Genomic DNA, 44,940 nt, shown 5'->3' with positions numbered 1-44,940 from the left:
GCCCCGGCCGCATAAAGTCAATCCACAGATAGGGTAGACCCGGATAGCTTTCGCGTGCCGAGCGTCCCCGTTTATTCCGAGAGGCAACGCAACTGAAGACCGTATGTGCGACAGTCAGCAAAGCCAGTGTAGAGATGTTGGGGCCGGAGATTTAGATTCGTACTGTAACCTCCATCAGGCGAAGCAGACCACATAGTCCCTTCCTTGCCCAGACCGATCAGTTCCCCAGCGTTCCCCCCGCGGTAGCCCGGGGCTGGAACGCCCCGACACCCTACGCCTCCTGCTGCGCGTTCCGCTTCAGGTCGAGATAGAACGCCACCCGCGCACTCTCCATCCACGGAACCAGCCACAGAAATCCGATCCCCAGCGTCAGTATCGCCAGCAGAATCCAGCCGATGAAACTCAGGTCCAGCAAGAACAGCTTCATCTTGTGCCCCCTCATCATCGCCATACTCTTGCAGATCACCTCGTCCGCCCCCAGCTCCGGCTCATCGTTCAGGATGAACGGCGTCATCGCATACGAATACGCCTTGATGATCCCCGGAATCACCAGCAACAGACTCCACAACCACGTGTAGAGCATCATCAGCAACATCGTCCCCAGCGTCTTGCCATAGTTGTTGAACCCGACGAAGATCGCATTGATCTGCGGCTCCGTTCCCGCCCGCATCAGGTTCAGGAAAATGATCTGGAACCCGAAACCCAAAACCGGCATCACCAGCAGCGAGGCCGGGAATTTCAGGAACGGGATGTACGAGCAGGCCCCCGCCAGTAACATGTAGACCAGCGTAGTCAGCACCGCCGGCGTCCATTTTCCGGCCAGAGCCGTCTGTGCGCTGCGGCGCAAGTCGCGATTGATAGTCAGTGCCATAACGATTCGTGATTAAGTGAGTAATTACAAATGTAAACAAAATTTACCGCAACAGAATGCGCGTATAGACCGGCAGATGGTCGCTCAGCTCCCGATCCGGATACCCCTCGAAACGTCCCGTCCGTGTCAGCATCCCCTGCCGCAGAAAGACCCGCGCCTCCTCCGCCACCGTTCCCCGCCCCACGAAAATCTGGTCGAACATCAGCCACACATCGTGCCAGGCATACGACCCCTCGCCCCGTCCATGCGCCCCTGCCGCTAACGGCCTCCACCCCTCCAGCCGGCGGCGAACCAGCCTCGACGACGGATTCTCGTTGAAATCCCCCAGCAGCACCACCGTCGCCGCCGCCGAGTCCGCCGCCGCATGCGCATCGAGCCGTGCCGCCATCTCCTCCCTCGCCCGCGTCGCCCGGTGGTAGCCGCCCCGGCGCGAAGGCAGGTGAACCGCATAGACCACCAGCGGCCTCGTCGCCCCCGCCACCGAGAACTCCGCCCGCAAGACATCCCGCGTCGGATAGTCCGTCGCCATCCGGATCGGTTCCGCCCCCGTCAGCCTCATCCGGTCGGCCCGGTAGAGCAGCGCCACATCGATGCCCCGCCTGTCCGGCGAATCGTAGTGGATATGGCGATACCCCTCTCCCGCCAGCCCCGGCGAACCGAGCAACGCATCCAGCACCCCCGCGTTCTCCACCTCGCACAGCGCGATCACATCCGGCGCCATCGCTCCGATCGTCCGACCCAGCCGCTCCGTTTTACGTTGCCACGCCTCCGGCGTCGGCACCTCGTCCGCTATGCCCGGATCGTTGATCGTGTCGAAAAGATTACAGACATTGTAAGTCGCCACCACCAGCGTCGTTCCGCGCTCCGTCGCCCCCGTCCGGAACGGCCCGCCCGCCGACAAGGCGAAAACGAAGAGAAGAAACAAGCGTCTCACGGACCATCGAAACCTTACATCGCCTCCTCGGCCTGCTCCACCGCCATGCGCGTCGCCGTGCCGACCAGCTTCGCACACCGCTCCGTCAGTTCAAGAAAGAAAAAGACCGCCGTCGGATTCGCCCCCTCCTCTCCCAACCGCGCCAGCAGCTCCGTTCGCCTTCCCTCCGCCCAGCTCCGCACCACTTCGCCCAGCTTGCGCGCCTGCCCCACCTCCTCCGGTTCCGGATGTTCCAGACAGAGCGTCATCCGGTAGATCGCCTCCTCCGTCATGTCGTACAGCCGTTCCGCATCCTCCCTCAGCGTGTGGTCGAACCACAGATCCCGCTCCCGTTTCGCCCGGATCGTCCGGGCCAGCTCCAGATTTTCGTCCCCGATCAGCTCGATGTCCGACACCGTGCGGAACATCCGCTGCAACCGCACCGTCGCCCGTTCGCTGTTGTCCTGCGAGACGATGTGCGACAGGAAAACCACGATCTCCCGTTCCACCCGATCCGTAATCCGTTCGTATTTCTCCACATGCGCATATCCCCTTCGGAACTCCTCCAGCTGACGCGTGCACGTCAGCTCGCGTACCATGTTGAACATCTTGAGCATCCGCTTGGCATGCGTCGCGATTTCGTGATGCGCCTGCATCAGGGCCAGCTCCGGCGTCGAGATCATCCCCGAGTCCAGCGCCAGCAGCCTTCTCTGGTCGTCCGACGCCTCGTGCGGCAGGATCCGCGCCAGCAGCTTCATCAGCTGCGGGATGAAATTCGCCGCGATAAAGACATTCAGCAGATTGAAAACCGTGTCGAAAAAAGCCAGCATCAACGGCGTGCAGCCCGCCCCCAACCCGCCGAACAGCCCGAAGCACAGAATGATTCCCGGCACGATCCACGGCAGCAGCGGCGCGCACCACAACGCCCCGAAGAGGTTGATCGCCGTATGCGCCAGCGCCGCCCGTCGTGCCGACGTGTTGAGCGTCGTCGTCGCCAACACCGCCGTCGCCGTCGTGCCGATATTTGCCCCCAGCACCATCGCCGCCCCCGTCTCCAACGGCAGCCATCCCCCCTGACACAGAATCATCGTCATCGCGATCGTCACGGCCGACGATTGCAGCACCGCCGTCAGCAGGACGCCGATCAGCAGGAAGACCACGATCGACGGATATCCCAGCCCCGCATAAGTCGCCAACTCGTCGAAAAACCCCGTATGGGCCGCCACCGCGTTCGTCGACGCCTGCAACACCGAGAGCCCCAGCAGCATCAGCGCGAAACCGATGACCGTCTCCCCCAGGTCGCGATATCGGTTCTTGCGGAGCAGCACGAAAGCGAACCCCAGCCCCACCAGCGGGATCGAGATGACCGACACCCGCAGCGCGAATCCGAACAGCGCGATGACCCATACCGTCGCCACCGTGCCGATATTGGCGCCCATCATCAGTCCGATCGCCCGTCGCAAGTCGATCAGCCCCGCGTGGGTGAATCCCGCGATCGTGACCGACGTCGCGCTCGACGACTGCACCGTAGCCGTGACCGTCGCCGCCGCCCCGATTTGCGAGCCGATCGTCTCTCCGGCCCGTCCCATCGATTGTCTGAGCCGGCAGCCCGCCGCCCGTTGCAACGCCTCGCTCATCAGCTTCATGCCGAAAAGAAGCAGCCCCAGCGAACCGATGATTTGGAGAATACGTACAAGAATATCCATGGAGCCGAGCAGTTGTTTGAGGACAAAAATACGATTTTTCGCCAGTCGCATCAAATCGCCCCTCCGCCCGTTTCATTTGGTTCTCGACCGCATGGATTTCGAGCGACCGGGCGAAAAACGCGCCCCCCGCCGGGTGAGCCGAACGGCCCTCGCCGCTTTTCGCCCCAATCTCCCCTCCGCCGTCTCCTTTGGCCCTCGACCGCATGGATTTCGAGCCGCCAGGCGGAGAATGCGCCTCCCCCTCCGCCGGGCGGGACGAACTGTGGCCGCCGCGTGCCACCCGCTGGCCGTTCGGTCGGGAAATCTTATCTTTGCGACTCACCGCCGGCCCCGAGCCGGCCTTGCAACGCAGCTTTTTCTATGGAGAAAAATACCGTCGGTCGCGTCAAACTCTGGAAAATCATCCTCCCTGTCGTACTGGGGCTCGGGTGGGTGGCGTGGATGATCTGGCGCGAGTTCGACCCCGCCGTATTCGAATCGATCCGTTTCACCTGGCGCGCCCTGCTGTTCGTGCTGATCGCCTTTGTGTTCATGGCCGGTCGCGACCTCGGCTACATCATCCGCCTGCGCCTCTTCAGCCGCAACGACCTCGGCTGGCGACAAGCCTTTCGGATCACCATGCTGTGGGAGTTCACCTCCGCCGTGACCCCCTCGGCCATCGGCGGAACCAGCGTCGCGATCGTCTTCGTCCACAAAGAGGGCGTGCCCGTCGGCCGGAGCGCAGCGATCGTGATGCTCACCTCGTTTTTCGACGAGCTCTACTTCGCCCTGCTCTTTCCGGTCGTCTTTTTCATCGTCGGCGGCGACCGCCTCTTCGGCGGGCCGATGGGCCACCAGCTCATGCTCTTCGCCACCATCGGCTACGGGCTGAAACTCGCCTACCTGCTCCTGTTGAGCTACGGCCTCTTCTTCAACCCCCGGGGGTTGAAGTGGCTCCTTGTGCGTCTTTTTTCGTTGCCCGGGTTGCGGCGGTGGAAAGCCGGGGCCGTCGAAGCGGGCAACGGTATCGTCCGGAGCGCGATCGAGATCCGGCGCTATCGGCCCCTGTTCTGGCTCCAGTCTTTTGCAGCCACGTTTCTGTCGTGGAGTTCCCGGTATTTGGTGGCCAACGCGTTGTTCATGGCGTTTTTCACGCTGAGCGACCAGTTTTTGGTCTTCGCCCGCCAGCTGGCGATGTGGATCATGATGCTCGTAGCGCCTACCCCCGGCGGTAGCGGCTTTGCCGAGTACATTTTCACCCACTTTCTGAGCGACGTGATCCCGGCAGGGGCTTCGGTACAGGTCGGTGCCGCAGCCGTGATCGCGCTGCTGTGGCGCCTGGTGACCTATTATCCGTATCTGATTATGGGAGTGATTATCCTGCCTCGCTGGCTCCGCCGCAGCTTCGGCCGCCGGCCGGAAGAGCAGACACCTTCTTCGGTCGTCGGGCCCGACATCGAATCCTAAGCACAGCCCGTTTTGCGCGCATAGGATTTTTGTCTATGTTTGCACTCGGAATCCTTGAAGTGATCGAGTGTGCTCGGTACACACAGATCGCACAAGAGTAAAAAATAAAACCCGTAAAAATTTGATATAATATTTTATTCTTTTTGTTCCTTATTTCTATTGCTTTTATATTTGCAGTCGAAATATTCGATACGTATAATGTCGTACGAATTTTTCGGACTATTTATTAACTAAATTTACTTTTTATGATGAAAAAACTGATTTTCGCAGCGTGCGGCGCAGTCGCTTTGACCGCTTGCAACAAAACCGCCCTTTTGGAAGAGGCTCGGCCCGTTCCGACGAAAGCGGCGACCGAAACCGCGGCGACCGTAACGGTTCGCGACGGTAAACTTTGCTTCGCCGACGAAGCGGCCATTGAGAAGACCCTTTCGATGCTGCTCGGAAAAGACGAATCAGGCTTTGGCTGCGTGGTACGACTCCTTGGGATTCGTTTCGCAGGAGATGGCCCGCGAAGCCGCTCTGGAAGAGTTCCGGTCGATGAGCTCGTTGGACGAATACCCCGCTTTCAAGGCGAAATACCAGGGCCAATTCCTTTTCAATGACAATTTGGAAGAAGAGGACTACCAGCCTTACGTAGCCGCCAATCGGTTCGCCTATGAAATGATTTTGAACGCCGACGGGGATGTGATTGTGGGCGGTCAGGCCGTGAACTACAACTACGACTCGTTCGAGCAGACCATGTATTACCGCGTGGCGCAGGCAGCCGGGAATGGAGATGTGATGACCCGCATTACTCAAGAGACTAAAACCAATCAGGTCTTTGTCAAAACCAGCAAAAAGAAATGCTGGGCGTGGGCCTATTTGGTTAACGATATCGTTTATATTCAGGTAACCGCCCAAAAGAAAAATCTCTTTGGATGGAACGATTACAAAGCTGAATATTATTTCACTTTTGCTAATCGCGATTATAACGAGACGTTAACTCAAAACTGGAAATATATCAGTTCTACAGTTGCCGGTGAAACGATAGGACAAGGGATATGGACAGATAGAATTAGTTGCAATTCGAAATTTGAATTTGGGAGAAAAGCCGATATGTCCAAATTGTCTATTGCCGATTTAACGGTTATGTCTTCAGGGACAAAACCGTCCTCGGGCTGGCTCCACATTGAACTTTAGTTAGTGATTGATGAAACGGTATTTGCTTCTTGTATGGCTTGGGCTCTCGGTAGCGGCCTGTAAAAAAACGGAACCGCAGACATTTACCGGGCCGAGGGCCGAGGGGCGCGTCTCTTTCCTGCAGGAAGAGATGGTCGTGAAAGTAACCCCGTCGATGAACTCGGTGACTATTCCGGTTTGCCTGACTCGGCCCGACCGATCGCAGACTTTGGTCGCTAACGTGTTGTTGGGAAAGGAAACGACCGCGGAAGAGGGGCGACACTTCCAAATGCAAACCGTAACGCCCGATCCGAACGGCACCTTAGTTTCGGCCTATCCGGTCGCGCTGTTCAGTCCGGGAGATACGGCGGCCTTGTTTTCGATTACCCTGGCCCCGACTCAGATCGACAAGTCGTATGTCGTGGAGCTATGCATTCCGGACACCTACAATCCGTTCCATATGGATCCGATTATCCGCCAGTTGTTGATTCGGTTGGAACCGGTTGCGGAACAAGAGTAATATCGGGTTTCAACAGCTTGTTGAATCTCGCATCCTTCAACGGATATCCTTGCCTCAAGCAGTAAGGATATCCGTTTTTTATCTTTGCCCCGGCTGGAACCGTACCTTTTCTGAAGAAAAGGTACCCAAAAGACTTTTGGAGGATGCGTACGCATCCTAAAGCTGCCGGCAGCCCAACTCTCGGACTTTCTTTGGGCCGGGAGCGAACGGCGCGCTAATGCGAGCTCAACCTCATGCGCGCCGTTGCCCCGACCCAAAAGGAACCACAGATAATGAGGACTGCGGAGCCTGAGGCGTAGCGTAGCTATCACGAAAGTTCTTTGCGCCGCTTTCTTACAAGAAAGCGGCAGTTCCCTGCGGGTAGACACAGGAAAATCGTATCTTTGTTACTTCAGGAAGTCAACAAAAGCAAGATCGTTATGACACAACTTTTCGTCGAGTGGAACGTCGACCCCGTCGCCTTTTCGTTCGGCAGTTTCGAAATCGCCTGGTACGGCGTTTTGTGGGCCCTCGCCCTGCTCAGCAGCCTGTGGCTTTTCGCCCGGATGGTGCGTCGCGAGGGGCTCGACCCCCGGCTCGTAGACTCCGGTTTTCTGTACGGCGTTCTCGCCACCATTATCGGCGCCCGCCTCGGCCACTGCCTCTTTTACGAGCCCCAAGAGTACTTCCTGCACCCCTTCATGGACAGTTTTCCGTGGATCAAGCTGCTTGATATTCGCGGCGGCGGATTGGCCAGCCACGGAGCCGCCCTGGGGCTGCTCCTCGGGCTGTGGCTCTTCGCCCGGAAGTGGAAGTTTCCCTACATCTGGATTCTCGACCGCGTCGCCGTGATGGTGCCGCTGGCCGGCGCCCTCGTGCGGTTCGGCAACCTCATGAACTCCGAGATCTACGGCGACCCGACCACCCTGCCCTGGGGCTTCATTTTTCTGCGGGCCCATGAGACCGTACCCATGCACCCGACCCAGATCTACGAAGCATTGGCCTATCTGGCCATCTTCTTTCTGCTGGCCCATTTGTATTGGCGCACCCGTCTCGCCGAGCAGAAACGCGGCCTACTCTTCGGCCTCTTTTTGATCCTGCTCTTCAGCGTTCGGTTCCTGATCGAATCCATCAAACAGCCCCAGGAAGCGTGGGAACAGGATATGATCCTGAATATGGGCCAGATACTCAGCCTGCCATTCATCGTTGCCGGCGGCGCGATCCTGTGGTGGGCCTTTCGCCGACCGGCCCAACCATATACCGATATGCCGCTCGCGAACCCCGCTCCGAACCCTACCATTAAAAAACGTAAATAACCATGCGTCTTCTCCTTATCAGCAACTCCACCAACGCAGGCGAAGCCTATCTGGAATACCCCAAACCGCAGATCGCCGATTTTCTGGCCGTTTCGGCCACCCCCGTGAAACGCGTGCTGTTCGTCCCCTACGCCGCCGTGACCTTCAGCTACGACGACTACCAGGCCAAAGTCGCCAACCGCTTCGCCGAGTTCGGCGTCGAAGTCGACTCCGTCCACACCTACGCCGATCCGGTGCAAGCCGTTCGGAATGCGCAGGCGATTGTCGTGGGAGGCGGCAACACCTTCCACCTGGCCAAGACCATGCAGGATCAGGGCCTCTACGAACCCATTCGCGAAGCCGTTCTGGAGCGCGGCGTGCCCTATATCGGGTGGAGCGCCGGCTCCAATATGAGCTGCCCCACGATCTGCACCACCAACGACATGCCGATCGTGGAACCCCTCTCGTTCAAAGCCTTGGGACTCATTCCCTTCCAGATCAACCCGCACTATCTCGATGCCCATCCCGAAGGACATGCCGGCGAGACGCGCGAGATGCGGATCGAAGAGTATATCGCGGCAAATAAGGGGATGCGCGTCGCCGGATTGCGCGAAGGGTGCATGCTGCGGGTCGAAGGGCGGACCCTCTCGCTGATCGGGCCCCGCACCATGCGGCTGTTCCGTTACGGAACCCCTCCGCGCGAGTTGGCAGCGGGTGAAGAGCTCTCGTTTTTGTTGAACGACTGACCCCCTCGGTTTTATGGACAGACTGGATGAAATCGTCCGGAACGAATGCGACACCTGCGGCTTTTCGGCCGCAGGTGTCGTCGCTTATGCCCCGTTGGAAGCCGAGCGGGAACGCTTTCAGAGATGGCTTTCGGCCGGTTACGGCGCCGATATGGGGTATTTGGCCCGTTCGGCCGCCTATCGGCACGATCTGCGGAGACTGTTTCCCGAAGTTCGCAGCGTGGTCGTGACCCTGACCTCCTATCGCCGTCCTCCCGCCGTGCGCCAGCCGGAAGGAGTGCCTCGAATCGCCCGTTTCGCCTGGGGTCGGGATTACCACGACGTCCTGAAGCGGAACATGCGGCATTTGTTGGACGCGATTCGCCGCCATGAAAGGTTTGCAGCGGCCAAGGGTCGGGCAGTGGTCGACAGCGCCCCGGCTTTCGAACGGGCCTGGGCCGTTCGGGCCGGCTTGGGATGGGTAGGTCGCAGCTCGATGTTGGTTCATCCCCGCTTGGGGAGCTTCACCCTCATCGGTCTGTTGTTGTTGGACGTCCCGCTGCCGGACGATTACGTCCCGCCGGTCAGCGTGCCGAACGGCTGCGGCAGTTGCAGCCGGTGTATGGAAGCCTGTCCCACCGGCGCAATCGTCGCACCCCGGACGCTCGATGCGCGTCGGTGCCTCTCTTACCAGACCATCGAACGTCGCGAAGCGGTGGAGGCAGAGTTTCGTGCAGCTTTGGCAGGACGGATTTTCGGTTGCGACCGTTGCATGGAGGTCTGCCCGTATAACAACCAGGCCGAGATGCCGTTATCTCCGGTCGGTTCCGGCCTGGAGGCGAATCCGGCCCAGTTGTCAGTGACAGCGGAAGAGTGGCAGGAGATGTCCGCCGCCGAGTTTGTCGAGCGTTTCGGTGCGAGTCCTTTGTTTCGTGCCGGTCTATCGAAGCTCCGCACCTCCCTGCCGTAGCGCCATCCTATCGGGGTAGAGGCTGCCGCGAGGTTAGGGCAGACCCGGCCAGAGCATCCCGTAGGGATGCGCTCTAAAGTTTTTCTGGTTCTCTTTGTTCACAAAGAGAACAGTTCTAGCCGGGGCAATGACCAGATCGCGCGCCGCCGCCGTAAAAGGAAAATCTTGTCAAAATGCACAAGTGCATTTTGACAAGATTTCCCAAGGCGCGCATCAAAGAACTGGGCCGAACAGATTAAGCGATACGTAGTATCGCTCCGTCCCTCCGGTGCGCCCATCGGGCGTTTTGTTAGGGTTGTCTTTGCCTTATTAGCCGTCCGCCGCCCGCGTAGGGCAGTTTCAGGCGGGACAAAACTCATCCGCGCGCGATGCGTTTGAATAAGATTTCCGCCAGCGCGCGGACAGAGAACGGAGGTAGAGGCTGGCAGTGGAAATGCGTCAGCATTTCCCGTCCACGGGACGTGGGGCCCGCTTGGCCGACGCGTTCGCGTCATGGCGCGCGGCCGTTATTACTTTCCTGTTGCTCGCGCGCCACGCCTAAAAAAGCGATTCAGCTATTTCGGCGGTAGCCGAATATAGATGAATCGCGCAGGCGCGCGAAAAAACTCGATCCCGCGCAAAACCCCGTCGCCCGCCCGCCTAAAGAGGGATTTCGCTCGTTTTGTGATAGCAAAATCGAGATGAAATCCCAGCGGCGGAGCGACAGCGGAGCCGCAGTGAGGCGGACACGGGGCGGAGAATTGGGGTACGCTTTGGGCTGTGCTTGTTCTTCGGGCGGTGGATTGGGCTGAACTGTTGGCCGAGCTTCTGCGGCTCTTTGAGCCGCGCAGTTCGCCGCCACCCCGCGCGGCGGACTGCAACTCGACGGGGCTCGTTGCATTCACCGCTGGCGGCGACTGCAAACAGGGTGCGGACGAATGGGCGTTGCTCTTGCGGTTCGTAGAACCGCCGGGCTTGCGCGCTGGGCCTTTGGCCCACCCGGGGAGCGCGCAGCCCGAACCCGACAGACATGATCAGTAAATGGGGCTGAGCTCTTGCGACCCTTTAGGGTCGCGCGGGCCGGACGCCTCCCCCTCGGGAGGCCCGCAACACGCCGCTCCGCGCCGAGAGTTGCTGTTCCTCCCGGGCGTCCGGCCGCATAAAGTTCGGCTACATGGGGCAGCTCCAGCCCCTTGCCCCCGCGGGCCTCCTGCCCGTTTATTCCGAGAGGCAACGCAACTGAAAACCGAAGGCACGAAAACTGCTGCTACATGGTTCAAGCCAGGTTACATAGGCAGCCATATACATGCCGTTTTTCTCGTTGACCGTAGAAGCCCAGCTGTATCCGTAAGCCCCGACATAAGCTAAACCGCCCATCCATTCTTCATTGCCGGCTCCGCGGTAGCCCGGGGCGCGCCGCTCGGCCCTCAAAAGCTGGGCGCCTCTATCCTAAATTGCCCGCGGGCCTCCTGCCCGTTTATTCCGAGAGGCACCGCAACTGAAAACCGAAGACGCGGAAGTTCGCGATATAGGGGTTAAGATACGTCACGTCGAAAGTCAAGTACACACCTCGAATCCCATTACTCGCGGACGACCAACTGAACCCGTGGTTGCCGTTGCTCTTCTGCGCGCCCGAAGAGTGGTCGCGGAAGCCCGGGGCCGGGGAGCGGCTGTGCCGCGCAACGTGCCAAATAGCCCCCGAAACAATGAACCGTGCGAAATAAAAAAGGTGCTCTGCGCGGAGCGCGGAACACCCTTTCCAAGGCCAATAACCCGTTCAGGCACCGACCGTTATTTCAACACCCCCAGCTCCCGTCCCACCTTCGTGAACGCCTCCACACACCGATCCAGGTGCTCCCGTTCGTGTCCCGCCGACACCTGTACCCGGATCCGCGCCTGATCCTTCGGCACCACCGGATAGTAGAACCCCGTCACATAAATCCCCTCCTCCAGCAACCTCGCCGCGAACACCTGCGACAGCTTCGCATCGTACAGCATCACCGCACAGATCGCCGATTGCGTCGGTTTGATATCGAACCCCGCCGCAATCATCCGGTCGCGGAAATAGGTCACATTTTCCGCCAGCTTCGCGTGCAGGTCGTCGTTTTCGCCCAGCATGCGGAACATCTCGATCCCCGCTCCGACCACTGCCGGCGGGATCGAATTCGAGAAGAGATAAGGCCGCGACCGCTGCCGCAGCATGTCGATAATCTCCTTTCGTCCCGTGGTGAAACCGCCCACCGCCCCGCCGAACGCCTTGCCCAGCGTCCCGGTGATGATATCGACCCGTCCCCGGACGTCGAACAGCTCCGTCACCCCTCGCCCCGTCGGCCCCACGACCCCCGCCGAGTGGCACTCGTCCACCATCACCAGCGCATCGTATTTTTCCGCCAGTTCGCAGATCCGATCCATCGGCGCCACATTGCCGTCCATCGAGAAGACCCCGTCCGTCACGATGATTCGGAACCGCTGCGCCTGCGCCAGTTTGAGCTGCGTTTCGAGATCTTCCATATCGGCATTCGCATACCGATACCGTTTCGCCTTGCAGAGCCGCACCCCGTCGATGATCGAGGCGTGGTTCAGCGCATCCGAAATAATGGCATCCTCCTCGCCCAGGATCGGTTCGAACACCCCCCCGTTCGCATCGAAACAAGCAGCGTAGAGGATCGTCTCCTCCGTTCCGAAATAGTCGGCAATGGCACGTTCCAGCTCTTTGTGAATGTCCTGCGTCCCGCAGATGAACCTTACCGACGACATCCCGAACCCGTGCGTATCCATGGCCCGTTTCGCCGCCTCGATCAGCCTCGGATTGTCCGAGAGCCCCAAATAGTTGTTGGCGCAGAAGTTGAGCACCCGTTGTCCGTCCTCCACCTTGATTTCCGCCCGTTGCGGCGTGGTGATGATGCGTTCCCGTTTGTAGAGTCCGGCCGCGTCGATCGCCGCCAGCTCATCCTTGAGGTACTGTTTGACTTTTCCGTACATCGTAGTTATGAAGTTAAGAGTTTTAAAATTATTTGTGTATTCGGAATCGCGAACCGCATCGCGTCCCCTGTGCGTTTGAGTGATGCGGTTAGACCCGGCCAGCGCATCCCTTTAGGGATGCGCTCTAAAGTTTTTTTTGTTCTTTTTGTTCACAACCGACGCTGCCAGCGAGTGCAATGCAAACGCAGTTTGCAAATTGCCGAGCGGCGAGGAGGAACCGAGTAGCGTACCGAAAGCAGAGACCGTTTATGGGCTATGCTGAGGTAGCACGAGGAAGCCGAAGGCAACGCGAAGCCAAAAGGAACATTCCCCTCAAACTAAATCGTGCGCCGCCGCCTAAAGAGGGAAATCGTCAAAACTCGCTTGCGTGTTTTGACAAGATTTCTCCAGGCGCGCATCGAAGAACTGGGCCGAACAAATTAAGCGATACGTAGTATCGCTCCGTCCCGCTGGGGCGCCCATCGGGCGTTTTGTTAGGGTTGTCTTTGCCTTATTAGCCGGCCGCCGCCCGCGCAGGGCAGTTCCGTCCGGCTCGAAGCTCGACCGCGCGCCCCGCCTAAAGAGGGAAATCGTCAAAATACACTTGTGTGTTTTGACAAGATTTCCCCTGGCGCGCGGACAAAGCCCGACCCGCGCGCGACCGCTGGAGTAGGAAATCATTCAAACGCGTTGTTCGCGTTTGAATAAGATTTCCGCCAGCGCGCGGACAAAGAACGGGGGTAGAGGCTGCCAGTTGAAATGCGCCAGCATTTCCCGTCCACGGGACGTGGGGCCCGCGCGGCCCGAGCGCAGTACCCTCCCTTAGGGCAGCCGCGCGCCACGCCAAAAGAAGCGATTCAACTATTTCGGCGGTGAGCCGAAATAGAATGAATCGCGTAAGGCGCGCGAAAAACTCGATTCCGCATAAAAATCCGTCGCCCGCCCGCGTAAATGGGGATTTCACTCATTTTGCGACAGCAAAATCGAGATGAAATCCCAGCGGGCGACGGTAAACGCGGCGGAGCGAAAGCAGAGCCGCAGTGAGGTAGACACGGGGCAGTGCTTTGGGCCGTGGGTTGGGCTGTGCTTTTCGGCTCTTCGAGTCGCGCAGTTCGCCGCCACCCCACGCGGCGGACTGCTTTAACAAAGCGCGCCCGAGGACGAACCCGACAGGCTGATGTTGAACTTTTGTTGGGTGTAGCAGGAGCGGGCCGAAGCCTGCGGGTGCACTCAACGAGCATGGTGAGTTGCGGGCCTCCCGCTGGGGGAGGCTATCGGCCCGCGCGGTTCTGCGAACCGCAGGGATGCACTCAAAACGCAATTAGGGTAGCTCCAGCCAGCAAAAGACGCTGTGCGTCCGTTTATTCCGAGAGGCAACGTAACAGAAGACCGAACGCCCGATTGTTCCCACCGTCCGGGCTGAGCCACGTCACATTGAACCCCACATACATGCCACTGGCACCGTTGCCCCCAGACGCCCAACAATATCCGTCATTGGCCACCCCATACATCGCGCCCGTATTGCTGAAGCGGAAGCCCGGGGCCGCGCCGACCCCCCGTCAAAGAACCGACAAAACCGCCGGAACAGACGCAAAGTTATTCTTTTGGGCCGAAAAAGGAAAACACAATACTCCCCGCTCCGAAGATGAAGATTGGCAAGAAATTTGCAGGAAAATCCGCGACACCCGCAGCAGTTTTGGAAAAAATTCAGCCAGCCGCCCCCTTTCTTCGTTCGAACCGTAAAATTTATCCGATATAATTCATATATTTGATTGAAATTGGTTTACTTTTCGGTTCCACCCCTCCCCGAGCCCCCGCTCCCCCGGACGAAGATCGGAAAGAGCACCAAACCCTCACCCCTCCAGCCGCCCTCGCCACCCCGGGCGCCCGGGAAACAAAAACGGAAACACGATGAGCACATCCACCAAACCCCTCCATCCCGCACCCCAGGACGAAACCACCGAACCCCAGGTTGCCAAACGCAAACGCGGCCGTCCGCGCAAGAACGGCCCCCTTCTCGACCAGCCCAAACGCAAACGCGGCCGTCCCCGTCGCGCCGAGCCCGACCTCGCCGACCTCCAGGACATCCACCTCGACCTCGCCGACCGCACCCGCGCCTCCGGCCGCCGTTCCGGACACTCCACCCGCGAACTGATCGTCGCCATGGCCAACGAAGTCATCAACCGCACCGGCATCGTCGACTTCCGGATCGAGACCGTCGCCCGCGCCCTCTCCCTCAGCCCCGGCAACATCACCTACCACTTCCCCAAAAAGGAAGACATCATCGCCGCCATCTGGGAGCAATACGAGACCACCATGCGTGCCACCCTCGCCGAGATCATCACCCCCTTTCTCGACATCAAACAACTCTACCTCTACTTCCGCGTCATCGCCTCCAAAGCCATCGCCTATGTCGGCGTGACCGCCTACTACTTCGGCGACCTCGGCGTCCTGCGACGCGAACACGCCACCTTCGCCCGATGGATGGACTCCACCCGCACCTGGATGTACGCCTGCTACGACCGTCTGACCGAAAACGGCTGCCTTCGCCCCATCGCCGACCCCCGCCTGCGCGACCTGATCTTCGCCTCCCAGATCACCCTCCTGCGCTGGTGGATCAACAACGCCTTCGCCAACCACGGCGGCGACCGCCTCGAAGAGGCCGTGAACCGCTACGTCTCCCTCTCGCTCCTGCAACTCCTGCCCTACCTCACCGACGAAGGGCGCCGCCAGTTTAAAAACATTGCCAACCAGATAAAATAGAGACGCCATGGCCCAGACCAAGAAAGAGAAACACCCCACGTCATCCGCCCTCGTAGTGCCCGGCGTATCCGACGAGCCCTCGACCCGCGCCACCATCCTTCGCCGCTCGCTCGAACTCATCAACGACACCGGGATGGTCGACTTTCGGATCGACGCCCTCTCCCGTTCCCTGGGGCTGAGCCCCGGGAACATCACCTACCACTTTTCGCGGAAAGAAGACATCTGTTACGCCCTGTGGGAGCGCTACCTCGACGAATACGACCACCTCGTCCGCCCGCTGACCACCCTGCTCGACCTCCGTCAATACTACCTCCTCAACCGCGTCCGGATCCGCCTCGACTACAAATACCGCGGCGTCGTGCTGTTCCGCAGCTCCGACCTCGGCGCCATGACCCGCGACCGGGAAGTGAACCGCGCCAACGAAGAGCACCACCTTTCGCTCGGGCGTCGCGCCGTTCAGCTTCTGACCGGAAACGGCTATATTCGGAAAGAAGCCACCCGCCAACAGCTCGAAGACATCCACGCCTGCCATTACGTTTTGACCCGCTGGTGCCTCAACTACGGTTACCAGGCCTATGGCGCCGACGACGTAGCCAACCGGCTGGATTACCTGGCCCTGATGTCCCTACACGCCCTTTATCCCGTTCTGAGCGAGAAAGGCCTCGCCGAATTCGCCGAGATTATGGATAAAGTCTCCGCCGATGATTCTCTGGGCGACCCTCCGTTGCAGTAGGCGCCTCCGACAAACTTAGGTGTCATCTATTTTCCACAGGGGGACTCACCGCGAGTCCCCCTGTTTTTATTGCCGCCGACAGAGCCATTATTTTCGAATAATTTTAGAAATAAAATAATTCAACAAAATATTGTCGCTTTCGATTCTTTGAGTCGTATTTGAAGTGTGATTTCTCTGAAAACTTTCGGAAAGACACGCTTTTTATTTACCTTTAATTTTTGAAGTGATAAAGAAAATGACTAAAATTCTGCTGGCCGCCGGCGGCGCAGCCCTGATTTGCGGCGGGTCTGTGATGACCTACCTCAAAGCACAAACCCCGATGACTATTCAGGAAGAACTGACCCTCGCCAACCTCGAAGCGATGGCTCTCAAAGATCTGGACAAATTAGACCTGGAACCGGGAGAACATATTAACTATGACAACGCAGCGAATTATTATTGCATCGAACCGGTAGGAGCAAGAGGATGTGGCAACAGAGACAATAGTATTTGCAGCATCGGCACTTTTTGTAATAAATATTAATGAAAGTGAAATTCTCGTTTTTTGTACAGGCGGCTACGGTATTTACCGTAGCCCTGTTTTTAGGTTGCCGTGTCCGACCCGACGCGCCGACGGCGCGAATTTCGACCAAGATCGCGCCCGAGCAGGCGGAACAAAATCTCTCCCATTGGTTCGACCGGGCCGAAATGATCGAGCTGAAAGGCATCCAGCTGGCCAATGTACAGCAGGTCATCGTTCAGGATACGATGCTGATCGTCCGGGCTCAGGCCGCCGACGGGTGGATTCATGTTTTCGGCCGGTCAGGACAATACCTCGGCAGCCTGTTGCCCAAAGGCAAAGGGCCGCGCGAGGCGATCAACGTCGCGCAAGTCTCGATCGTTCCGGACAAGAGCCATACGGTAGCCGTGCTGGCCGATTTCGGGCGTCATATTATGCTGTGCTCGCTGGACTCGATGCAGGTAGTCAGGAAAATAACGTTGCCGGAAAACGTCTCCGGGGCGGTGCAGATGACGGCGATGGAGGGGGACAGATATATGCTCTACAAGGACTATTTTTTTACGGACGGGCCGGAGTTCAAGCTCAATCTGTACGACGCCGCCACGGAGACCGTTGCGGGACAATATCTGCCGTTAGACAAGGAGATCGCGCGTTTTTTGGCCTTCTCGCAGCGGAACAACCTCTACCGGACGAAACAGGGAGCCGTCCGGTTTTACGAGACCTTCGGGCCGGGGATTTTCGAGTACGATCCGCACCGGGATTCGATGTCGCTGTACCTCCGTTTCGACAAGGGGGAGTACGAATTTCCGCAGACATTACTGGAGGGCGGGTATCCCAATCTGGATGCCTTTCTGGATGTATGTCTGGATCAACAGAGATATATCTGGGCGCACGTAAACTGTTATGAGACCCGGAACCTCGTGCTGTCGCTTTATACGTATAACAAGGCAAATTACCTGAATATCACCGACAAGCGAACCGGCGTTTCGGTCTCGATGCCTTCGGTGCGGGACGACCTGGTGGCCGATGCCTCGATAACCCCCTATAGGGCCCTCCCGATCGGGACGGATGACAGGCACTGCATCTTGGCGGCCGAGCCGTGGGAACTGATCCAGACAATGAACGACAAGCAGCAGGCCGGTGAACTGGAAGCATATAAGACTCGATTCCCGGAATTTTCCCGATTCATCGGAGGGCTGAATCCGGATGCCAACCCGGTGCTTATTATCTTATCGGAACGCGAGCCGGAGGCCTCGAACGGAGAACAACGATGAGACGCAAATATATTTGGGATGTCAAAGTATCTAGACGTTGGCCGGCGTCGGAACTATTATTTTTGAATAATTTTAAGAATAAAATAATCCGATAAAATATTGTTGTTTTCTGTTCTTTGAATTATATTTGAGGTGTGATTTCTCCGAAAACGTTCGGGGGAGACACAATTTTTATTTACCTTTAATTTTTGAAGTCATGAAGAAGATGACCAAAATTCTGTTGGCCGCCGGCGGCGCAGCCCTGATTTGCGGCGGGTCGGTGATGACCTACCTCAAAGCACAAACCCCGATGTCTATTCAGGAAGAGCTGACCCTCGCCAACCTCGAAGCGATGGCAGTAAACGACGAGGGTATTATAGATATTGGAGGAGGAGCAAGATGGTGGGTTTTGTATACGGACAGTGACGGGTCGCATATCTGCGAACCGAAAGGTTCCGCTGAATGTCTGTTTTAATCTGACCGATTACTTCGTTCCCACATCTCGAGTTGGTGTGGGAATGTCATTTTAATGGAAATGAAAACATTACGATTACTGATTGCCTCTTTGTCGTGTATCTGTCTGAACCTCTTTTCGGTTGCCGGACAAAATAAGATTACCGTCGATTTCGACGCACCCACACCCACGTTGAAAGTGACGAAAGTCGTTCCGCTGGAGACGAATAAAGAAACTTTCGTAGATCGGTTTTTCCGAGTACAAGCTACGGATCGGTATATTTTCGTTCAGGACCGGTTTCAAATTCTGATATTCGACTCAAACGGCAAATATCTGTCGAAAGTTCGGAATTTAGGACATGGCCCGCGGGAATACGTGGCGATAAAAGATTTTTGTTATCATAACAATTTGTTATGTGTTCTCCCATTGGGGGAACAAAAAATACAGCTCTATTCGTTGGCGGGAGACTATCTTCGCTCCATGTCGTTGAAAATTTCGGCAGATGCTTTATGGATAACGGATCGATTCAAAGCATTCAAATCCACCGCCGACCCGAAAGGCACACTGGCCGTCGCGCTTCCCTCCGGAAATAAGAGCATTCGTGCCGTTAAGCCTGTGTTGGCGAGCAAGACTTTCAGTATCGAGGCTCCCCGGCCTTTTACTCAGGGCGGCGGACAAGTGTTCTACTTGCCGGACTTTGTCTCGGCAGTTTATACCGTGGGGCCCCGGCCAGAAGATATCCGGAAAACGGAATTCGACTTCGGTACGCATACCATTACGCCGGACTATGTTGTAAAATTGGAGCAAAGAGAGATGTTCGAGCGACTCAAAAAAGACAAAATCGCCAGTTTCTTGAACTTCCATCCGACTTGGGATTGGTGGGGACTGGCATTCGCGATGGGAGAGGATCGATATTGCTGGTATTACCATCCGCAGAGCGGAAAACAATATATCAGTCGCCGAGACAATGGCTCGACGTCCAAATTGATCGTATGCTCCGTCGACAATCAGTTTGTGGAGGCGGTAGAGGCGGTGGAATTTCTCGAAAATCCCCGTTACGCTCCGTATAGAGAGGGGTTGCAAGTCGACGAAAACGACAACGCCGTCCTGATCTTCTACACCGTCGAATAGATTCCTTGTCGCACACGTCAACGGAAAAGACGCGAAATCACATAGTCCGAAATCAACCACCGCGCCGGAGGGATGGCCCAGCCGGCCGGGGTACGGAACAGATCGCCCGCCGCTTCGAAAACCGCACATTGCGTTTCGAGGCGGCGGGTCTCCGTTTCGCCGAAACGGGCCGAAAACTCGGCGGTGGAAAGGCCGGCGGCGGTACGCAGACGGGTCATCAGGTATTCGTTCTGAAGGTCGGTGTCGGTCAGGAGCTCCTCTTCGGGCGGAGTCCCGGACAGATAGAGCGGATTACTGGCTACGTTCCAGCTCCGCCGCCGAGAGCCGTCGTAGGAGTGGGCGGAGGGGCCGACGCCCAGATAGGGCGCGCCGAGCCAATAGGCGCTGTTGTGGCGGGCCCGATAGCCGGAACGGGCGAAGTTCGACACTTCGTAGTGTTCGAAACCGGCGGACTGCAACCGTTCGCGCAGGAGGGAGAAGTGTTGTTCGGAAACGGTCTCTTCGACGGGTGCGAGCCCCTGTTTGCCGAAAACGGTGCGGGGCTCGACGGTGAGGTGGTAGGCCGAAATGTGCTGCACAGGCAGGGCGACGGCCTGTGCCAGGTTTTCCTGCCACTCGCGCAGGGTCATACCGGGCAGGCCGTAAATCAGGTCGATCGTCAGGTTTTCGAAACCGGCGGCATGGGCGGCTTCGACGGCCTCGACGGCGGCACGGGCGGTATGGCGGCGGTTCATCCGTTCGAGGTGTCGGTCGTGGAACGACTGCACGCCGATGCTCAGGCGGTCGATGCCGATGTCGCGCAGGGCGGAAAGGTAACCGGGGGTCAGGTCGTCGGGGTTGGCTTCGAGGGTCACCTCTTCGAACCGGTCGACGGCCCACTGCTCCTGCACCTGAGCGACGAGCGGGGCGATCTCGCCGGGGGTGCAAACGGAGGGGGTGCCGCCGCCGAAATAGAGGGTCTCGACGCTCTGGGGGGCGACTTCGTCGCGGCGACGGGCCAGTTCGCGACGGATGGCTTCGATCATCTCTCCTTTCCGAGCGAGGGAGGCGCTGTGGTGGAAGTCGCAGTAGTGGCAGAGCTGACGACAAAACGGGATGTGTATGTAAATTCCGGACATGTAATCTCTCTTGGGGGTGTTCGTTGTGGCGGATTCTTTGTGACGGAAGCAGTCGGTTTTCGAGTGCCGGGCGGCGCGCCCCGGGCTTCCGCGAGAGGGACAATGGCGGACTGGTGGATGTCGGCAGCCACGGCTATTGCTGGTCGGCTTCGGTGAGCAGTATCTACGGTCGATTCTTGTGGTTCGGCACGCAGGGTCTAGGTTCCTGCCACGCGCACGGTCGCGCCTACGGTCTTCCGTTGCGTTGCCTCTCGGAATAAACGGGGGCAAATGCTTGCGGTTCGAAGAACCGCCCGGGCCGAAGCCTCCCCCTGCGGAGGCCCGCAACTAACGTTGCTGGGGCCCCGCAGGCTTCGACCCGTTTGGCAATACCTTATTCACGGTCAACCGAAGCGGGTCGGACACCCGGGAGGAACGACAACTCTCGACGCGCAAGCGGCGGGTTGCGGGCCTCCCGAGAGGAGGCGTCCGGCCCGCGCGACCCTAAAGGGTCGCAAAAGTTTGGGTAACAGTTCGCCCCATTCACCGTCCATGACTGTCAGGTTCGGGCTGCGCGCTCCCCGGGTGGGCCGAAGCCTCATTCGGCACCCCATTCTGCGAGATTCGTCCTCGGCGCGCCCCCCTCGCGCCGCTAAAGCGTCGCTCTTGCCGAGGACGGCGATTCTCTGAATCGCGCTACTCGCTCTTGGTTTAAGCGGGTCGCCGCCAGCGGTGACTGCAACGAGCCTCGTCGAGTTGCAGCCCACCGCGCGGGGTGGCGGCGAACTGCGCGGCTCAATGAGCCGCAGAAGCTCGGCTAAATGCCCGGCCAAAAGCAAGACCCAACTCACCGCCCAAATTCCAGCCCCATGCTCGGTCGGCGCGACTCGAAAACCGCAACCGGTTTTCGAGCCCGAAGAACAGACACAGCCCCAAGCTCGACCCAATTCTTCGCCCCGTGTCAGCCTCACTGCGGCTCCGCTTTCGCTCAGCACTTGAAAGATGGCCGGGTCTACTCCCAAACGTCGCCCGCGGCAATTCTTGCCGGATTGGCCAAGTGCCAACCGGCAGAATATGCCCTCTTAAGCGGGCGGGCGACGGATTTCGCGTACAGTTCTTTATTCGCGCGCCTTACGCGATTCATTCTGTTTCGGCTCACCACCGAAACAGTTGAATCGCTTCTTTAGGCGTGGCGCGCGTCTGTCCTACAGGAGGGTACTGCGCTCAGGCCGCGCAGGCCCCACGTCCCGTGGACGGGAAATGCTGACGCATTTCAACTGGCAGCCTCTACCACCGTTCTTCGTTCGCGCCGCTCAAAGCTTCGCTGAGCCCGAACGAACCAACGACTGATAACGGCGCGATGGAGATGGCAAGGGTTCGCCGCTAAAACCGTACTCCGACCAACGCGCGTCCACCCGCTCGATCACATCCGGCGACATCGTCACCACGTTCGGCCAGCCCCGTTCCACCTCCGAAGGCTTGAACCGGGCATCCAGCCTCAACACGCCTGCCGAAGTCACCGAAACATCCCGTCCCGGATCGGTATTCCCCGCCGCCAACCAAACCAAATCTTCGAACTCCAGCCCCGCCGACTCGACAAAATCGTCCCACACCACCTCGACCGGAATCTCCTCCCGCCGAGGCCGTTCGCCCCCCTCCTCTTCCAGTTTGCGGGTCAGATCGAGGCACAACTTGCCACCGAATCCCAGTTGCGGCGACGAGTGATCCAGCACGTCGAGCACCCCTCGCGAAAAAAGCGTATCCCGAGTCGGATCGAATCGATGAAGCCGTTCCCGAATCACCTCGCGGTACCCCTCGCCCGAAACGCCTGCCGCATCTTCCGCCGAAAGCATCACCAGAAACTTATTGAAACTCATCTGCCCTGCCCCCCACAACGCATGGGCCACTTTGAAAGCCTGGCCCGCATAACTCTTTTCGATCACGCACACCGCCAAATTGTGAGCCACCCCCGCCGGAGGCATCCACAGGTCGACCACCTCCGGAGCTACGGCCAAACGGATCGGCGCAAGAAATATCCGCTCGGTAGCCAGCTGAATCCAGGCATCCTCCATCGGCGGCACACCCACCAGCGTCGCCGGCCACACCGCATCGCGACGGTGGGTGATGCACGTGACATGGAACTGCGGGTAGAGGTCTTTCAGGGAGTAAAATCCCGTATGGTCGCCGAAATCGCCCTCGACTGCCTTCGGCTCGGCCGGGTCGACATACCCCTCGATCACGAAGTCGCAATCGGCAGGCACCCGCAGGTCGTTGGTCAGGCACTCGACCAGCTCGACCGGACGACGACGCAGAAATCCGGCCAACAGGTACTCGTCCATCCCGTCGGGCAACGGGGCGGTGGCGCAGTAGGTGTAGACGGGATCGCCCCCGAGGCAGACCGACACGGGCATCCGCTCGCCCCGCTTTCTATATTCCTGATAGTGCCGCTCGCCGGTCTTGTGGCGGTGCCAGTGCATCCCGGTGGTCCGGGGGTCGAATACCTGCATCCGGTACATGCCGACGTTCCGCACGCCGGTCTCCGGATCGACGGTGTGCACCAACGGCAGGGTCACGAACCGACCGCCGTCGTGGGGCCAGCATTTCAAGACGGGCAGTTTCGACAAATCCGCCGCCTCGCCTTTCAGCACCACCTGTTGACACTCGCCTTTGCGGGAGACGTTACGCGGCATCCACTGCGCCACCTCGCCAAGCAGGGGCAGCATCCGGAGCTTCTCCATCCATCCCGCTTTGGGCCGCAGGGCGTCGGAGAAGAGGGATTCGATCCGTTCGCCGACCTCCGCCAGCCGCTCGACGCCGAGGGCCATGCAAATCCGCCGCTCGGAGCCCATCAGGTTGGTGAGCACGGGAAAACCGGTGCCGGTATGCTCGAACAGCAGCGCCTTTCCTCCGCCGGGCTGTTTGGCCTGCCGGTCGGTCAGCTCGGCGATCTCCAGCACGGGATCGACGGGGACGGGAATCCGAATCAGTTCGCCGGCCTGCTCCAAGGCGCGGATGTATTCCGTTAAGTTTTTGTACATGGTCGATACATTGGTGGTTCAAAATTAATACTTTTGTAAAATAGTCTCAATCGTTACACCGTTTCCGAGTATGGCCAAACCGATCTACCTTTACAATACCCTGACCCGGCGCAAGGAGGAGTTCGCGCCGTTGCATGCACCGGCTGTGGGGATGTACGTGTGCGGGCCGACGGTCTACGGCGATCCGCACCTGGGGCATGTGAGGCCGGCGGTGACGTTCGACCTGCTGTTCCGCCTGCTGCGGTACGAGGGGTACAAGGTGCGCTATGTGCGGAACATCACGGATGTGGGGCACTTGGAAAACGATGCGGACGCGGGGGAGGACAAGATTGCGAAAAAGGCGCGGCTGGAGCAGCTGGAGCCGATGGAGGTGGCGCAGTACTATACCAACCGGTACCACGAGTTTATGGATCGGCTGGGGGTGCTGCGGCCGTCGATCGAGCCGCACGCGTCGGGACATATCATCGAGCAGATCGCGATGACGCAGGCGATTCTGGACGCGGGGTATGCGTATGTGAGCAACGGGTCGGTCTACTTCGATGTGCGGAAGTATGTGGCGGATGGCAACAATTACGGGATACTGTCGGGCAGGAATCTGGACGACATGCAGTCGGGGGGACGGTCGGAGGACTATGAGGGGGAAAAGCGTTTTCCGGCGGATTTCGCGCTGTGGAAACGGGCTGCGCCGGAGCATATCATGCGGTGGCCGAGTCCGTGGAGCGAGGGTTTTCCGGGGTGGCATATGGAGTGTTCGGCGATGGGGGCGAAGTATCTGGGCGAGACGTTCGATATTCACGGGGGGGGGATGGATCTGATGTTCCCGCACCACGAGTGCGAGATCGCGCAGTCGACGGCGGCGCTGGGACATGCGTCGGCCAGATATTGGGTGCACAACAACATGGTGACGATCGGGGGACAGAAGATGGGGAAATCCTTAGGGAATTTCATCACGCTGGAGCAGTTCTTCACGGGGGATCATGCGCTGTTGTCGCAGCCGTATTCGCCGATGGTGATCCGGTTTTTTATCCTTCAGGCGCACTACCGGTCGACGCTGGATTTCAGCGACGAGGCGTTGCAGGGGGCGCAAAAGGGGCTGGAACGGCTGATGAAGGCGTGGAATCTGTTGGCTTCGGGACGCATCGCTCCTGCGGCGGCTTCTACTATACCATCTCCTTCCGCTTTACTGGGCGAATGCGAGGAGGCGTTGTGCGACGACCTGAACAGTCCGGTGGCGATCGCCCGACTGTTCGACTGGGTGCGGCATGTGAATGCTTTGAATGATGGGACGCTCACGGCGACGGAGGCGGATTTACAAACTTTGCACACAGCATTCGACACGGTGCTGGGGACGCTGCTGGGCCTCTCTCTCTCTGCGGAGGGCGGGGCGGCTCCTGCCGCGGGCGGCAACGACCGATTAGGCGGGGTGATCGACATGATATTGGAGGTACGCCAGCAGGCGAAGGCGGCGAAGGATTGGACGACGTCGGACTTGATCCGGGACCGCTTGGCGGCGCTGGGCATACGAATCAAGGATCGAAAGGACGGGGCGGACTGGGAACTGGATTGATGGATTTAATCCGGGGCTTTAACCTCGGGAAACATTCGGCAGACACGGCCAAAGAACAGGGCCGTCGGCAGCTTGAGGATGCGTTAGCATCCGTCGAAAGTCTTTTTGGTTCTTTTTCTTCAGAAAAAGAACAGTACCAGCCGGAGCAATGACCAGACCGCGCGCCACGCCTTAAGAGGGAAATCGTCAAAATGTGCTGGCACGTTTTGACAAGATTTCCCTAGGCGCGCGAACAGAGAACGGGGGTAGAGGCTGCCAGTTGAAATGCGTCAGCATTTCCCGTCCACGGGACGTGGGGCCCGCGCGGCCCGAGCGCAGTACCCTCCTGTAGCCAAAGCCGCGCGCCCCGCCTAAAGAAGCGATTCAACTATTTCGGTGTGAGCCGAAATGATTGAATCGCGCAGGCGCGCGTTTGGTTGAGGTGGATCAAAGCTCGACCGCGCGCCACGCCTTAAGAGGGAAATCGTCAAAATGTGCTGGCACGTTTTGACAAGATTTCCCAAGGCGCGCGAACAAAGAACAACGCGCAAACACCGGCGCCCGCCCGCCTAAGAGGGCATATTCTGCCGGGTGGCACTCGGCCAATCCGGCGAGAATTGCCGCGGGCGACGGTTAGGCGTAGACCCGCCCCTCTTTTGAGTGCCGAGAGGCACCGGCAGAGCGAAAGCGGAGCCGCAGTAGGCGGACACGGGGCGGAGAACTGGGGCGAACTTGGGGCCGAGCTTGAGGGCGAGTCGGAGCCAGCGTGGCCGGAAACGAGCATCGCGAAGTTGCAGGCCTACGCCGGGGGTGGCTCCGGCCCGCGCGGTTCTGCGAACCGCAGGGTCTCGACCCTGTTTTTGTTCGCGCGGTTTAGTTTTGAGGGGACTGTTCCTTTTGTTCACAAAAGGAACAAAAAAAACTTTAGACGGATGCTGACGCATCCTCAAGCTGCCGATGGCACAAAGAACAGATAAACAAAATTATGCGATATATGAAACCGGAAGAAATCGACTGGAATAACCTCAAATTCGGATACACCCGAACCCCTGTGAACGTGCGATGCTACTGCCGAGACGGGCAATGGGGAGAGATCGAAGAACACGCCGAAGAGACTGTAACGATGCACATGGCCGCAACGGCGCTCCACTACGGGCAAACCGCTTTCGAAGGGCTGAAGGCGTTTCGCTGCCCGGACGGGAAGGTGCGGGTGTTCCGGATGGACGAAAACGCCCGGCGGATGCAGAGCTCCGCGGAATACCTGCGGATGGGGGTGCCGAGTGTCGAACTGTTCTGCGAAATGGTCACCCGCGTCGTGACTTTGAACAAGGAGTATATTCCGCCTTACGAGTCGGGCGGGTCGCTCTATATCCGACCGGTGATCGTCGGATCGGGGCCGCAGTTAGGGGTGAAGCCGGCCGGCGAGACGCTGCTGCTGATGTTCGTGAGCCCGGTGGGGCCGTACTACAGCGGGGGGATGAAGGGGATCAGCGCGATTATCGACCGGACGCACGACCGCGCGGCGCCGTTCGGAACGGGACATACCAAGGCGGGGGGAAATTACGGTGCGAGCCTTACTTCGGCGCTCGAAGGACACGAAAAGGGATATGACAGCGTGCTGTATCTCGATCCGGCACAGCATCGCTACATCGACGAGTGCGGGGCGGCGAACTTCTTCGGAATCCGGGTCGACGCGGCGGAGGAGGGCGGGCGGGCGCATTATATTACGCCGGCGTCGCACTCGATTCTGCCTTCCATTACGAACAAGAGTCTGCGGCAAATTGCAGCGGATTTCGGCATGGAGGTCGAAGCGCGGCAGGTGGAGCTCGACGAACTCAATACGTTCAGCGAGGCGGGCTGCTGCGGGACGGCGGCGGTGATTACGCCGGTCTCGACGATCTTCGACCCGGCGGACGGCAAAACCTATCGCTTTGGCGAGGGGGTGGGACTGTGGAGCAAGAAGCTGTACGACGAACTGGTGGCGATCCAGCACGGAGAGGTGGAGGATCGGCATGGGTGGAATACGGTGCTGGATTTATAGGCGATTTCGGCATAAAGGATTGTATATGCGAAGGGGCGGCTCCACCATCAGTGGAACCGCCCCCTCTTCATATACAAGCGGGAACTAAAATTCCGCATTCTTCGGCGTCCGCGGGAACGGAATCACGTCCCGGATGTTGGTCATCCCGGTCACGAAGAGTACCAGACGCTCGAAACCCAGTCCGAAACCGCTGTGCGGCGCGCTCCCGAAACGACGGGTGTCCAGATACCACTGCATCGAGTCGGTCGGCACGCCCATCTCTTCCATCCGGGCCACTAACTTGCCGTAGTCGGCCTCGCGTTCCGACCCGCCGATAATCTCGCCGATCTTCGGAAAGAGCACGTCCATCCCACGAACTGTCCGCCCGTCCTCGTTCTGCTTCATATAGAAGGCCTTGATCTCTTTCGGATAGTCGGTCATAATCACCGGCCGTTTGAAATGCTGTTCCACGAGGTAGCGTTCATGCTCGGCCGCCAAATCGGCCCCCCAGAAGACCGGGAACTCGAATTTCACCCCTTTCGCGTCCCGTGCCTCTTCCAGTATCCGGACCCCCTCGGTGTAGGTGAGCCGCACGAAGTCGTTGGCGGTCACGAACCGCAGCCGCTCGGTCAGCTCCTTGTCGTACATCTTTTCGAGGAAGGCGAGGTCGTCGGCGCAATGCTCCAGCGCATAGTTCACCAGATATTTGATGAAGTCTTCGGCCAGATTCATGTTGTCTTCGATCTCGTAGAAGGCCATCTCGGGCTCGACCATCCAGAACTCGGCCAGGTGCCGAGGGGTGTTGGAATTCTCGGCCCGGAAGGTCGGCCCGAAGGTATAGATCTGTCCCAGGGCCATCGCGGCCAGCTCTCCTTCGAGCTGTCCGGAGACGGTCAGGTTGGTGGGACGGCCGAAGAAGTCTTCGCTGAAATCGCTCTCGCCCGGCGCCAGCGTGGTCACGCGGAACATTGCGCCCGCCCCTTCGGCATCGGAGGCGGTGATCAGGGGCGAGTTCCAATAGTAGAATCCCCGGTCGTTGAAATATTTGTGGATGGCATAAGCCATGGCGTGACGGATCCGGAACACGGCGCCGAAGGTATTGGTCCGCGGACGCAGGTGGGCGATCTCGCGCAGAAATTCGAGGGTGTGCCCCTTTTTCTGCAACGGATAGCTGTCGGGATCTGCCGTTCCGTAGATTTCGATCTGCCGGGCCTGAATCTCGACGGGCTGGCCCGAGGCGGGCGAGTCGACAAGCGTGCCGGTCACTTTCAAACAAGCGCCGGTGGTGATCTCTTTGAGCAAGGCTTCGTCGAAGGCGGCGGTGTCGGCCACGACCTGTATATTATGAATAGTCGAGCCGTCGTTCAGGGCGATGAAGGCGACGTTCTTGTTCCCGCGCTTGGTGCGTACCCATCCTTTGGCCACGACTTCGACGTTCCGCTCGCCGGAGGCGAGCAACTCTGCTATTCTCATGGTTCGTACTGTATTATTTTAGACTTCCGTGTGAAAGGCGAAGATATGCAAAATTTCCGTATCTTCGTCAGGCGCCGGGCGGGTTTCGAACGACGGCGCGAGTCGGAATATGCAATTCAAAGATATTATCGGTCAGGAAGAGGTCAAACGACGGCTGCGCGAAACGGTGCGGCAGGGGAGGATCAGCCATGCGCTGCTCTTCACGGGGGCCGAGGGGACGGGGGCGTTGCCGCTGGCGCTGGCTTACGCCCAGTATGTGAACTGCCGCAACCGGACGGAGGAGGATTCGTGCGGGGAGTGTCCGGAGTGTTACCGCATGCAGCGGTTGGAGCATCCGGACTGCCACTATATCTACCCGGTGAATGCGTCGAAGGAGGCGGTGGCGACGGGGCGGGCGGACGAAAAACCGCGGAGCGAGCAGTTCGTGCACCTCTGGCGGCAGATGATTCCGGAGACGGGGGGCTATCTGACGGAGCAGGAGTGGTATGCGCGGCTGGGGATCGAGAATCAGCAGGGGATCATCAACAAGAGCGACGCGAACGAGCTGGTGCGACAGATGGGGTTCAAGGCGTTCGAGGGGGGATACAAGACGGTGGTCGTCTGGCTGCCGGAGCGGCTGCACGAGACGGCGGCCAATACGCTGCTGAAGCTGGTGGAGGAGCCGCCGGAACGGACGCTCTTCCTGTTCGTGAGCGTGGAGCCGGAGAAGATCATCGCGACGATCCGGTCGAGGACGCAGACGGTGGCGCTGGCGGGGGTGGCGGACGATCTGATCGCCCGGGAGTTGGTGGCTCGCCGGGGGATCACGGCGGAAGGGGCGGAGCAGGCGGCTTATCTGGCGCAGGGGAGCTGGGGGGCGGCGGTACGGCTGGCGACGGGGACGGAGGGGGCGGAAGGCGGTACGGCGGAGCATGGGGAGCGGTTCATTCGGTTGATGCGGCTGTGTTACCAGCAGAAGTACCTGGATCTGTTCAGCTGGGCGGAGGAGATGGCGCCGTTGGGGCGGGAGGTGCAAAAGCAGTTCTGCATAGCGGGGTTGGAGTTGCTGCGGGCGTGTTACCTGACGGGGATCGGTCTCCAGAGGCTGGCTTATACGAATCCGGCGCAGGAGCGGTTTTGTCAAAATTTCGCGCCGTATGTCTCGCATGCGACGGTCGAGGAGTTCGTGAGGGAGTTCGAACTGCTGTTGGGGCATATCCGCCAGAATGGCAATGCGCGTATCCTCTTCACGCATTTCGCGATGAGTATCTGCAAAATCATCGGGACGGCGAGGGCGGCGCTCAAGTAGCCGACGGGGAGGCGGGGGATGTCGGGCGAAACGGCCCCGGGCTACCGCGGGCATGCGTCGGGCGGGCTGAGCTATGTCTGTAGCCATGGTTACGTCTGGTCTGCTGCTGTCTGCGAGGCGAATGGCATGAACCTGAGTTTCAACGTAACGGGGGTCAATGCTTCCAGCCTGTATGGTCGGGCTGTCGGTTTTCTGTTGCGTTGCCTCTCGGAATAAACGCGCCCACAGGGCGTTTTGATGGCTGTGTCTACCCCAAAAGGGAGGCCGAGGCGGCCTGCTTTTAAATGCCGAACAGCGCGCCCCGGGCTTCCGCAGCTACGCCTCGGGCATACCGGTGAGCGTCGGCCAGGCCGGTTACAGTTGGGCTTCTACTGTCAGCGGAACCAATGGCATGCACTTGAGTTTCCACGTGACATACCTCTATCCCGGCAGCTCGCTCAACCGTGCCTACGGTTTTCAGTTGCGTTGCCTCTCGGAATAAACGCCGCGTGCCCGCGGTGGGCAATGGGCGGGAGCTGCCCCATATAGCCGAACTTTGTGCGGACGGACGCCCGAGAGGTACAGCAACTCTCAACGCGAAGCGGCGTGTTGCGGGCCTCCCGGTGGGAGGCGTCCGGCCCGCGCGACTCTGCGAGTCGCAGAAGCACAGCCCAACCCACGGCCCAAAGCACTGCCCCGTATCCGCCTCACTGCGGCTCCGCTGTCGCTCTGCCGGTGCCGCTCGGCACTCGAAAGATGGGTGTGTCTACTCCTAAACGTCGCCCGCGACAATTCTTCCGGATTGGCCGAGTGCCAACCGGCAGAATATGCCCTTTCAGACGGGCGGGCGACGGAGTTTTTGTGAGTGAGCAATTTTTTCGCGCGCCTGCGCGATTCATCCATATTCGGCTACCGCCGAAATAGTTGAATCGCTCTTTTAGGCGGGGCGCGCGGTTGCTTTGAAGTAATAAAGGCCGCCCGCCGTGGCGCAAACGCGTCCGCCGGGCGGGCGCACCCTTCGGGTGGTTTAATGGCAGCCTCTACCCCTGTTCTTTGTCCGCGCGCTGGCGGAAATCTTATTCAAACGCGAACTACGCGTTTGAATGATTTCCTTATCCAGCAGTCGCGCGCGGGTCGAGCTTTGGCCCGCCTCGAACTGTTCCTTTTGGCTTCGCGTTGCCTTCGGCTTCCTCGTGCTGCCTCGGCAAATCCCGCAAGCGGTCTCTGCTCTCGGTACGCTACTCGGTTCCTCCTCGCCGCTCGGCAATTTGCAAACTGCGTTTGCATTGCTCTCGCTGGCAGCGCAAAAGGAACCGAAAAAACTTTAGACGGATGCTTCGCATCCTAAAGCTGCCGACGACCTTAACCAATGCAGGCAGCCTCGGCCCCCACCTCTTTCCCACGCGGGAGAACTTTGATTTACGCTGAAAAACAACCTGAATATGAAAGGAATATACGCTGTCTTGCTTTTAGTCGTCTCGAACTCCTTCATGACGCTCGCCTGGTACGGACAACTCCGATTCAAATTTTTCCAGGGGCTGCCTCTCTGGGGAATCATCTGCATCAGCTGGTGCATCGCGCTGGTCGAATACATGTTCATGATCCCGGCCAACCGGATCGGATTCCAGGGAATGGGAGGGCCGTTCAGCCTGCTGCAACTCCGTGTCATTCAGGAGGTCGTCAGTCTGGTCGTCTTCGCTCTCTTCACCACCCTCTTCTTCAAAAACGAGGCGCTCAGGCTGAACCACCTGTTCGGTGCGATGTTTTTGGTGCTGGCCGTCTATTTTATGTTCAAGAAGTGAGGCGGCGCGGAGGGAAAAGTTTATATTTGCAGTCGGACTTATCTCAAAACAGAGCATACTTATGACGAGAAAACAGATACTTGCGCTGACTGTCGCAGCCGGATTGCTGGTCGGTTGCTCGGGCAGCGGGGTGACGATCCGAGGCGAAATCGCCGAAGGCGGAAAGAAACGGACGATCGTCGTCGAACGGATCGTTCCGGCAGGGGCACGGTTCGTCGATTCGGTGCGGACGGATCGGCATGGAAAATTCAACCTCTTTCTGGAACAGACGTCGAGCACGCCGGAGTTCTACTCGTTGCGGATTGCGGGCGGAGGCAGCATTCCGTTGCTGACGGAGGCGGCCGAAAAAGTCGTCCTGCGGATCGCGGATAGCACGGGGGCGGTGTACGAGGTGTCGGGATCGGAGGGGTCGGCGCTCGTGCAGGAGGCCAACGGCATTTTGCAGGAGACGGATCCGATCGCGCGCAAACAGGCGGCGGCGATATTCATTTCGCAACATACGGGCTCGCTGGCGGCGATCGTGCCGCTTTACCAAATTGCGACGGACGGGTCGTTCCTCTTCACGGATGATGCGACGGACGTGGTCTACTTCCGGATGGTAAGCGACTCGCTGAATGCCCGGTATCCGGGGTCGCCGTATGCGCAGGCGCTGGCGGCGGATGTGCAGAGTTTCGACAATGTGGCGACGGCGGGACGGATGGTCGAAGCGAATCGGGACAACGTGGTCTCGTTTCCGGACTTGGACATGCCGGATGTCTTGGGAAAGAGACGGAAGTTGTCGGAGTTGACGGGAAAGGTGATTTTGCTTTCGTTCACGGCGTCGAACCTGCCGGAATTGAAAATTCTAAACCGGGAGCTGGCGGAGGTCTACGAGAAATATGCGGCGCAGGGGTTCGAGGTCTATCAGGTGTCGCTGGACGCGAACAAGGCGCAATGGATCGGGAGTGTGGCGGAACAACGGTTGCCGTGGATTTCGGTATGCGACTTGCGGGGAGGGGACTCGCCGGCGGTGAAGCTTTATAATGTCCAAAAAATCCCGGCGAATTTCCTGATCGACCGCGAGGGAAACATCGTCCGGCGCAATGTGGCTTCGACGGGGATCGAGGGGGCGGTCAAGGAGTTGTTATAATCGAATTTCCGACTCTTTTTTGCATGCTCGGCCGGGAGGAATCCTATGGATTCCTCCCGGCTTCGTTTTTCGATCTCTCTCCGCCCCGGGCTACCGCACTACCACCACTGCTTCGGCATGGAGCATTGGCAACGAGGGCTCTGTTCGATCAGCTTCAGCAAACGGCATCGCCAGCGTCTATCTGCGCTTCGCCGTCAATGCTGTTCAACCCTGTTTCGCAGACTGCCGTGCCTACGGTTTTCCGTTACGTTGCCTCTCGGAATAAACGGGGCAGGCCCACGGTGGGCAAAGGGCTGGAGCTACCCTATTCGGACTTGACAGCGGGTCGGACGCCCGGGGTAACCGCAATTTTCGACGCGAAGCGACGTATTGCGGGCCTCCCGATGGGAGGCTTCGGCCCGCGCGACCCTTTAGGGTCGCAGAAGCAGTGCCTTGTTCGCCGTCCCATTCTGCGAGGTTCGTCCTCGGCACGCCCTCCTCGCGCCGCTAATGCGTCGCTCTCGCCGAGGACGGCGATTCCTCACGGAATCGCGCTATTCGCTCTCGGTTTAAGCGGGTCGAAGCCTGCAGGCCTAAAAGCAACGCCAGTTGCAGGCCTCCGCTGCGGGAGGCTTCGGTACGAGCGACCCTACGGGTCGCAAAAGCTCGGCCCAAATTCCGGCAACAGCACCCAATCCATCGCCCAAAGCTCCCCCCATGTTCAGCCCAACGCGGCGCGAAAAACAGACACGGGCCAAAGCACTGCCCAATTCTCCGCCCCGTATCCGCCTCACTGCGGCTCCGCTTTCGCTCCGCCGCGTTTGCCGTCGCCCGCTGGGATTTCATCTCGATTTTGCTCACCGCAAAACGAGTGAAATCCCCTTTTAGGCGGGCGGGCGACGGAATTTTTGCGCAGTTCTCTGTCCGCGCGCTGGCGGAAATCTTATTCAAACGCGAAACACGCGTTTGAATGATTTCCTACTTCAGCGGTCGCGCGCGGGAGAACTTTGTCCCGCCTGAAACTGCCCTGCGCGGGCAGCGTCCGGATGACCCCGGCGGGACGGAGCGATACTGCGATCGCTTAACCTGTTCGGCCCAGTTCTTCGATGCACGCCTTGCGCGATTTAACTATTTCGGCTCATCGCCGAAATAGTTAAATCGCTTCTTTAGGCGGGGCGCGCGGTTATTTTTAAGTAATAAAGGCCGCCCGGCGGGCGCACCCTTCGGATGATTTAATGGCCGCATCTACCCCCGTTCTTTGTCCGCGCGCTGGCGGAAATCTTATTCAAACGCGCATCACGCGTTTGAATGATTTCCTTTTCCAGCAGTCGCGCGCGGATAGGCTTTGAACCGCCTCGAACTGTTCCTTTTGGCTTCGCGTTGCCTTCGGCTTCCTCGTGCTACCTCGGCAAAGCCCGCAAGCGGTCTCTGCCCTCGGTACGCTACTCGGTTCCTCCTCGCCGCTCGGCAATTTGCAAACTATGTTTGCATTGCTCTCGCTGGCAGCGTCGGTTGTGAACAAAAAGAACCAAAAAAACTTTAGAGCGCATCCCTACGGGATGCTATGGCCGGGTCTAACCGCACGCGCAAAACCGTAGCAGACTCTACCCTAGTCTCCGTCTACCCACAGAATCCCCCAAAACATCGTTACAGCCGCCTATAAACAAAAGCCGCCGCCGCGACAGAGCGCGGTGGCGGCATAGTCTGAAAAAGGCCCAAAAACCGTTACGCCTTAATAAAACCTTTCGCCAACAGATACTGCGCGATCTGAACCGCGTTCGTCGCAGCACCTTTCCGAAGGTTGTCCGCCACGACCCACATGTTCATCGCCCGAGGGTTCGAGATGTCCCGACGCAGGCGTCCCACGAACACTTCGTCGTGGTGCTGGGCCGTCACCGCCATCGGGTACTCCGACCGCTCGGGACAGTCCACCACCGCAAGCCCCGGGGTCTGTTCGAGCAGCGCGCGAACCTCTTCGATGGTAAAGTCCTTCACCGTCTCGACGTTGATCGACTCGGAGTGGCCCCCCACAACCGGCACCCGGATCGCTGTCGGAGAGACCAGAATCGAATCGTCGCCGAAAATCTTGTGGGTCTCGTTGACCAGCTTCATCTCTTCCTTCGTATAGCCGTTTTCGGTGAACGAGTCGCACTGCGGGATGCAGTTGCGGTCGATCACGTGCGGATAGATCATCGGGCCGTCCATCACTCCGTTCCGTTCGTTCTCCATCTGGGTCACCGCCCGCATCCCCGTGCCCGTAATCGCCTGATAGGTCGAAACCACGATCCGGCGAATCCCATACGTCCGGTAGATCGGAGCCAGGGCCATCAGCATCTGGATCGTCGAACAGTTCGGGTTGGCGATAATGCGGTCTTCGGGGGTCAGGACGTCGGCGTTGATCTCGGGAATCACCAGCTTTTTGGTCGGATCCATCCGCCAGGCCGAGCTGTTGTCCACCACATAGCACCCCGCCTCGGCGAACCGGGGAGCCCAGTCCAGCGAAACCTGGCCGCCGGCCGAGAAGATCGCCAGCGCGGGCTTCATCTCCAGCCCTGTCTGAGGAGTCACGACCGTCCACTCGCGACCGCCGAACGAGACCTTTTTACCCGCCGAACGCTCCGAGGCGATCGGAATCAGCTCCGTGACCGGAAAATTGCGCTCTGCAAGCACCGCCAACATGCGTCCGCCCACCAGACCGGTGGCGCCGAATACTGCTACTTTCATATCTGTGTGTCTTTGTTTTCGTTCCGATTGAAAGTCCGTCCGAAGTCCGGACGGAGCGACAAAGGTACGTTTTTTCGGGTCGGGTCGGCACGAAAAAGGGACGTTTGTTGAATTCTTAACATATTTATCCGAAATCGATTATTTTCCCGTCGCGCCGGAAGCAAATAGTTCCTTATCTTTGCATGCGGGCGTGTGGCGGAGGCGCGCCCGATCATCCATTCAATCGCTATGTCGAAAACTGCGCTCATCACGGGAGTCACGGGGCAGGACGGCGCCTATCTGGCCGAGTTCCTGCTCCGGAAAGGATATGTCGTACACGGAATCAAGCGGCGCGCTTCGTCGTTCAACACCGAACGGATCGACCACCTCTACGAAGACCCGCACGTGGACGGACAGCGGTTCGTGCTCCACTACGGGGACATGACCGACTCGCTGAACCTCACGAAGATCATTCAGGAGGTGCAGCCCGACGAGATCTACAACCTCGCGGCGATGAGCCACGTCAAGGTCAGTTTCGACACGCCGGAATACACGGCCAACGCCGACGGGATCGGCACCCTGAGGCTGCTGGAGGCAATCCGGCTGCTGGGCCTGACGGAGAAGACGCGCATTTATCAGGCCTCCACGTCGGAGCTCTACGGGCTGGTGCAGGAGGTGCCGCAGTCGGAAAAGACGCCGTTCTATCCGCGCAGTCCTTACGCGTGTGCCAAGCTCTACGCCTACTGGATCACGGTCAACTACCGTGAGGCCTATGGGATGCACGCCTCGAACGGGATTCTCTTCAACCACGAATCGCCGGTGCGGGGCGAGACGTTCGTGACGCGCAAGATCACGCGGGCGGCGGCGCGCATCGCGCTGGGGATGCAGGAGCAGACCTATCTGGGCAACCTCGGCTCGACTCGCGACTGGGGGCACGCCAAGGACTACGTGGAGGCGATGTGGCTGATTCTGCAACAGCCGAGGCCGGACGACTATGTGATCGCCACGGGGGTGACGACTTCGATCCGGGAGTTCCTGCGGATGACGTTCGCCGAACTGGGGATCACGGTCGAGTTCTCGGGCGAGGGGATCGACGAGGTGGGGACGATCGCGGCAGTGGATGCGGCTAAATTTACCGAAGCGGTGGGCGAAGAATACCTGGCGGCGATCGAACGGCGGATCGGCTCGCGGGTGGCGAGCGTAGACCCGCGCTACTTCCGGCCGACGGAGGTGGAGGCTTTGATCGGGGACGCGACCAAATCGCGCACGGTGCTGGGCTGGACGCCGAAGTACGACTTGCCGGCGTTGGTGGCGGATATGGTGGAGTCGGACATCCGGCTCTTCAAACGCGATGCCTATCTGCGGGCAGGGGGATTCACCGTAAACAGCTATTTCGAATAACCAAACTCTCATACATCATCTTTCATGAAATCGATTCTTACCGTTTGTACGGCGGTGCTGGCGATGAACTTCGTTTCGGCATCGGACGCTCCGAAAGCGAAGAAACAGAAGACGCAAAAGGCCGATACGGCTTACGTGTTCACGGACGTGACGGTGGTGCCGGTCACGCCGATCGACAACCAGAGCAGCTCGGGCACCTGCTGGAGCTTCGCCGGGACGGGGCTTTTGGAAAGCGAGGCGCTGCGGCAGGGGAAAGACACGCTCGACCTGTCGGAGATGTGGATCGTGCGGCACACTTACCTGGACAAGGCGATCAAATACGCCCGCACGCACGGGACGTCGGCTTTCTCGGCGGGGGCCAATACGCACGACGTGCTGACCATCCTGCGCAACCACGGCATCGTGCCGCAGGAGGCTTACGCCGGACTGCGGTACAGCAGGGACAGCGTGCACCGGCACGGTGAGCTGGATGCGGTGCTGGCGGGGTATATGGCGGCGGTGATCAAGGCGCCGAATCGGTCGTTGTCGCCGGTGTGGCAGGAGGGGCTGAACGGCATTCTGGACGCCTACCTGGGCGAATGCCCCGAGAAATTCGTCTATAAGGGCAGGGAGTATACGCCGAAGTCGTTCGCCGAGGCGATGGGGATTCGGGCGGACGATTTCGTGTCGTTCACCTCGTTCACCCACCATCCGTTCTACACGCGGTTCGCGGTCGAAATTCCGGACAACTGGGCGTGGGAACCGGCGGCCAATGTGCCGGTGGACGACCTGATCCGGATCATCGACACGGCGCTGGCGCAGGGCTATGCGGTGAACTGGTCGGCGGACGTGAGCGAAAAGGGGTTCCGCTACAACGAGGGCTTCGCGATCGTGCCGGTGGACAAGCCGGAACAGGTGGCGGGGTCGGATATGGCGCACTGGACGGGGCTCACCAAAGAGCAGCTGGCCAAGATGTCGCGCCGGATCACGGGGCCGATGCCGGAAAAGACCATCACGCAGGAGATGCGTCAGGAGGCGTTCGACAACTACGAAACGACGGACGACCACGGGATGGTTATTGTCGGGACGGCGCACGACCAGTGGGGCAATAAGTTCTATAAGGTCAAAAACTCGTGGGGCGAGACGGGCAAGTACAAGGGATTCTTCTATGTTTCGGAACCTTACGTGCGGTACAAGACGATGAACATCATGGTCAATCGCGCGGCGGTGCCGGAGGAGATCGCCGGACGGTTCGACCGGTTGTAGTATGTCGGTCGTGTGCCGGGAAAGGCGCGGCCGATCATTTCGGAACGGGGGAGTGTGGCGCTCTCCCGTTTTTGTCTTCCGGCCGACGCATTCTGGCACGCCGATTGCCGGAGGATCTTTTCCGATCCGACCGACCGGGAGGATGTAACTTCGGGCCGTTTCGCACGTCAAAGAAGTAAAACGCAACTACCGCTATGAAAAAATACCTCATACCGCTGCTTCTGGCCGGATGGACGGCAGGCAGCGTCGCGGCGCAGAACGCAGGCTACGTAGACGATCTCTACCGCGGTTCGACGCGGGCGAGCCGGGCGGAGCAACAGCAGCTCCGCGAGAACCGCCGGGCGGCCCGGATCGCGGAGTCCGAACGGAGGCAGGCGCAACAGATGCCGGCCCAGTGGACGCCGAACCGGCCGTCTCAGCCTGCGGCGCCGACGACTGCCGCGGCGCAGGGAACGCAACGGGACGAACTGGTCACGTCGTTCGACGACGCGCTGCAACGCCGGATTTCGGCCTATCGCAACTACCGCGAGATGGACGACGACTATTGGAAGCTGATGGAGGGCTTCCACCGGACGCTCTCGGGCCGGTACGATCCGGATCTCTACAACGTGATCACGTTCGGTAACGACATGTGGGTCGAACCGACCTACATCACCGCCCTCTTCGACGGGAGCGACCCCTCTGCGCGGCTGCGCACCAAGGAGCTCTGGGACGACGACCGCAGCGGCCGGAGCAATGTGAACATCACGCTGAACGTCTCGGCGGGGAGCGGATGGGCAGATCCGTGGAACGCTTACTGGTATTCGCCGTGGAGTCGGCCGTGGCGGTGGAACTCCTATTATTACGGCACGTGGGGCGGCCCTTACTGGAGCTGGAGTTGGAACTGGGGGCCTTCTTGGAGCTGGGGGCCTTCTTGGAGCTGGGGCCCGTCATGGAGTTGGGGACCCGGCTGGGGACCCTCCTGGGGTTGGGGCCCGGGATGGGGGCCTGCCTGGGGGCCGGGTTACTATCCGCCGCCCGCTTGGGGCGGGCCCGGCGGGGGCAGACCGAGACCGATCTACTGGGGAGACGGCCGACCGGCCGGAAGACCGACCTATCGGCCGGGTAACGGGCCGAACGGAGCGGGGGGCAGGCCGACCTACTCGGGCGGCTATCGCCGCAACGACAACGGTACGGGCGTAACGATCAATCAAGGCGGCGGTACACGGCGGCCGGCAACGACGGGCACTCCGGCGGCGACGATCCGACCGGGCGGCAGCAACAACCAGTACACGCCGCAAGGCACGACCCGACCGGGCGTGAACGGCAACGACGGTTACCGGAGACCGGTGAATACGGATCGTTCGTACCGGCGCGAAGTCCGTCCGAACACGACACCGGCCGAGCGGCCGCAACGCTCGGTGCAACGCTCCGAACCGACCCGGACGCCGGCGGTATCGCCGTCGCGACCGGCGGGCGGCAGCTACGGCGGAAGCGGCTCGGGCGGAGGAGGAGGCTACCGGCGACGGTAACCCGACCGAAACGAGCGCCGGTCATCACAACCTGACGTATCAACTAACGGACATGATAAGACGATGAAAAGGAATCTCATACTCTCCGCCTGTCTGACGGCGGGCGCGCTGGCGACCGTATCGGCGGCCCGGGCGCAGGGGCCCGAAGAGCTGCTCCTCTTTTCGCGCCAGAACTTCGGACTGGCCACCGCCCGGACGGCGGGGATGGGAGGGGCTTTCACCTCGCTGGGGGCCGACGGGGCCTCGATGAGCCTCAACCCGGCGGGGATGGCGATGTACAGCCGAAGCGAGCTGGCATTGAGCCCCGGGCTCCGGATATCGGCACAGAAGGCCGACTACCGAACGCCGAACGGGAATCTGGACAAGCACCTCAACCGGGTAAAGGCCAATATCGGGAACTTCTCGATGGTCTATGCGGGGAACAACTTCGCGATCGGTTTCGGGATGAACCGTCTGGCTGACTTCAACGGTCGAAGCCGGGCGATCAGCTTCGACGACCGGACGGCGCTGGGCGAGGGGTTCTCGATCGGCGACATGTTCGTCGAACAGCTCTACGGCATCCCGGCTTCGACGATCGGGGCGCCGGAAAAGGACATCTACAAAGCTTTCTACGACTATCCGCCGGCTTTGTGGGGAGCGATCATGGGCTATCAGGCGGGGCTCTTCGACCCGGTGGCGGGTACGGGGGGAGACGGGCAACCGCCGCAGCAATACACCACCCGGGGGATGATTCAGGAGGGAACGCTGCTCTTTCCGGAGTGGTATCGCCGGACGGCGGGGGCGATCAACGAATATACGATCAGCGGGGGGTATAATTTCAAGGACATCTTCTACATCGGGGCGACGCTGGGGATTCAGGACATCTACTACAGCCGCGTGGACACCTACTCGGAGATCACTTCGGCGAATAACGTGGGGCTGCTCTCGACTTACTACAACCAGGCTTACGACCTGTCGGGCGTGGGGGTCAACCTGAAGGTGGGGGCGACGGTGAGGCCGGTGCCGTGGCTGCGGATCGGGGTGGCTTACCACTCGCCGACGTGGATCGGCATGACGGACGAATATGCGGCGGACATGACGGTCAATTACACCCATTCGATCGGGGGCTACGACTACGGTTTCAGCGATACGCCGATCCAGCGGCAGGAGTATCGCATGCGGACGCCGTCGCGGCTGATGGCGGGGGTCTCGGCGACGATCGGGACGGTGGGGATCGTGAGTGTGGATTACGAACGGACGTGGTATCAGCACATGAAGTACACGTCGGATGACTATCGGGACATCAACACGGGGATCGGGGAGACCTACGGGCCGACGGATGTGATCCGGGCGGGGGTGGAGTTCCAGCCGGCGCGGTCGCTCTTCCTGCGGGCGGGGTACGGCTACAGCACGTCGGTCTATCGGGACGATGCCTATGCTTCGTTCGGCGAGTATCAGCAGATTTCGGGCGGGATCGGTTTCCGGAACCGGTCGGTGAGCGTCGATCTGGCTTACGTCTACGGCAAGGCGAACGGGATGCCGTACAAACCGTTCGACTACACGTCGGAAGACGGCTATCGGGTGGCTACGGAGGGGACGATCTACACGAAGGAGCGGTATCACAATGTGATTCTGACGATGGCGTTCCGGTTCTGAGGGTCGGGGATTTAAGAGGCTTGCACGCTGCACATTTTCCACGGGGGACTCACCGCGAGTCCCCCTTTTTATTGCCGCCGGCGGAACTATTATTTTCGAATTATTTTAGAAATAAATATTGCCGATTTCGATTCTTTTGAATTGTATTTGAAGTGTGATTTCTCTGAAAACCTTCGGAAAGACACGCTTTTTATTTACCTTTAATTTTTGAAGTCATGAAGAAAATGACCAAAATTCTGCTGGCCGCCGGCGGCGCAGCCCTGATTTGCGGCGGAGCCGTGATGACCTACCTGAAAGCACAAACCCAGCAACCGGAAATGTCGGATTTGACCCTCGCCAATCTGGAAGCGATGGCTTTGTCCATCGAAGACGGTGAAAATATCGGTGGAGCAGCACGGTGGATTGTGAAAATCATTGATCAATATGGGTCTAAAACCTGCAATCCAGGTGGTGCGGATTTCTGTACTTTTTAAAAGATAAAAATCGATATTGTAAAAGATTCCCTTACATTTGTAGGGGAATCTTTTTGTTCCAAAATTGACAAAAATAAAGATGAAACCTTTTTTCTTCAGCCTGTTCGGATTGATTCTCTTCGCCTGCGGCAGCAAGCCGCAGCAGACCGCCTCGGAACAGATCACCATCGACTTCGACGCCCCCGAGCCCACCCGGAAGATCGAGAAAGTCGTCCCGCTCGAAACGAACTCCGAATCGCTTTACGGTCGGTTCTTCCGGGTGAGGACGACCGACACCCGCATCTTCGTACAGGACATGCAACAGATTCTGGTCTTCGACGCGAACGGAAAATACCTCTCGAAAGTAGACCGCGTGGGCCACGGGCCGCAGGAATATATCACCATCTCTCATTTCTGGCCTTACAAAGACGAACTATACGTAGTGGCTGGTCGAAGCGAAAAAAATTCTGGTCTACTCTTTTTCCGGTCAATATTTGAGAAGTATCGACGTAGGTTTTCAGGAAGACGCCATAGCGGTCATGGAAGACTATATAGCCTCCCAGTCTACGTATAACGAAGCCGGGACACTGGTCGTTACCGACCGCGACGGGAAAATTCGGTATGAGACCATTGCCCCCATCCTGCCGATAACTACATTTACCATCAGCTCCCTTTTCCCGTTTACCGAAGCCAACGGACAACTCTATTATTTTCCGGATTTCGCCTCGGACATTTATACAGTCGGCCCCGACTCCTCAGACGTAAAACGCATCCACCTCGATTTCGGGCCGCATACTGTAACGGCGGAATATATCAGTACTCTGGGAGATTGGGACGACGTTGATCCGGACGAACAAATGGCCGCCGATTATAAAGTTTCTTTCCCGAACTTCAACCCGAGCAACCGTTGGTGGGGCATGACCTTCTCGCTGAGCGGTAAGGAATACACGTGGTACTACGATCCGGAGACCGGCGCCCAGCGCATTGCCGCAGCCGAAGGGACGATCGCCGTGAAGCCGATCGCCTGCGCCACCGAACACGGCTTCGTCGCCTCGGTGGAGGCCGCCCGTTTTCTGGAAGACCCGCAGTACGCCCCCTGGCGCGATAGCGTACAAGTCGACGAAAACGACAACGCCGTACTGATCTTCTATACCATCGAATAGCCCTCCCTCCCGCCCCACCTCCGCCGCTTTGCGATAGCGCACAGCGGCGGATTTTTGTTTATCTTTGCCCCATCAAGCACGAAACAACAGAGATATGGCAAAAGAGCTCAAAGACCTCACCTCGCGCCAGGAGGACTACAGCAAATGGTATAACGAATTAGTCGTCAAAGCCGGCCTCGCCGAGAACTCCGCCGTCCGCGGCTGCATGGTCATCAAACCCTACGGCTACGCCATCTGGGAGAAGATGCAGCGCGCCCTCGACGACATGTTCAAAGCCACCGGCCACGTCAACGCCTACTTCCCCCTCTTCATCCCCAAATCCTTCTTCTCCAAAGAAGCCCACCACGTCGAAGGATTCGCCAAAGAGTGCGCCGTCGTGACCCACTACCGGCTCAAGAACGACCCCGACGGGAAAGGCGTTATCGTCGACCCCGACGCCAAACTCGAAGAAGAACTCATCGTGCGTCCCACCTCCGAGACCATCATCTGGAACACCTATAAGAACTGGATCCAATCCTACCGCGACCTCCCCATCCTCTGCAACCAGTGGGCCAACGTCGTCCGTTGGGAGATGCGCACCCGCCTCTTCCTCCGCACCGCCGAATTCCTCTGGCAGGAAGGCCACACCGCCCACGCCACCAAAGAAGAAGCCATCGCCGAAGCCCGGAAAATGATCGGCGTCTACCGCGACTTCGCCGAACAATGGCTCGCCCTTCCCGTCATCGTAGGCCACAAGAGCGACAGCGAACGCTTCGCCGGCGCCGACGACACCCTCACCATCGAAGCCCTCATGCAAGACGGGAAAGCCCTCCAGAGCGGCACCTCCCACTTCCTCGGCCAGAACTTCGCCAAAGCCTTCGACGTCCAATTCGTCAACAAAGAAGGCAAAATGGACTACGTCTGGGCCACCTCCTGGGGCGTCTCCACCCGCCTGATGGGCGCCCTCATCATGGCCCACTCCGACAACAACGGCCTCGTACTCCCCCCCAAACTCGCCCCCATCCAAGTCGTCATGGTACCTATATATAAAGGACCCGACGAACTGCGCGCCATCGTCGACAAAATGGAACAAATCGCCGCCGAGCTGAAATCCAAAGGCATCAGCGTCAAGATCGACGACCGCGACAACGTGCGGAGCGGCTTCAAATTCGCCGAATACGAACTCAAAGGCGTCCCCGTGCGCCTCGCCATCGGCCCGCGCGACCTGGCGAATGGGACGGTGGAACTCGCCCGGCGCGACACCCTCACCAAAGAGAGCGTCCCCGCAGCAGGCATCGCCGACCGCATCGAAAAACTCCTCGCAGACATTCAGCAAGGGATCTACGACAAAGCCCTGAAATTCCGCGATTCCATGATTACCAAAGTGGACACCTACGACGAATTCAAACGCGTACTCGAAGAGAAAGGCGGCTTCCTCCTCGCCCACTGGGACGGCACCCCCGAAACCGAAGAGCAGATCAAAGCCGAGACCAAAGCCACCATCCGCTGCATCCCCGTCGACGCACCAGCGGAAGAGGGGACTTGTATCGTCAGCGGCAAACCCTCCCACCGGCGCGTCCTGTTCGCCAAAGCCTACTAATTTCCCTTATAGAATAGAGAAACCCCTCGCGGCCGGAAAAATTTTTCCGGCCGCATTTATTTGACAAACAGCAGAGTAGAGCAGTGCTCCAAGAAAAACGCAAAAATATTTCACAAAATATTTTGCGGAATACAAAAAAGCACATACCTTTGCATCCGCAATCGAGAAAAACAGGGGCGCCGGCGGGTGCGAGCGTAGGGAGTGTGAAAAAAAAGTTTTGGTCGATTGAAAAATTTGACATACCTTTGTAATCCCTTTTCGCCCGAACGGCGAAAACGGGACTTTGAAAAAGAAATATGAACCTTCGGGTTTCAGTTCTTTGAATTACTGTGAAAAGTTTAATGATAATTTGTAGTGTAGTACAATTTGTCAATTCCTGATTCCGGCGCCGCGAGGCGAACCGGAACGAGAAGAAATCGGTCGGGACACTCGAAAAATTGTTTTTTTTACAATGGAGAGTTTGATCCTGGCTCAGGATAAACGCTAGCGGCAGGCCTAACACATGCAAGTCGAGGGGCAGCATATAGATTGCTTGCAATCTATG

39 protein-coding genes and 1 rRNA gene are annotated in these 44,940 nt (G+C 59.1%); 31 read left to right on the top strand and 9 right to left on the bottom strand.

Annotated elements, in window-relative coordinates; all coding sequences use genetic code 11:
* Positions 1 to 271 precede the first annotated feature (271 nt).
* The 3 genes from ACTO3O_RS06250 to ACTO3O_RS06240 are packed head-to-tail and all read right to left on the bottom strand — an operon-like array spanning position 272 to position 3,490.
* Positions 272 to 871, bottom strand: a complete 600-nt coding sequence (locus tag ACTO3O_RS06250; RefSeq protein WP_297830582.1) for a DUF975 family protein — start codon at positions 869 to 871, stop codon at positions 272 to 274.
* A 43-nt stretch (positions 872 to 914) separates the two neighbouring features.
* The gene (locus ACTO3O_RS06245) at positions 915 to 1,796 is read right to left on the bottom strand and encodes an endonuclease/exonuclease/phosphatase family protein (protein WP_298081153.1); all 882 of its coding nucleotides are present in this window, start codon (positions 1,794 to 1,796) and stop codon (positions 915 to 917) included.
* Between the two features lie 23 nt (positions 1,797 to 1,819).
* Positions 1,820 to 3,490: a Na/Pi cotransporter family protein gene (locus tag ACTO3O_RS06240; protein WP_297830578.1), complete on the bottom strand. Its 1,671-nt coding sequence runs from the start codon at positions 3,488 to 3,490 to the stop codon at positions 1,820 to 1,822.
* 360 nt (positions 3,491 to 3,850) lie between these two features.
* Between ACTO3O_RS06240 and ACTO3O_RS06235 the strand changes: the two genes are divergently transcribed.
* From ACTO3O_RS06235 to queG, 6 genes are all read left to right on the top strand, one after another.
* The gene (locus tag ACTO3O_RS06235) at positions 3,851 to 4,936 is read left to right on the top strand and encodes a lysylphosphatidylglycerol synthase transmembrane domain-containing protein (RefSeq protein ID WP_297830576.1); all 1,086 of its coding nucleotides are present in this window, start codon (positions 3,851 to 3,853) and stop codon (positions 4,934 to 4,936) included.
* A gap of 459 nt (positions 4,937 to 5,395) precedes the next feature.
* Complete coding sequence (locus ACTO3O_RS06230) at positions 5,396 to 6,115, top strand: hypothetical protein (RefSeq protein ID WP_298081151.1); 720 nt, start codon at positions 5,396 to 5,398, stop codon at positions 6,113 to 6,115.
* Positions 6,116 to 6,245: 130 nt separating this feature from the next.
* On the top strand, positions 6,246 to 6,614 hold the full coding sequence (locus ACTO3O_RS06225) for a hypothetical protein (RefSeq protein WP_297830571.1): 369 nt from the start codon (positions 6,246 to 6,248) through the stop codon (positions 6,612 to 6,614).
* 419 nt (positions 6,615 to 7,033) lie between these two features.
* Positions 7,034 to 7,909, top strand: a complete 876-nt coding sequence (lgt, locus tag ACTO3O_RS06220; protein WP_297830570.1) for a prolipoprotein diacylglyceryl transferase — start codon at positions 7,034 to 7,036, stop codon at positions 7,907 to 7,909.
* Between the two features lie 2 nt (positions 7,910 to 7,911).
* The gene (pepE, locus tag ACTO3O_RS06215; protein ID WP_297830568.1) at positions 7,912 to 8,634 is read left to right on the top strand and encodes a dipeptidase PepE; all 723 of its coding nucleotides are present in this window, start codon (positions 7,912 to 7,914) and stop codon (positions 8,632 to 8,634) included.
* Positions 8,635 to 8,647: 13 nt separating this feature from the next.
* Positions 8,648 to 9,583, top strand: a complete 936-nt coding sequence (queG, locus tag ACTO3O_RS06210) for a tRNA epoxyqueuosine(34) reductase QueG (protein WP_297830566.1) — start codon at positions 8,648 to 8,650, stop codon at positions 9,581 to 9,583.
* 1,197 nt (positions 9,584 to 10,780) lie between these two features.
* Here queG and ACTO3O_RS06205 read toward each other — a convergent pair.
* Together ACTO3O_RS06205 and kbl are read right to left on the bottom strand one after the other, a co-directional pair.
* On the bottom strand, positions 10,781 to 10,939 hold the full coding sequence (locus tag ACTO3O_RS06205) for a hypothetical protein (protein WP_297830564.1): 159 nt from the start codon (positions 10,937 to 10,939) through the stop codon (positions 10,781 to 10,783).
* Between the two features lie 414 nt (positions 10,940 to 11,353).
* On the bottom strand, positions 11,354 to 12,544 hold the full coding sequence (gene kbl / locus ACTO3O_RS06200) for a glycine C-acetyltransferase (RefSeq protein ID WP_297625217.1): 1,191 nt from the start codon (positions 12,542 to 12,544) through the stop codon (positions 11,354 to 11,356).
* Between the two features lie 1,890 nt (positions 12,545 to 14,434).
* Here kbl and ACTO3O_RS06195 point away from each other — a divergent pair.
* The 6 genes from ACTO3O_RS06195 (at position 14,435) to ACTO3O_RS06170 (ending at position 19,356) form a co-directional block, all read left to right on the top strand.
* Complete coding sequence (locus tag ACTO3O_RS06195) at positions 14,435 to 15,286, top strand: TetR/AcrR family transcriptional regulator (protein ID WP_297830562.1); 852 nt, start codon at positions 14,435 to 14,437, stop codon at positions 15,284 to 15,286.
* A gap of 7 nt (positions 15,287 to 15,293) precedes the next feature.
* On the top strand, positions 15,294 to 16,019 hold the full coding sequence (locus ACTO3O_RS06190; protein WP_297830560.1) for a TetR/AcrR family transcriptional regulator: 726 nt from the start codon (positions 15,294 to 15,296) through the stop codon (positions 16,017 to 16,019).
* A 235-nt stretch (positions 16,020 to 16,254) separates the two neighbouring features.
* Positions 16,255 to 16,542 carry a hypothetical protein gene (locus ACTO3O_RS06185; protein ID WP_297830558.1) on the top strand — a complete coding sequence of 96 codons (288 nt, stop codon included), beginning with the start codon at positions 16,255 to 16,257 and terminating at the stop codon, positions 16,540 to 16,542.
* Positions 16,542 to 17,792: a DUF4934 domain-containing protein gene (locus tag ACTO3O_RS06180; protein ID WP_297830556.1), complete on the top strand. Its 1,251-nt coding sequence runs from the start codon at positions 16,542 to 16,544 to the stop codon at positions 17,790 to 17,792. The genes ACTO3O_RS06185 and ACTO3O_RS06180 overlap by 1 nt, the downstream gene beginning before the upstream one ends.
* A 196-nt stretch (positions 17,793 to 17,988) precedes the next feature.
* Complete coding sequence (locus ACTO3O_RS06175) at positions 17,989 to 18,246, top strand: hypothetical protein (RefSeq protein ID WP_297830554.1); 258 nt, start codon at positions 17,989 to 17,991, stop codon at positions 18,244 to 18,246.
* Positions 18,247 to 18,300: 54 nt separating this feature from the next.
* The gene (locus ACTO3O_RS06170) at positions 18,301 to 19,356 is read left to right on the top strand and encodes a DUF4934 domain-containing protein (RefSeq protein WP_297830553.1); all 1,056 of its coding nucleotides are present in this window, start codon (positions 18,301 to 18,303) and stop codon (positions 19,354 to 19,356) included.
* Positions 19,357 to 19,373: 17 nt separating this feature from the next.
* Here the strand turns inward: ACTO3O_RS06170 and hemW are convergent, their stop codons facing one another.
* Positions 19,374 to 20,474, bottom strand: coding sequence for a radical SAM family heme chaperone HemW (gene hemW / locus ACTO3O_RS06165; RefSeq protein WP_297830551.1), 1,101 nt, complete (start codon positions 20,472 to 20,474; stop codon positions 19,374 to 19,376).
* 113 nt (positions 20,475 to 20,587) lie between these two features.
* Between hemW and ACTO3O_RS06160 the strand changes: the two genes are divergently transcribed.
* Positions 20,588 to 20,734 (top strand): hypothetical protein, encoded by a 147-nt coding sequence (locus tag ACTO3O_RS06160; RefSeq protein WP_297830549.1) that lies wholly within the window; start codon positions 20,588 to 20,590, stop codon positions 20,732 to 20,734.
* A gap of 1,032 nt (positions 20,735 to 21,766) precedes the next feature.
* On the opposite strand, the gene ACTO3O_RS06155 is transcribed toward ACTO3O_RS06160, so the two are convergent.
* A complete protein-coding gene (locus ACTO3O_RS06155; protein ID WP_297832841.1) occupies positions 21,767 to 23,491 on the bottom strand; it encodes a menaquinone biosynthesis decarboxylase in 1,725 nt (574 codons plus the stop codon).
* 70 nt (positions 23,492 to 23,561) lie between these two features.
* On the opposite strand from ACTO3O_RS06155, the gene cysS reads away from it, so the two are divergent.
* The 3 genes from cysS (at position 23,562) to ACTO3O_RS06140 (ending at position 27,078) form a co-directional block, all read left to right on the top strand.
* The gene (gene cysS, locus ACTO3O_RS06150) at positions 23,562 to 25,058 is read left to right on the top strand and encodes a cysteine--tRNA ligase (RefSeq protein WP_298081165.1); all 1,497 of its coding nucleotides are present in this window, start codon (positions 23,562 to 23,564) and stop codon (positions 25,056 to 25,058) included.
* Positions 25,055 to 25,210 (top strand): hypothetical protein, encoded by a 156-nt coding sequence (locus ACTO3O_RS06145; protein WP_482596576.1) that lies wholly within the window; start codon positions 25,055 to 25,057, stop codon positions 25,208 to 25,210. The genes cysS and ACTO3O_RS06145 overlap by 4 nt, the downstream gene beginning before the upstream one ends.
* An 812-nt stretch (positions 25,211 to 26,022) precedes the next feature.
* Complete coding sequence (locus ACTO3O_RS06140; RefSeq protein WP_297832173.1) at positions 26,023 to 27,078, top strand: branched-chain amino acid aminotransferase; 1,056 nt, start codon at positions 26,023 to 26,025, stop codon at positions 27,076 to 27,078.
* Between the two features lie 84 nt (positions 27,079 to 27,162).
* On the opposite strand, the gene asnS is transcribed toward ACTO3O_RS06140, so the two are convergent.
* Positions 27,163 to 28,530 (bottom strand): asparagine--tRNA ligase, encoded by a 1,368-nt coding sequence (asnS, locus tag ACTO3O_RS06135; protein WP_294594597.1) that lies wholly within the window; start codon positions 28,528 to 28,530, stop codon positions 27,163 to 27,165.
* Positions 28,531 to 28,639: 109 nt separating this feature from the next.
* Between asnS and ACTO3O_RS06130 the strand changes: the two genes are divergently transcribed.
* The 6 genes from ACTO3O_RS06130 (at position 28,640) to ACTO3O_RS06105 (ending at position 33,860) form a co-directional block, all read left to right on the top strand.
* A complete protein-coding gene (locus ACTO3O_RS06130; protein ID WP_297832177.1) occupies positions 28,640 to 29,818 on the top strand; it encodes a DNA polymerase III subunit in 1,179 nt (392 codons plus the stop codon).
* 18 nt (positions 29,819 to 29,836) lie between these two features.
* Positions 29,837 to 30,034 carry a hypothetical protein gene (locus ACTO3O_RS06125; protein ID WP_297832180.1) on the top strand — a complete coding sequence of 66 codons (198 nt, stop codon included), beginning with the start codon at positions 29,837 to 29,839 and terminating at the stop codon, positions 30,032 to 30,034.
* A 118-nt stretch (positions 30,035 to 30,152) separates the two neighbouring features.
* Positions 30,153 to 30,299 (top strand): hypothetical protein, encoded by a 147-nt coding sequence (locus ACTO3O_RS06120; RefSeq protein ID WP_298081110.1) that lies wholly within the window; start codon positions 30,153 to 30,155, stop codon positions 30,297 to 30,299.
* A 940-nt stretch (positions 30,300 to 31,239) separates the two neighbouring features.
* The gene (locus tag ACTO3O_RS06115) at positions 31,240 to 31,599 is read left to right on the top strand and encodes a DMT family protein (RefSeq protein WP_294594903.1); all 360 of its coding nucleotides are present in this window, start codon (positions 31,240 to 31,242) and stop codon (positions 31,597 to 31,599) included.
* Between the two features lie 61 nt (positions 31,600 to 31,660).
* Positions 31,661 to 32,728, top strand: a complete 1,068-nt coding sequence (locus ACTO3O_RS06110; RefSeq protein ID WP_297832183.1) for a peroxiredoxin family protein — start codon at positions 31,661 to 31,663, stop codon at positions 32,726 to 32,728.
* Positions 32,729 to 33,677: 949 nt separating this feature from the next.
* Entirely contained in the window at positions 33,678 to 33,860 is a 183-nt protein-coding gene (locus ACTO3O_RS06105; RefSeq protein ID WP_298081107.1) for a hypothetical protein, read from the top strand.
* Positions 33,861 to 34,432: 572 nt separating this feature from the next.
* On the opposite strand, the gene ACTO3O_RS06100 is transcribed toward ACTO3O_RS06105, so the two are convergent.
* Entirely contained in the window at positions 34,433 to 35,431 is a 999-nt protein-coding gene (locus ACTO3O_RS06100; protein WP_297831396.1) for an aspartate-semialdehyde dehydrogenase, read from the bottom strand.
* Positions 35,432 to 35,659: 228 nt separating this feature from the next.
* Here ACTO3O_RS06100 and gmd point away from each other — a divergent pair, with 228 nt between their 5' ends.
* The 9 genes from gmd to ACTO3O_RS06055 all read left to right on the top strand — a co-directional run.
* Complete coding sequence (gmd, locus tag ACTO3O_RS06095) at positions 35,660 to 36,811, top strand: GDP-mannose 4,6-dehydratase (RefSeq protein ID WP_297831392.1); 1,152 nt, start codon at positions 35,660 to 35,662, stop codon at positions 36,809 to 36,811.
* A 24-nt stretch (positions 36,812 to 36,835) separates the two neighbouring features.
* The gene (locus ACTO3O_RS06090; RefSeq protein WP_297831389.1) at positions 36,836 to 38,056 is read left to right on the top strand and encodes a C1 family peptidase; all 1,221 of its coding nucleotides are present in this window, start codon (positions 36,836 to 36,838) and stop codon (positions 38,054 to 38,056) included.
* 194 nt (positions 38,057 to 38,250) lie between these two features.
* On the top strand, positions 38,251 to 39,567 hold the full coding sequence (locus ACTO3O_RS06085) for a hypothetical protein (protein ID WP_297831386.1): 1,317 nt from the start codon (positions 38,251 to 38,253) through the stop codon (positions 39,565 to 39,567).
* Positions 39,568 to 39,630: 63 nt separating this feature from the next.
* A complete protein-coding gene (locus tag ACTO3O_RS06080; RefSeq protein WP_297831383.1) occupies positions 39,631 to 41,202 on the top strand; it encodes an OmpP1/FadL family transporter in 1,572 nt (523 codons plus the stop codon).
* Between the two features lie 215 nt (positions 41,203 to 41,417).
* Positions 41,418 to 41,675, top strand: coding sequence for an NVEALA domain-containing protein (locus tag ACTO3O_RS06075; RefSeq protein ID WP_297625209.1), 258 nt, complete (start codon positions 41,418 to 41,420; stop codon positions 41,673 to 41,675).
* A 79-nt stretch (positions 41,676 to 41,754) separates the two neighbouring features.
* Entirely contained in the window at positions 41,755 to 42,228 is a 474-nt protein-coding gene (locus ACTO3O_RS06070) for a DUF4934 domain-containing protein (protein WP_297831378.1), read from the top strand.
* Positions 42,149 to 42,817: a 6-bladed beta-propeller gene (locus tag ACTO3O_RS06065; protein WP_297831375.1), complete on the top strand. Its 669-nt coding sequence runs from the start codon at positions 42,149 to 42,151 to the stop codon at positions 42,815 to 42,817. The genes ACTO3O_RS06070 and ACTO3O_RS06065 overlap by 80 nt, the downstream gene beginning before the upstream one ends.
* A 94-nt stretch (positions 42,818 to 42,911) precedes the next feature.
* Positions 42,912 to 44,396, top strand: a complete 1,485-nt coding sequence (proS, locus tag ACTO3O_RS06060; protein ID WP_297831371.1) for a proline--tRNA ligase — start codon at positions 42,912 to 42,914, stop codon at positions 44,394 to 44,396.
* A gap of 448 nt (positions 44,397 to 44,844) precedes the next feature.
* Positions 44,845 to 44,940 (top strand): 16S ribosomal RNA (locus tag ACTO3O_RS06055); the annotation flags it as partial.

This window comes from Rikenella sp. (assembly GCF_056799795.1).
This window is presented reverse-complemented; position numbering and strand designations above follow the sequence as displayed.

Excerpts from the sequence above, each read along its gene's own strand:
- hemW (WP_297830551.1), bottom strand. The coding sequence starts at position 20,474 with ATGTCCGGAATTTACATACACATCCCGTTTTGTCGTCAGCTCTGCCAC.
- ACTO3O_RS06105 (WP_298081107.1), top strand. The coding sequence starts at position 33,678 with ATGATTTCCTACTTCAGCGGTCGCGCGCGGGAGAACTTTGTCCCGCCT.
- ACTO3O_RS06180 (WP_297830556.1), top strand. The coding sequence starts at position 16,542 with ATGAAAGTGAAATTCTCGTTTTTTGTACAGGCGGCTACGGTATTTACC.
- ACTO3O_RS06250 (WP_297830582.1), bottom strand. The coding sequence starts at position 871 with ATGGCACTGACTATCAATCGCGACTTGCGCCGCAGCGCACAGACGGCT.
- ACTO3O_RS06195 (WP_297830562.1), top strand. The coding sequence starts at position 14,435 with ATGAGCACATCCACCAAACCCCTCCATCCCGCACCCCAGGACGAAACC.
- ACTO3O_RS06110 (WP_297832183.1), top strand. The coding sequence starts at position 31,661 with ATGACGAGAAAACAGATACTTGCGCTGACTGTCGCAGCCGGATTGCTG.
- ACTO3O_RS06225 (WP_297830571.1), top strand. The coding sequence starts at position 6,246 with ATGGTCGTGAAAGTAACCCCGTCGATGAACTCGGTGACTATTCCGGTT.
- ACTO3O_RS06190 (WP_297830560.1), top strand. The coding sequence starts at position 15,294 with ATGGCCCAGACCAAGAAAGAGAAACACCCCACGTCATCCGCCCTCGTA.
- ACTO3O_RS06100 (WP_297831396.1), bottom strand. The coding sequence starts at position 35,431 with ATGAAAGTAGCAGTATTCGGCGCCACCGGTCTGGTGGGCGGACGCATG.
- ACTO3O_RS06205 (WP_297830564.1), bottom strand. The coding sequence starts at position 10,939 with ATGGGCGGTTTAGCTTATGTCGGGGCTTACGGATACAGCTGGGCTTCT.
- lgt (WP_297830570.1), top strand. The coding sequence starts at position 7,034 with ATGACACAACTTTTCGTCGAGTGGAACGTCGACCCCGTCGCCTTTTCG.
- proS (WP_297831371.1), top strand. The coding sequence starts at position 42,912 with ATGGCAAAAGAGCTCAAAGACCTCACCTCGCGCCAGGAGGACTACAGC.
- ACTO3O_RS06085 (WP_297831386.1), top strand. The coding sequence starts at position 38,251 with ATGAAAAAATACCTCATACCGCTGCTTCTGGCCGGATGGACGGCAGGC.
- ACTO3O_RS06155 (WP_297832841.1), bottom strand. The coding sequence starts at position 23,491 with ATGTACAAAAACTTAACGGAATACATCCGCGCCTTGGAGCAGGCCGGC.
- asnS (WP_294594597.1), bottom strand. The coding sequence starts at position 28,530 with ATGAGAATAGCAGAGTTGCTCGCCTCCGGCGAGCGGAACGTCGAAGTC.
- ACTO3O_RS06080 (WP_297831383.1), top strand. The coding sequence starts at position 39,631 with ATGAAAAGGAATCTCATACTCTCCGCCTGTCTGACGGCGGGCGCGCTG.
- ACTO3O_RS06070 (WP_297831378.1), top strand. The coding sequence starts at position 41,755 with ATGAAACCTTTTTTCTTCAGCCTGTTCGGATTGATTCTCTTCGCCTGC.
- pepE (WP_297830568.1), top strand. The coding sequence starts at position 7,912 with ATGCGTCTTCTCCTTATCAGCAACTCCACCAACGCAGGCGAAGCCTAT.
- ACTO3O_RS06115 (WP_294594903.1), top strand. The coding sequence starts at position 31,240 with ATGAAAGGAATATACGCTGTCTTGCTTTTAGTCGTCTCGAACTCCTTC.
- ACTO3O_RS06130 (WP_297832177.1), top strand. The coding sequence starts at position 28,640 with ATGCAATTCAAAGATATTATCGGTCAGGAAGAGGTCAAACGACGGCTG.
- ACTO3O_RS06175 (WP_297830554.1), top strand. The coding sequence starts at position 17,989 with ATGAAGAAGATGACCAAAATTCTGTTGGCCGCCGGCGGCGCAGCCCTG.
- ACTO3O_RS06185 (WP_297830558.1), top strand. The coding sequence starts at position 16,255 with ATGACTAAAATTCTGCTGGCCGCCGGCGGCGCAGCCCTGATTTGCGGC.
- ACTO3O_RS06170 (WP_297830553.1), top strand. The coding sequence starts at position 18,301 with ATGGAAATGAAAACATTACGATTACTGATTGCCTCTTTGTCGTGTATC.
- ACTO3O_RS06090 (WP_297831389.1), top strand. The coding sequence starts at position 36,836 with ATGAAATCGATTCTTACCGTTTGTACGGCGGTGCTGGCGATGAACTTC.
- ACTO3O_RS06235 (WP_297830576.1), top strand. The coding sequence starts at position 3,851 with ATGGAGAAAAATACCGTCGGTCGCGTCAAACTCTGGAAAATCATCCTC.
- ACTO3O_RS06140 (WP_297832173.1), top strand. The coding sequence starts at position 26,023 with ATGCGATATATGAAACCGGAAGAAATCGACTGGAATAACCTCAAATTC.
- gmd (WP_297831392.1), top strand. The coding sequence starts at position 35,660 with ATGTCGAAAACTGCGCTCATCACGGGAGTCACGGGGCAGGACGGCGCC.
- ACTO3O_RS06125 (WP_297832180.1), top strand. The coding sequence starts at position 29,837 with ATGTCGGGCGAAACGGCCCCGGGCTACCGCGGGCATGCGTCGGGCGGG.
- cysS (WP_298081165.1), top strand. The coding sequence starts at position 23,562 with ATGGCCAAACCGATCTACCTTTACAATACCCTGACCCGGCGCAAGGAG.
- ACTO3O_RS06240 (WP_297830578.1), bottom strand. The coding sequence starts at position 3,490 with ATGGATATTCTTGTACGTATTCTCCAAATCATCGGTTCGCTGGGGCTG.
- queG (WP_297830566.1), top strand. The coding sequence starts at position 8,648 with ATGGACAGACTGGATGAAATCGTCCGGAACGAATGCGACACCTGCGGC.
- ACTO3O_RS06075 (WP_297625209.1), top strand. The coding sequence starts at position 41,418 with ATGAAGAAAATGACCAAAATTCTGCTGGCCGCCGGCGGCGCAGCCCTG.
- kbl (WP_297625217.1), bottom strand. The coding sequence starts at position 12,544 with ATGTACGGAAAAGTCAAACAGTACCTCAAGGATGAGCTGGCGGCGATC.